This is a genomic window from Sphaerisporangium fuscum (genome assembly GCF_018531465.1).
Classification (GTDB): Bacteria; Actinomycetota; Actinomycetes; order Streptosporangiales; family Streptosporangiaceae; genus Sphaerisporangium; species Sphaerisporangium fuscum.
On sequence record NZ_JAHDTF010000003.1, the window covers coordinates 230,179 to 287,672 of the forward strand.

The following is a 57,494-nucleotide window of genomic DNA, read 5'->3' on the forward strand; positions in this document are numbered from 1 at the left end:
TCGCCGGCGACTCCGCGGGCGGCCACCTGACGCTCGCCACGCTGCTGTCGCTGCGCGACCGCGGCCTCCCCCTGCCCGCCGCCGCCCTCTGCCTCTCGCCGTGGGCCGATCTGTCCGACATGCGGCGCAGCGCGAACAGGTGGGCGGACCCGATCCTTCCCGCCGGCCGCGTCGAGTGGCTCGCCCGCCGCTGGACCGCGGGCCTCGACTGCCGTGACCCGCTGGTCTCACCGGTCTTCGGCGACTACACCGGGCTGCCGCCCATCATGGTCGTCACCGGCTCCACCGAACTCCTGCGCGACGAAGGCCGCCGCGTCGCCCTCCGGGCCCGCCGCGCGGGGGTGAAGGTCACCTACGAGGAGTGGCGGCGCATGCCCCACGTGTTCGCGCTCCTGGCCGACGTCGTGCCGGAGGCCCGCATGGTGTTCCGCCACATCGAGCGCTTCCTCCGCGCCACCGGCACCGTCCCCGCCGGCCCCCAGGCCGACCTCTCCGCCCCCGTCCCGGACTTCCAGGACCCCAGCCCCGCCGCGGCCTGACCCGCGCGACCGCACCGGTCATCGCAGGGCGGCCCGCCGCGCCGCCGCCGTCGCGGAGGACAACCCACGCCTACAGGCGGGCCCGGACGGCCGCCGCCGCGTCGGCGATGTGGATCTCGTAGGCCGTCTCCGGGGGAAGGAGCAGCGAGTTGTGCACCGCGCTGTGCCGGACGACGTTGCAGAAGGACTCGCGCAGCCCCTCGGGGACGCCCGGGGCCTCGACGACCAGCTCGATGCGGCTCACGTGCGCGGGCCGCACGCCCGTCTCGTACTCGGCGGTCACCCGCACCCCGGCGGGTAGCTGGCACCGGTGGAGGTAGCGTTCGGCGCAGTGCGCGACGCAGGCGGCGAGGCTGCCCACGAACAGCTCGACCGGCGTGGGCCCGCTGTCGCTCCCGCCGAAGTCCATCGATTGATCGACGCGGATGGTGTGGTGGCGGGCCCGGATATCGAAGCGATCTCCGCCGCGCCAGAGCACTCTGAGCGTGCCGTTGCGTTCGTGTTCCATGGGTGGCTCCGTGAACAGTGCGATCGTCCGGCCCGATCGGATCCCCTCCCACCGCCGTCACCTCTGACGGTACGCCCGGCGGCCCGGCTCCACCGCACGCGCCCCTCGAAGGACGAAGGCCGCGGGGAGGCTTCGCCATGGAGCCGGCGTCCAGAGGTGGAAGGCACGTCGACGTCAGGGGCTTTCGTCCCGCCGAATCAGCGACGAGCACTCTGGGGGCGGCGGGCCCGGCCCCGGCCAGCCGGACGACCTGCGCGCCTGCCTGTACGGGCTGCACGCCGTGCTGACCCTGCACTTCGCCCAGGAGGAGGAGGCCTGCTTCTCCCTGGCCCGAAGCTCTCCCCTCACGGTACCGGCCGACTGAACCCCGGCGATGTGGGGCGCATCGGTCACACCTGTCACACGGGTTTCTTACCTGGAGGGATGAGTCGTCTTACCTCTCATGCCACTTCGAACTAGTTCCCGCAGAATGCCCTTCGGGAGAGACACAGTGTCCTGTGCCGTACTCCTCGAAGAGAGGTCACCTCCGGATGGCACGTGGCGGAGCAGGCGTCCCGAGTGGGACGCCGCCGGGCGTTCGGCCGCTGACGGTGGGCGACCCGGTGATCATCGGGCGCTACCTCCTGCTCGGCCGCCTGGGAGCCGGGGGCATGGGGGTGGTCTACCTCGCCGAACGCCCCGAGGGCGGTCTCGTCGCCCTCAAGACCCCGCACGCCCTCCACCTGGCCGATCCGACACTGCGGGCGCGTTTCGCCGAAGAGGTCCGTTTCTCCCACCGCGTGGTGCCCTTCTGCACGGCCGCCGTCCTGGAGGACGGCGTCGACCGCGACCGGCCCTATCTCGTCACCGAGCACATCCCCGGCCCGTCCCTCGCCCAGGTCGTCTCGGCGCGCGGCCCCCTGACCCCGGACCTCGCCTACGGCGTCGCGCTGGGCTCCGCGGCCGCCCTGGTCGCGATCCACGACGCCGGTTTCGTCCACCGCGACCTCAAGCCCGGCAACGTCCTGCTGTCCCCGCACGGCCCCCGCGTGATCGACTTCGGCATCGCCCGCGACCTGGACGCCGCCGTGGCCCACACGCAGGCCGGCCAGATCATGGGCAGCCCCGGCTGGGTGGCGCCCGAGCGCCTCACCGGCGGTCCCGCCATCCCGGCCTCCGACGTCTTCGCCTGGGGATGCCTGGTCGCCTACGCCGCGACCGGCCACCATCCGTTCGGCAGGGGAGAGGTCGACGTGCTCACCCGGCGCATCCTCGTGGAGGAGCCGCGCCTGGTGTCGGTGCCCCGGCTCCTGATCGCCCCCGTCTCGGCCGCGCTGGCCAAGGAGCCGGAGCGGCGCCCGGACGCCGTGGCGCTGCTGGCCTGGCTGCTGCGGGCCGGGGGAGTCGACCCCTCCTGGGGGCTGCGTGAGGCCGTGGCGGCCGTGCTGGAGGAGATCTGGGCGCCGGTCCCGCATCCCGCCGACGCGGGAGCCTTGACCGTCGGCGAGTTCACGGGCGACGGGGCCTTCATCGGTGACGGCCGTGCGGCCGGGTCGCGCGCAGGCCCGTGGTACGGCGGGGCCGCCGCGGACGCGCGGCCGTACCCGACCGGTCCGGCGTACGGCGGCGGGGCCGCCGGGGACGGGCGGGCGCACCCGACCGGTGCGGGATACGGCGGCGGCGCGTCCAGGGAGCGCGGGGGTGACGGCGTACCCACCGGCGGCGGGGCCTCCGGGGCCGCCGCGACGACGGGGGCGCGGACGGCGCGCCGTTCGGCCCGGCGCGGGCACGTCTCGCACGCCGGTTTCGCCGCTCTCGCGACGGTGTCGATCGCGGCGATGACCGTCGTGGCGGCGGGCGGCGGCACCAAGGTCGACCCGAGCTCCGGACATCCTCAGCAGGTGCCGGTGGTGGTGCCCGTCGACGGGTCCCGGGTTCCGTTGAAGCCGCGCGACAGCCCGGCGCCCGGCGTCACCGCCGCGGCCCGGCACGAGGTGGAGGAGCCCGATCACCCCTCCCGGATCACGCCCGCCCCCGCCGTGATCACGACGCGGCCGCCGCGCGGCCGGGCCACCGCCGGTGGCACGCCCGTGCCCGACGACCCCTGGCGGACGCCGTTGCCCTCGCCCAGCCGGCAGCGCACCACCTCCCGGCCTCCCGAGCCGCAGCCACAGCCCTCCCCGACGTGCACCACCAAGCGCGGCAAGGAGAAGCCCTGCGGCAGGACCAAGGATCCCGATTCGGGCCCGACCGGCCGGCCGTCGCCGACGAAGGACCCCAGGCCGACGGTCAGCGTCAGCCAGATCCCCGAGTGGGGCGACGGCGAGTCCGGCCCGCCGACGCCCGCCCCCACACTCAGCGATTCGCCCTCGGCCTGAACACCGCTCCCTACGCCGAGCCGCTCGCCACCACCGCCTGCGGGCCGGTCGTCCGCACCCACCGGGTCACCCCGACCGAGCGGCGCCTGCCCGGCGCCCCGAGGATCTGGGGGAGCGCGCACGACGACGGCGCGGCGCCCCGCGCACGGGCCGCTACGTGGTCCTCTGCACCAACGCGGTCTACCACGGACCCGCCCGCACGCGGATCGCGCCACTGCGCGGTGCTCGCCCGGGAGATCGTCCGCCGGACGGCGGCGTAGGCGCGGAACGCGGGCCCGTCCGGAGGGGGCCGCCTGCCCAAGCGGATCTTTACCGGACGAGCCCGCGGGTTCGCGGGGGTTGCGGGTGCCTTGCTTACTTACTACGGACGCCGGATCAGTGCGCGTGCGCGAACTGCTCGGCCTCGGTGGAGCCCTTCAGCGCCACCGTCGAGGAGTCGGGCGAGATCGCCGTGCTGATCAGGTCGAAGTAGCCGGTGCCGACCTCGCGCTGGTGCCGCGTGGCGGTGTAGCCCTTCGCCTCGGACGCGAACTCGGCCTCCTGGAGCTCGACGTATGCCGTCATGCCCTCCTCGGCGTAGCCGCGCGCGAGGTTGAACATCGAGTGGTTCAGCGAGTGGAAGCCCGCCAGGGTGATGAACTGGAAGCGGTACCCCATGTGGCCGAGCTCGCGCTGGAACTTGGCGATGGTGGAGTCGTCGAGGTGCTGTTTCCAGTTGAACGACGGCGAGCAGTTGTAGGCCAGCATCTGGTCGGGGTACTCCGCCTTGATCGCCTCGGCGAAGCGCCGCGCCACGTCCAGGTCGGGCGTGGAGGTCTCCATCCAGAGCAGGTCGGAGTACGGCGCGTAGGCCAGGCCGCGCGCGATGCAGGCGTCCACGCCGTTGCGCACCCGGTAGAAGCCCTCGGCGGTGCGGTCGCCGGTGGTGAAGGCCTGGTCGCGGGGGTCGACGTCGCTGGTCAGGAGCGTCGCGGCCTGAGCGTCGGTCCGCGCGATGATCAGGGACGGCACATCGGACACGTCGGCCGCGAGGCGGGCCGCGTTGAGGGTCTTGATGTGCTGGCCGGTCGGGATCAGCACCTTGCCGCCGAGGTGGCCGCACTTCTTCTCCGAGGCGAGCTGGTCCTCCCAGTGCACTCCCGCCGCACCCGCGGCGATCATGCCCTTCATCAGCTCGAAGGCGTTCAGCACACCGCCGAAGCCGGCCTCGGCGTCGGCCACGATCGGGGCCAGCCAGTACGGCGCCCTGCCGTCACCCTCCGACCAGGTGATCTGGTCGGCCCGCAGCAGCGCGTTGTTGATGCGGCGCACGACGGCGGGAACCGAGTTGGCGGGGTACAGGCTCTGGTCGGGGTAGGTCTGACCGCCCAGGTTGGCGTCGGCCGCCACCTGCCAGCCGGACAGGTAGATGGCCTTCAAGCCCGCCTTGACCTGTTGCACGGCCTGGTTGCCCGTGAGCGCGCCCAGCGCGTGCACGTAGTCCTCGGTCTGCAGCAGCGACCACAGTCGCTCGGCGCCGAGACGGGCGAGGGTGTGCTCCTCCTGCACGGAGCCGCGCAGGCGAACGACGTCTTCGGCCGTGTAGGTCCTCTCGACGTTCTTCCAGCGCGGGTTGCTCTCCCACTCTCGCCGCAGCTCGTCTGCAGCTCCCTTGAGGCGATCTTCCATTTTGACTCCTTTGCCGTCCTCTGGGGGCTTGGTTCGAGTCTGCGACGGCTGGCGAGCGTCATCAAGCCTGACCGCGAGAAATCTGCTGGTTCTTTCGTCTTAAGTGAATACTCGCCGGTATTCTTCTAGCAAGAAACGCAAAGTTTTCATTATGGACTAGACCAATTCTTGTGAGCCAGGTCACGAGCGGCCGCCGGATAAACCACCACATATCGCTACAGATGAGGGCGTTTCGCCTCTTCCTTGATCTCGAACGTTGCGCCAAGGACCGCATGACCCTCGCCGTCGCCTCCCGGTGCCGGCCGGACGGCGGGTCGCCGGTGGCGTCACTGGAAGATGTGTAGAAATTTCGCCTAGGATCCTGGTATGGCGTCCTTGCTGGGAGAAGAACCGCTGTCTTTGACGCAGGAGCTCGACCTGCTGGCGTTCGGCCAGCGTTTGAAGCACCTGCGCAAGCAGCGCGGCCTCACGCTTTCGGAGCTGGGCGAGCGGGTCGGCCGGGCCCCCAGCCAGCTGTCCCTTCTGGAGAACGGCAAGCGCGAGCCCAAGCTGTCGCTGCTGAAGGCCCTGGCGACGGCGCTCGGGGTGCCGGTGGAGGAGCTGCTGCGCCGCCAGGCGCCCAACCGCCGGGCCCAGCTCGAGATCGCCCTGGAGGAGGCGCAGCGCGACCCCATCTACGCCTCGCTCGGCCTGCCGAAGCTGAAGGTCTCGGCCCGGGTGCCCAACGACGTGCTCGAGCACATCCTCGGGCTGTACGAGGAGCTGCGCTCGCGCGAGGCCAAGGGCACGGCCACCCCGGAGGAGGCCAGGGCCGCCAACGCCGAGCTGCGGCGCAAGCAGCGCGAGCAGGGCAACTACTTCGCCGGGATCGAGACGGCCGCCGCCGAGGCCCTGGCCGCCGTGGGCTACCGCACGGGGGCGCTCTCGCAGGGCACCGTGCAGGCCCTGGTCACGCACTTCGGGTACACCGTGCAGACCGCCCAGGACCTGCCCCGGTCCGTGCGCTCGATCACCGACCTACGCAACCGGCGCATCTATGTCAAACACGAGCAGCTTGGTATGCACACCCCGCGAACCATCCTGCTGCAGACCCTCGGCCACCTCGCCCTCGGTCACCACAAGCCGCGCGACTTCGCCGACTTCCTGCGCCAGCGCACCGAGGCGAACTACTTCGCCGCCGCCGTGCTCGTGCCGGAGGCCGCCGCCGTGCCGTACCTCAAGGAGGCCAAGCAGGACAGGGCCCTGTCGGTGGAGGACCTGCGCGACGTGTTCGCGGTCTCCTACGAGATGGCCGCGCACCGCTTCACCAACCTCGCCACCCACCACCTCGACCTGGTGTGCCACTTCGTGCGCAACGACGCTGGCGGCATCATCTACAAGGCGTACGAGAACGACGGCATCGTCTTCCCCGCCGACGAGCAGGGCGCGATCGAGGGGCAGCGCATGTGCCTGCACTGGTCCGGCCGCCAGGTCTTCGTCTCGCCCGACCGCTTCTCGGTCTTCCACCAGTACTCCGACACCCCCACCGGCACGTACTTCTGCGTCGCGCACGTCGATCCGTCCAGGGAGCGCGACTTCGCGATCACGCTCGGCGTGCCGTACCGCGAGTCGCGGTGGTTCCGCGGCCGGGAGACCACCAACAGGACCCGGTCGAACTGCCCGGCGGGCGACTGCTGCCGGCGCCCGCCGGCGGAGCTGACCCAGCGCTGGGAGGGCTACGCGTGGCCGTCCGCGCGGGCGAACTCCCACGTGCTCGCCGCCCTGCCGCCGGGGTCGTTCCCGGGGGTCGACGAGGCCGACGTCTACTCGTTCCTGGAGCGCCACGCGGGCGGCTGACCCGAGGGGTTCGGCGTGCCCGGTTGAAAGTTTCAGCGGCGTTCCCCGTCCGGTCCGAGGTCGGTGAGGTGCCGTGCGAGCGGGCGAGCGGGGGCTCTTGCGAGGCGAGCGGGTCGGGGAGATCGTGTGGGAGCGCTCCCAGGCGCCGGAGAGGCCCTCCGGCCGCTTCTTCCCCTCGGTTTCGTCACGGAGAATCCCCATGCCAATCCCCTGGAACTCGTGGCGCAGAGCCCTGGCGGTCCCGGCCGCCGTGCTCCTCGCCGGATTCGGGCTCGCCACCGTCCGGACCGCTGCCGACGCCGCGGTCTCGTGCTCGGCGACCTACGCCAAGACCTGGGACAACGGCAGCGCGTTCGGTGCCACCATCACGGTGACCAACACCGGCGACCCGCTGACCACCTGGACGCTGAGCTTCGACTTCCCCGACAACCAGGTGATCACCCAGATGTGGGACGGCGTGCCGGCCCCCGCGGCCCCCACCCCGGCGGGCGCGGCCATCAAGATCACCCCCCTCTCCTACAACGCGGCCAAAGGCACCGGGGCGACCTGGACCGTCGGCTTCAACGGGACCTACACCGGCGGGGTCAACACCGCCCCGGCCGTCAGCTGCGCCGGCAACGGCGGGGGAGGGACGACGCAGGCCCTGGTCGTCTCCCCGACCGGCGTGAGCGTGCCCGAGGGCGGGACCGCGACCTACGGCGTCCGCCTGCGGTCCCAGCCGACCGGCAACGTGACCGTCACCAGCACCGCCGGCGCCGGTGACAGCGACATCACCGTGAGCGGCGGCGCCGGCCTGACCTTCACCACCTCCAACTGGAACACCCCGCAGACCGTGACGCTCCGCGCCGCGGAGGACGCCGACAAGGTCAACGGCACCCGGGCGATCACGGTCGCCTCGTCCGGCCTCACCTCGGTCACGGTCACCGCGACCGAGGCCGACAACGACGGCGGCGGGGGCGGCGCGGCACCGGCCCTGCACGTCTCGGGCAACAAGCTGCTCACCTCCGGTGGCGCCGCCTACCGCCTGCTGGGCGTCAACCGGGCCAGCGGGGAGTTCGCCTGCGTACAGGGCAAGGGGATGTGGGACAGCGGCCCGGTGGACCAGGCCTCGGTCGACGCGATGAAGGCCTGGAACATCCACGCGGTCCGGATCCCGCTGAACGAGGAGTGCTGGAACGGCACCAGCGGCTCGCCCAGCGGGGCCGCCTACCAGCAGAACGTCAAGGACTACGTGAACCTGCTGGTCGCCAACGGCATCACCCCGATCGTGGAGATGCACTGGAACCACGGTCAGTACAGCGGTCAGGGCGCCGGCTGCTCCGACACCGCGGCGACCTGCCAGAAGCCGATGCCCGACGCCCAGTACGCGCCGGCGTTCTGGACGGGCGTGGCCACCATGTTCAAGGGGAACGACGCGGTCGTCTTCGACCTGTTCAACGAGCCCTACCCCGACGCCGCCGCCAACTGGAACGCCACCGCCGCCTGGACCTGCTGGCGCGACGGCGGCACCTGCACGGGCATCGGCTACCAGGTGGCGGGCATGCAGTCGCTGGTCGACACGGTGCGCGCCACCGGCGCCACCAACGTGATCATGCTGGGCGGTCTGGCCTGGTCCAACGACCTGAGCCAGTGGCTCACCTACAAGCCCGCCGACCCGGCCGGCAACCTCATGGCGGCATGGCACACCTACAACTTCAACACCTGCTCCACGGTCTCCTGCTGGGACAGCCAGGTCGGGGCCGTCGCCGCGCAGGTGCCGGTGCACGCCGGTGAGATCGGCCAGAACTCCTGCGCCCACGACTACATCGACCAGGTGATGGCGTGGGCCGACGCGCACGGCATCGGGTACACGGCGTGGACCTGGAACCCGTGGGGCTGTGGTCAGGGCAACGTGCTCATCACCGACTACAACGGCACCCCCACCAGCACCTACGGCGAGGGCTTCAAGGCCCACCTGCTCACCCAGAACCCCCTGTCGTAGCACCCCGTCCGGAACCGGGCCCGATCCCCTGTCGGGCCCGGTTCTTTCCTGCGCATAAAGTGATATCGGGTGTTACAGGAGGCGACAGGGGGCAGGGGGATCGGGCGTGCTGCCTGAGGTGGAGGTCTGGCTGCGCGACCGTACGACGGCCTCGGCCGACTGGCCGGTGGAGCGCCTGCTCGCCCGCAAGGGCACCACGACGATCAGCGTGGTGCTCCCGGCCAGGAACGAGGCCGAGACGGTGGGCGAGATCGTCTCGGCGATCCGGCGCGACCTCGTCGAGGCCGTTCCGCTGGTGGACGAGCTCGTCGTCGTCGACTCCCGCTCCACCGACGACACCGCCGCCCAGGCGGTGCAGGCGGGGGCGAAGGTCTTCGGCCAGGACGAGATCCTGCCCGCCCTGGCGCCGATGGACGGCAAGGGCGACGTGCTGTGGAAGTCCCTCGCCGCCACCTCCGGCGACCTGCTGGTCTTCGTGGACGCCGACCTGCGCGAGTTCCGCACCTCGTTCGTCACCGGCCTGCTCGGGCCGCTCCTCGCCGACCCCTCGGTGGTGTACGTCAAGGGCTGCTACGACCGGCCGCTGCAGGAGGTGCAGGGCGGGGGAGGGCGGGTCACCGAGCTCGTCGCCCGGCCGATGCTCAACCTGCACTGGCCGCTGCTGGCCGGGTTCGTCCAGCCGCTCGCCGGGGAGTACGCCGGGCGGCGCGAGGCGCTCGAACGCGTGCCGTTCGCCACAGGGTACGGCGTGGAGTTCGGCCTGCTCGTCGACCTGCTCGAACACGCCGGCCTGGACGCCCTCGCCCAGGTCGACCTCGGCCGCCGGGTGCACTCCCACCAGTCGACCGAGGCGCTCGGCGTGATGGCCGGGCAGATCATGCACACCGCCTGGGCGCGCCTGGAACGCCAGGGCAGGATGATCCCCCTGCACGTCCCCTCGCCGGGCCTGACGCAGTTCAGCCGCGGTGCGACCGGCCACGTGCCGCTCCATCGCGACGTCTCCGTGGCCGAGCGGCCCCCGATGATCGACGTCCCCGAGTACGCCGCCTCCCGTCCCGCCCGCTGAGGCCCGCCCGCCGGGTGCTCACGGGGGCCCGGCGGGGGCGATGCCCTTCAGGAGGGTGGCGACCAGGTCGTCGGCGAGGTCGCCGGGGACGGCTTCGGCGGCCGGTGGGTCGCCGCCGAACACGCGGGGCAGCACCAGCTCGTGGCACGCTCCGACGATCATCGTGGCCGCCGCCTCGACGGCGGCGTCCGGCGCGATCCTCCCGAGGTCGCGCTCGGCGCGCAGGTACGCCGTCAGGGCGTCGCGCAGGCCGAGGCCGCCCTCCAGCGGGTTGGGCAGGTCCTTGAACCGGGCCAGCACCTTGGGCTGGTGCAGCAGGCCGGCGAAGGCGGGCATGATCGCGACGTGCAGTGCCAGGCCGCGGGCGATGTAGGCCCGCAGGTTCGCCTCCACGGTGCCCTCGCCGGCCCGCCGCGGCGGCTCGCCCAGCCCGCGCTCGACGGACCGCACGTGGGCGTGCAGGGCCAGCGCCAGCAGCTCTTCCTTGTCGGCGAAGTGGTTGTAGAGCACGCCGTCGGCCACCCGCGCCTCGCGGGCGATCGTCCGGACGGTGAGCCCGGCCGTGCCCTGCTCGGCGATGAGGCGTTCGGCGGTCGCGATCAGGTGCTCGCGCAGCGTCCGGTCGCCACCCCCGGCCCGCAGCACGGCCGCTTTTCTCGGAGACATCACGCCACATCGTATTGACGTGCCCGCCCGGCAGCGGGACCACCCGGTTCGCGCCCGCGCGTCGCCGAGACGCATCCGGCGGTCCCGCGCCGGGTGGTCAGGGGCGGACGGCGGTGGTCAGCCAGGCGGCGCCGCTCAGGCGGACGGCGTCGGGCTGGGCGAAGGGGCGCAGCGCCTCGGTCAACGCCTCCCGGGCCCGCCGCGCGGCGTCCGCGTCGACCTGGCCGAGGATGTGCTGGACGGGGCCCCACGCGCCGAGGAAGGCGGCAGCGTCCTCGACGTCGCGCCCCCAGACCTGCGGCGCCTCGACGGGCGTCGCCGTCACCTTCTCGAATCCCGCGCCGGTGAGCACCTCGTGGATGCGCGCCGGATCCGACATCGACTCCGGCCCCGGCTCGTGCGGTCCCCGGCCGCCGACCAGGCCGGGGAGGTGCCGTCGCATCGCGGCGAAGACCGGGCCGAGGTCGCTTTCGCCGATGCCCCGCATGCTGAGGAAGGCGACGCGGCCGCCGGGCCGCAGCGCGCGGCCGATGTTGGCGAAGGCGGCGACCGGGTCGGCGAAGAACATGATGCCGAACCGGCTGACGGCGACGTCGAAGGCGGCGGCGGGGAGCGGGTGGACCTGCGCGTCTCCCTCCGTGAAGGTCACGTTGGCGACGCCCTCGCGCGCCGCCAGCTCGCGCGCCCGGCGCAGCATCGGCGCCGACAGGTCGAGCCCGGTCGCGTGGCCGTTGTGCGCCCGGCGGGCCGCCAGCCGCGTGACCTGCCCGTTCCCGCATCCGACGTCGAGCACCCGGTCGCCCTCGCCCGGGGCGGCGGCCTCCAGCAGGTGGTCGTTGAACCCGTTGTTCACCGCGTCGTACCGGTCGTGGTTGTCGGCCCAGTGGTTGCCTTCGTAGCCGTTCCACGCCTCGGCCTGCTGTGTGTTGACGATCCCGCCCATCAAGCCCTCCCAAGGATATTATGAACGCCTGTTCATGAACGAGCGTTCACAACTGTAGCCGCCGGGCGGCCCGGGAGGGAAGTCGCGCGGAGGCGGCTCAGTTCCAGCCGGCGAGCCGCAGAGGGTGGCGGGGGCTCGCGGCCGGGACGAGGGCCCTGGGGGCGGCGTCGATCAGGGCCTCGCAGGTGAGCAACTCCCAGTTGCTCATTTCAGGATTCGTCAGAATCGCGGCCACCTGGGCGCGGACGAGTCCGGTCCCGGTGTCGTCGTCGGTCTGAATTCTTATGGCGGCGTAGCGCGACCCCTGGTGGAATTCCTTGCTCCACTGCCGGGGCAGGAGTGCCAGCATTCCGCTGCCGTCGATGAGGGCGGTGTCGGACGGGCGTCCCGTCACGTGGCGCATCGTCAACACGACCAGCATGGCCGGATGCTCCCTTCAGTCCCAGGTCGTACCGGGAACGACACGTGAGCGGGCGGTGGGCGAGGGTGCGGCGGGGAATGTGGCGGTCCTTTCGGACGTACCCGGGAAAGCGGTGCCGGTCTTCATTTCCTGATTCCTTTTCGCTGGAGGCCGTTTCGTCGGCGGTCGGTTCTTCCATCACCGACTCTGCCTTTTCCGGATCCGGCGGGCCAGGCGTTCCGGCGGCAACAAGTTGCCCGTTATTGGCCGTTTCCTGCCAGCGGCTTTCCCGTCCCCCTGACGGACCCGCCCGATCTCGCCGCGGCCCGCTGTGGTTGGGTGGGCTCGTGACCGTCGCTGATGTTCTGGGGCTGGCCGGGGTCGGGGTGCTGGCGGGCGTGGTGAGCACGGTGGTGAGCCTGGCCTCGATCGTCTCCTACCCGGCCCTGCTCGCGTTCGGGCTGCCGCCGCTCACCGCGAACGTCACCAACACCGTCTCGCTGGTGTTCACCGGCATCGGCGCGGCGGCCGGGTCGCGCCCCGAACTCGCCGGGCAGGGCGGGCAGGTGGCCCGCCTGGGCTGGCTGTCGGCGGCGGGGGGCATGGCCGGGGCGGCGTTGCTGCTGATCACGCCGTCGCAGACCTTCGGCATGATCGCCCCCTGGCTCATCGCGGCCGCCAGCCTGCTGCTGGTCCGCGCGCCCCGGCCGGAGAGGTTCGCCCTCGCCGCCCGGGAGCGGAACGAGTGGGCGCTGCGCGCGGGGATCTTCGCGGTCTCGATCTACGTCGGGTACTTCGGGGCGGCCGGCGGCATCCTGATGTTCGCCGTGCTGTCCTCGGCGATCCGCGACTCGCCGGTCCGGCTCAACGCCGTCAAGAACGTGCTGTCCGCCCTGGCCAACGGCGTGGCGGCGGTCGGGTTCGCACTGTTCGGGCCGGTGCGGTGGGGGGTGGCGCTGCCGCTCGCGGCGGGTTTCCTGGTGGGCGGCTGGGTCGGCCCGGCGATCGCCCGGCGGCTGCCCGGCCGCACGCTCCGCCTCGCCGCCGCCGTCTCGGGCCTCTTCGTCGCGGTCAAGCTGGGCGTGGACGCGTACCTGTAGCCCCACGCCCAAGCGTGTCTTACGTAGCGAGATACCGGGAAAAGGTAACGTTTACCGTTAATCTGGTGATCGCTACCAGGTGTGACGCAAAAGGACGTTGATGTCGACAGAGCAGCCACCACCCGGAGTGGACCCGCACATCCCTAACGCGGCGCGGATGTACGACTACTTCCTGGGCGGGAAGGACAACTTCCAGGCCGACCGGGACCTCGCCGAGCTGGTGCTGAGCGCCATGCCCGAGACCCGCGAGGGCACCAGGGAGAATCGCAGGCTGATCGGCCGCGTCGTCGAGTACCTCACCCGGCAGGGGATCACCCAGTTCCTCGACCTCGGATCGGGGCTGCCCGCGCAGCAGAACGTCCACGAGGTCGCCCTCCGGTTCGCACCCGAGGCGCGCGTGGTCTACGTCGACAACGACCCGGTCGTCTGCGCGCACGGCCGTGCCCTGCTCGCCGAGGGCGACCGGGTGGTGATGGTGCGGGGTGACGTCAGGCGGCCGAAGGAGATCCTCGACCACCCGGACGTCCGGACGACGATCGACTTCGGCGAGCCGGTCGCGGTCCTGATGATGTTCCTGCTGCATCTCATTCCCGACGAGGACGACCCGCACGGCTTCGTCGCCGCCTACCGCGACGCCGTCGCGCCGGGCAGCTACCTCGCCATCTCCCACGTCGGCAGCGACGCCGCCCCGGAGCGGACGTCGCGGATCGTCGAGCTCTACCGGCAGGCCAACAGCCCGTTCTGCCCGAGGACCGGGCAGGAGATCCTGCGCTTCTTCGGCGACTTCGAACTCATCCCGCCCGGTCTGGCCACGGGACTGCCCTCCGAGAGCGTCTGGCCGTTCGTCGACGCCGACACGCCGATGTTCGTGGACGAGGAGATGGCCCGGATGGGGTACGCCGGCATCGCCCGCAAGCCCTGACGGACCGTCGTTCGCCCCGGTATGGCGTTCGCTAGCGCTCCCGGCGCAGGGTGCGGAGGAAGCGCCACAGCGCGGAACGGGGCGTCTCCCCGGCGGCGGGCGCGGCGCCCGCCTGCGGCGCTCCCGGCTCCGCGCCCGGGGTGGCCGCCGGGCCGGGCACGTGGTTCGGGGCGAGCTCGAACTGCACCGGCAGCGCGCGCAGCGCCCGGATGAAGGGGGACGGCCGCCACGGCAACTGGTCGGCGGGAAGGGCGAGCCGTACCCTCGAGAAGCGCTCGAACAGCCGGCTGACGGCGATCGCGGTGATGCGGGTGGCGAGCCGCTGGCTCGGGCAGCGGTGCGGCCCGGCCCCCCAGGCCAGGTGGGCGCGCGTGCTGCGCAGGGCGTTGGGATCGAGGGTGCCCGCGAACAGCGGGTCGGCGTGCGCGCCCGCGATGGACAGCATCACCGGGTCGCCCGCGGCGATGACGAACCGGCCCAGCTTCACGTCCACCAGGGGAAAGCGGAAGCTGAGGTTGGCGAACGGCGGGCTGGCCAGCACCACGCGGTTCATCGTCTCGTCGATGGTCCCCTGCGACAGGCTGGTGCGCACGTCGCGGTTGGTCATCACCTCGACGACGGTGTTGCAGATCAGCGAGCCGATGTAGTCGCCGATCATGCCCGGCAGCACCACCAGCTCGCGCGCCAGCTCTTCGACGGTGAGGTCCGGGACGGCCGCCAGCATGTAGGAGCCCATGTCCTCGCCCGGACGGGTCATCTTGGTGGCCGCCAGGTCGGTGATCGAGGTCATGACCCGCTGGAACGCCACCGCCGCGTCCGGAGCGGCGTCCATCACCCGCCAGACGTCCATGAGGAAGTCGTCGCCCCGGTCGTTGTCCAGCCCGAGGAGCCGGCAGCAGACCATCAGCGGCAGCGGCCGCGCGAACTGCGCCGACAGGTCCGCCCACCCGGTGGGGGAGGCGCCTTCCGCGAGCACGTTGATCAGGTCGTCGGCGTACCGCCCGATGGCCTGGGTCAGCATCTGCGCCTGCGGGTGAGCGGGGTCCTGGTACGGCGCGAGTGCCGCGCTCCAGGCTTCGCGCAGCCTGAGGTGCGGCGCCCCTTCCTGCGTGTAGGAGTTCTGGAGGTCGACCACGGGCATCAGGGGCCAGTCCGGCGGGACGCGCCCCTCCTGCTTCCACCGCCAGTGGTCGAGATGCTTGCTCCAGATGTCGCCCTCGTTCTGCAGGATCTGCAGCACTTCGTTGTAGCCGAGCGCCAGCCAGACCGGCACACCCAGCAGCTCGACCGGGGCGACGGGGCCGAACCGGCCGCGCAGCCGCTCGTGGACCAGGGCGGGGTGGGAGTCGTAGTCCCTGGTCAGGAGCGGCTCGAGGGGCATCGAGGACAGCGGCTGGGGGATCGATGCGGCCCAGGCGTCAGGCATCAAGGGGTGCTCCACCTCTCCGTCACGGCACGAAGCCTGCCTTCCGCCCGAGAGCGGTCACGTCGTGACGCCGACGTGGAAGAAAAGATGGAGCCTCCTCATCACCGGTTGATGTGAAAGGCGACACTTTTCGGACACATCCCGATGGGAGTGCGTCGAATCCCCGCGCATTTCCCCAGCCCGAACGAGTTTCGGTCCCCCCCTTATATGACTGTCCCTCATGTCTACCACTTCCCTCCTTCCTCCGCAGCCCTGACCTCGCCTTCTCGTGCCAGGTGGTGACCAGGTCGAAGGACTCCCAGGGGCCGATGGCGTCGCGGTCGGCGATCAGGGGGAGGCGCCCGCGTTGTCGGCGCCCGGCGGCGAACCGGTCTCGAAGTGACTGTCAAGCTATTGCTCTTTGCAGTCGCGAATTTGCGAGAGCCTGCAGGAAAAGGGCGAGACGGAGCCGGGCCGCCTGTGTCAGCATGCTCGGTCATGTTGGAGTACGAGACCGGCGACGAGACGTTGGCCGCCATCGCCGGCCGGTACGGGATCACCGCCGAGCAGGTGCGGCCCCTTCCCGCGGGGGTGGCCAACCGTGTCTTCCTTCTCGGGGACGACCTGGTCCTGCGCGTCCCACGGACCGAGCGGTTCCTCCCGGATCTGGTCAAGGAGGCCGGGGTCATCCCCGCCGCCCTGGGTGCGGGCGTGCGGACGCCGGAAGTCGTCGCCTTCGACGACACCTGTTCGGTGGTGGACGTGCCGTACATGGTGCTCGCCCGAGCGCCGGGAGCAGACCTCGCATGCCTCGACCAGCCCATCGCCGACACCGGCCCTGTCTTCCACCAGGTGGGGAGGGAACTGGCCAAACTGCACCGGCTGTCCCCGGCCACCGCGCCTGACCTTCCCGCCGTCCCCGTGGAGGACGGCGCGGAGGACCCCTGGACCCTCACCGACCGCCTTCTCGTGGCGGGCTGGATCGACGCCGAGGCCGCCCGCTGGCTCACCGGCTGGTTCGACCGGCTCTCGGCGCGTCTTCCCGCGGACCCGGGCGTGGTCCTGGTGCACGGCGACGTCGCTCCGCAGAACCTCCTTGTCGTCCCGGGAACGGCCAGGCTCAGCGGGATCGTCGACTGGGGCGATGCCCAGTGGGCCGACCCTGCCGCCGACTTCGCCAAGATGCCCCTGACCGGCATCCCGGCCATGCTCGACGGCTACCGGCGGGAAACCGGCGAGGCGACCTCGACGAGCACACCGGCCTGGGAGGCCCGCGTGCTGTGGTTCCACCTCACCTGGGCCCTCGGACGCCTGGCGGACCCCGTCCCACATCCGGGCGAACGCCACTGGACCGCCCCCTCCAGCCGGCCGGCTCCTGGGCCTGCTGGGCGAAGTCGCACAGCAGCCGCCACTGGTCGGCCAGGCCGTGCGGTACGGGCAGGTCACCGCGACCGAGCCCCGGCCGCCGACCAGCCATACTCCCGTCGTCATACCAGTGGCCTCCTGAAGTGGTGGAGTGGACCCGTCCGCCCGTTCGGGACGAGCGGCACCTCCGCGGCGACGCCGAGGTCGGCGGCAACGGCGCCGGCGCGCGGACTCGCCCGGACGGGCGGACGGGAGCATGGGGGGTGAGAGGGGACGGCGGCGAAGATCAGAGGGAGATCATGGTGGGGTCGGACAGGACGCGCGTGAGCACGACCCCGGCCGCGCCCCGGGAGGCGGCCCCGAAGCCGAGGCCCGAGGCGGCGAACGAGCAGCGGCCGGTGGGGCCGGCCATGCCCAGGTGGTCGAGCTCGGCCTGGGCCATGGGGATCAGCCGCCCGGCGAGCCGGGCGAAGTAGCCGCCGAGGACGATGACGCGGGGGTTGAACAGGTGGACGAGCGTGGCCGCCCCCCGGCCGAGCCAGCGGCCCACCTCCGCCACCGCCTCGTCGACCCGCGGGTCGCCGGCGGCCCGCCGCATCTCGATCTCGGCCAGCCGCTCCTCCGGGTCGCGCACCACCCCGCCGGGCAGGCCGTAGGCGCGGTCGGGGATGACCATCCTGACCAGCGCGGCCAGGCCCACCTTGGTCTCCCAGCAGCCGGTGCGCCCGCAGCCGCACCGCTCGCCGGCCGGGTCGACCATGACGTGCCCCACCTCGCCGGCGAAGCCGTCGGCGCCGGACAGCAGCCGCCCGCCCGTGATCACGCCGCCGCCGACGCCGACCTCGCCGGTCAGGTACACCAGGTCGCGGGTCCCGGCCGCCACGCCGATGGTGTACTCGGCGAGCGCCGCGAGGTTGGCGTCGTTGGCCACGCTCACCGGCACCCCCGGCGCCACGTCGGGCGCCGCGAGCCGTTCGGCGACCTTCACGCCGTACCAGCGGAGGTTCGGCGCGACCACCACGGTGCCGGTCGGGGTGTCGATGAGCCCGGGGACGGCGACGGTGATGCCCGCGACCTTGACGCCGAGCGCCGCGAGCTCTCCCATCGCCTTGGTGGCGATCGTGGCGAGTTCGTCGAGCGACCGCGCGGGGGCCGCGCACATCGCGTCGAACGAGACGCGCCAGTCGAGCAGCACGCGGCTCGCCAGGTCCACGGCGAAGGCCGCGATGTAGTCGACGTTGACCTCGAGGCCGAGCGCGGCGACGCGGGCGCCGTCGAGGGCGAGGGCGAGCCCCGGCCGGCCGACCGAGCCGGCGTGCTGCGGGCCGATCTCCTTCACCAGGCCGCGGGCCTGGAGCTCGTTGACCAGGCTCGTCACGGTGGTCTTGTTCAGGCCGGTCTCCGCCGCCAGCGCCGTACGGGAGCGGGGACCGTGTTCGTCGAGATGCCGGAGGACCAGGGAGAGGTTCGCCCGGCGTACCAGGGCCTGGTCGGCGGGCACACCGCGGGCTCCACCGGGGTATCTGTCGTCGTCTTGCGCCAGCACCGCGCCTCCTTGCGTGAGGATGTCGCTGGCTTACGGAGGAAATTTAATTCGCATGACTCGCCGAATCTAACGCCGCGTTCGCGACATGCGGCAAGCGTGGGAGCGCTCCCGTCATGATAACGCTTTGATAACGCACTTTTACGTGCCCGAACGCGAGGGGGTGACAGCGGGATATCCCCTGTGTTAGAAACCGGTGAATTCCTTTGCAGCCGGTCCGTAAGAACTGGACAACCGGCTCGAGGGACCGGAGGCGGCACCCTCTGGGCGTAAGGGCAACAGCGCGGCGGCGCGCGCCTTGCCTGACTGAGCTCCTCAAGTCAGGAAGGAAAAGTCCCCATGTCCCGACGTCCGTGGCTCACGTTGCTGACCACGATGGCGCTGATCACCCCTGGAACCCTGGCGCTCACCGCTCCCGCGGCGAACGCGTCGCCCATCCCGGCCTCCGACTACCAGCAGGTCGCGCTGGCGACCGGGAGCGCGGAGCTCGGGGAGGCGATGTCGCTGGCCGTCCTCCCGAACCGTTCGGTCGTCCACACCGCCCGCGACGGCACGGTGCGAGTCACCGACGCGGCCGGCACCACCAAGGTGGCCGGCAAGCTCGACGTCTACACCCACGACGAGGAGGGCCTCCAGGGCGTCGCCGCCGACCCGAACTTCGCCACCAACCGGTACATCTACCTGTACTACTCGCCCCGCCTCGGCACTCCCGACGGCGACGCACCGACCAGCGGCACCCAGGCGCAGTTCGACCAGTGGAAGGGGCATCTGAACCTGTCGCGGTTCACGTTGAAGGCCGACGACACCCTCGACCCGGCCAGCGAGAAGGTCGTGCTGGAGGTGCCCAACGACCGGGGGCAGTGCTGCCACGTCGGCGGCGACATCGACTTCGACGCGGCCGGGAACCTGTACCTGACGACCGGCGACGACACCAACCCGTTCGAGTCGAACGCCTACTCGCCGCTGGACGAGCGCACCGACCGCAACCCGCAGTTCGACGCGCAGCGCTCCTCGGGCAACACCAACGACCTGCGCGGCAAGGTGCTGCGCATCAAGCCGCAGCCCGACGGCACCTACACCATCCCCAGCGGCAACCTCTTCCCGCCCGGCACGGCCAGGACCCGGCCCGAGATCTACGCGATGGGATTCCGCAACCCGTTCCGGATGTCGGTGGACAAGGCCACCGGCATCGTCTACCTGGGTGACTACGGTCCCGACGCCGGGGTGAGCGACCCCGACCGGGGACCGGGCGGCCAGGTGGAGTTCGACCGGATCACCGCCCCGGGCAACTTCGGCTGGCCCTACTGCACCGGCACGAACACCACCGCCGAGACCTACAACCAGTACACCTTCCCGAACGGCCCCTCCGGCGCCAAGTACGACTGCGCCGGCGGCCCGGCCAACAACTCCTTCCGCAACACCGGCCTGACCAAGCTGCCCCCGGCCAAGCCGAGCTGGATCAGGTACGGCGGTGACTCCGGCTCCCCGCCCGAGTTCGGCTCCGGCTCGGAATCGCCGATGGGCGGCCCGGTCTACCGCTACGACGCCACCCTCAACTCCCGCGTCAAGTTCCCGCAGTCGCTCGACGGCCGCTACTTCGCCGGCGAGTACGGCAGGCAGTGGATCAAGGCGATCGAGGTCAAGGCCGACGGCACCTACGGTGAGATCAGCGCGTTCCCGTGGACCGGCACCCAGGTCATGGACATGGCCTTCGGCCCCGACGGCGCCCTGTACGTGCTCGACTACGGCACCGGCGGCGACAACCAGGCCCTCTACCGCGTCGAGTACATCGGCGGCGCCAACCGCAACCCCGTCGCCAAGGCGTCGGCCGACAAGACGTCCGGCCCGGCCCCGCTGGCGGTCACCTTCTCCTCGGCCGGCAGCTCCGACCCCGAGGGCGGCGCGCTGACGTACTCGTGGAACTTCGGCGACGGCGGCACCTCCACGGCGGCCGACCCGAGCCACACCTACACGGCCAAGGGCACCTTCACCGCGACCCTCACCGTCAAGGACCCGCAGGGCCTCACCGGGACGGCCAGTGTCGTGATCACCGCGGGCAACACCGCCCCGGCGGTCTCACTGACCACTCCCGCCGACGGCCGGCTGTTCTCGTTCGGCGACACCGTGCCGTTCCAGGTGCGGGTGAGCGACCCCGAGGACGGCACGGTCGACTGCTCGAAGGTCACCGTCACCTACCTGCTGGGACACGACAACCACGAGCACCAGATCACCTCCAGGACCGGCTGCTCCGGGTCAATCGCCGTCCCCGCCGACGGTGAGCACGACGCCGCGGCGAACATCTTCGGCGTGTTCGACGCCTCCTACACCGACGCGGGCGGGCTCACCTCCCACAGCAAGCGGGTCCTCCAGCCGCGCCACCGGCAGGCCGAGCACTTCGGCGCCCAGCAGGGCGTCCAGACGGCCGACCACGCCGGGGCCGAGGGCGGCAGGACGGTGGGCTTCACCGACGACGGCGACTGGATCTCCTTCCAGTCCTACCTGCTGTCCAACGCCACGAAGATCACCGCGCGGGTCTCGTCCGGCGGGCCGGGCGGCCGGATCGAGGTGCGGGCCGGTTCGGCGACCGGCACGCTGCTCGGTACGGTGAACGTCGCCAACACCGGCGGCTGGGACACCTTCGTGGACGCCACGGCGAACCTCGGCGGCGCGCCCACCGGCACGACCACGCTCTACCTGGTCTTCCACGGCGTCACCGGCCAGGGCAACCTGCTCGACCTGGACGCCTTCACCTTCGACACCTCCGGCGGGAGCAGCCAGACGGCCGAGGGCGAGGCGTTCACCTCGCAGTCGGGCGTCCAGCCCGCCGACCACGCCGGCGCGAGCGGCGGCCGGACGCTGGGCTTCATCAACAACGGCGACTGGGCGGGATACTCCACGGTCGGCACGGCGGGGGCGAAGGGCTTCAGCGTCCGGGTGTCCTCGGCGGGCTCCGGCGGCACCATCCAGATCCGTTCCGGCTCGGCGACCGGGACGCTGCTGGGCTCGGTGAACGTGCCGGTCACCGGGAGCTGGGACACCTTCCAGACCGTCTCGGCCACCCTGACCGGCTCCGCCTCAGGCCCGCTGTTCCTCGTCTTCACCGGCAGCGGCACCGGCTACCTGTACGACATCGACACCTTCACCATCACGACGTGACGTGCGCCCCGGGCGCGGCCCACGACGGGCCGCGCCGGGCGACGCGACGGAAGGACCCCCCAATGCTGCGACGTCTGACGCTCGCCACGGTGGCCCTCATGGCCGCCGCCGTCGTCATCCCCGCCACATCCGCCCAGGCCGCCGCCTTCAAGGTGCTCGTGTTCTCCAAGACCGCCGGCTTCCGGCACGACTCCATCCCCAACGGCGTCCAGGCGATCCGCGACCTGGGCGCCGCAGGCGACTTCGAGGTGACCGCGACCGAGGACGCCGGCGCGTTCACCCCGGGCAACCTCGCCCAGTACAAGGCGGTGGTGTTCCTCAGCACCACCGGGGACGTGCTGAACGACGGCCAGCAGTCCGCCTTCCAGTCCTACATCGACGGCGGAGGCGGCTACGTGGGCGTGCACGCCGCCGCCGACACCGAGTACGACTGGCCGTGGTACGGGCAGATGATGGGCGCCTGGTTCAAGAGCCATCCGGCGATCCAGCAGGCCACCGTGAAGACCGAGGACCGGGCGCACGCCGCCACCGCCCACCTCGGCCCGGCCTGGGTGCGCGGCGACGAGTGGTACAACTACCGCACCGACCCGCGATCCACCGTCCACGTGCTGCAGAGCATGGACGAGAGCAGCTACAGCGGCGGCGACATGGGGGACCACCCGATCACCTGGTGCCACCCGCAGGCCTCCGGCCGGGCGTTCTACACCGGGCTCGGGCACACCCAGGAGTCGTACGCCGACCCCGCCTTCCGGTCGTTGCTGCTCGGCGGCATCCGCTACGCCGCCGGGGCGGTCAAGGCGGACTGCCGCCCCGAGACCGGCTACACCGCGATCTACAACGGATCCACCACCGGCTGGTCGCAGGCCGGGCCCGGCTCGTTCACCAACAGCGACGGCACGCTGACCTCGCAGGGCGGGATGGGCCTGCTGTGGTACAGCGCCAAGGAGTACCACTCCTACTCGCTGAAACTCGACTGGAAGATGAACGGCGACGACAACTCCGGCGTGTACGTCGGGTTCCCGGCCTCCGGCGACCCGAACTCGGCCGTCCACAACGGTTATGAGATCCAGATCGACGCCACCGACACCCCGGACAGGACGACCGGCGCCGTCTACGGCTTCAAGGCCCCCGACACCGCGGCGCGGGACGCGGCGCTGAACCCGCCGGGACAGTGGAACACCTACGAGATCCTCGTCGAGGGGGAGCGGCTGCAGGTGTTCCTCAACGGCGTGAAGATCAACGACTTCACCAACACCGACCCGGCCCGGTCGCTGCAGCAGGGCTACGTCGGCATCCAGAACCACAGCGGGAGCGACGTGGTGTCGTTCCGCAACATCCGCGTCAAGGAACTGGGCGGCACGCAGCCTCCGGTGACGACGACGGTCGAGGGCGAGACGTACACCTCGCAGTCGGGCGTCCAGCCGACCGACCACGGCGGCGCGAGCGGCGGCAGGACGGCCGGGTACATCAACAACGGCGACTGGGCCGCCTACGCCGGCGTCGACACCACCGGACTCAAGTCGTTCAGCGCCCGCGTGTCCTCGGCCGGCTCCGGCGGCAGCATCCAGGTCCGTTCCGGCTCGGCGACCGGGACGCTGCTGGGCTCGGTGAACGTGCCGGTGACCGGGAGCTGGGACACCTTCCAGACCGTCTCGGCCACCCTGACCGGCTCCGCCTCAGGCCCGCTGTACCTCGTCTTCACCGGCAGCGGCGGCAACTACCTGTTCGACGTCGACACCTTCACGGTCACGAGGTGAGCCGACGAATGGCACCGGCGTGTACGGACCGGAGGTCTGCAGCCGCTTCTCGGTCCCCGGCCGCCCGCCGTCCCTGAGCCGGGGACGGCGGGCGGAGACGAGGGCGGGGCGCCGCCGCCGAGCAGGGACCACCGGCCCCTTGCCCCGCCCTCGGCCCTCCTCCCCGGAGGCCGCTCAAGAGCATGCTGGAGGCGGATCCGCCGGTCAAAGCCTTTGCACCCTGACGCAATAAGGCAGCTCACAAGCCTTTCCGTGTCGATGTTGAAGCTGCGTACAGGGGGGGCACAACAGGCCGGCGGCCCGTCGGCCGAGCGGTCGTATCCAGGCCGGCGCTCCTTTTCGCGCCGGGTGTGTCGGTGCGGTCGCACAGGTGTGGTGTCGGCATCGTTGATCCATCTCCGGTGCCGTCACGACGATCTGCGGGTCGAGGCAGAGCCGGCCGCCGCCGGTGTACGCGGCGACCTGCTGGTTCATCCTCTTGAGCAGGTCCGTCGCGACGGGCGGCGGTCATTCCGGGAGCCGGCGCACGGAATCCAGCTCAACGCAGGTCTGCTCGGCCTCGGCGAGCTTGAATCAGACGAGCGTTCCGGACGAGTCCCGCTGGAAGCCCCATTTGGCCGCGATGCTGTTCACCAGCAGCAGGCCGCGTCCGCTCGTCTCGTCCGCGCCGGGCTCGAGCAGCGTCGGGATCTTCGCCGAGCCGCCGTCCTCGACGGCGACCAGCACCCGGCCGGGGGCGAAGGCCACCGAGACCAGGAAGTCCAGCTCGACGGCGTGCCGTACGACGTTCCCCGCGAGCTCGCTGGTGAGAAGGACCGCGTCGTCCCGGCACGGGTGCCCGTCCCCGAGGAGCCCGGCGACGAACGACCGGGCCGACCGCACCTGGGACGCGGCGTTGGGGAAGCGCTGCGAACACATCGGCGACATCGGCCTCACCTCCGCCGCATCCTCCCCCGCCCCCCCACCGCTCTCCGCCCCCGAACAACACCGTCCGCCCGAACTCCATGTTCTGACCTCCAGGTCGGCCGCTGGTGACCATTCACCAGCACGCTCCGTGTGCAAGCTGCTACGCACGATGACACTCAATCTGCAAGCCTGCACAGCTTTTGAGTGAACCTCTTCAACCCTGTGCGATGGACTGATGGCTACGAGTAGCGTCCTGCTATCCGCAGATATGGAGGGTGAGCGATCTTGGCGGGCAAGCGCGGTATGACCTTGAGGGCGCAGTGGCTGGGGCGTCAGCTGCGAGAACTGCGGGAGGCGGCCGATCTCACGCTTTCGGATGCAGGCAACTACATGCAGCGGGACGGCGGCACGGTGAGCCGACTGGAGACAGGTCTGTACCCGGCCCGTACTCCTGATGTGAGGGCATTGCTCGATCTATATGGCGTCGCAGACCGCGAACGCCGAGACGCACTTCTGCGTCTGGCTTCGGAGGTGTGGCAGACCGGCTGGTGGGACGACTATTCGAAGGAGCTCTCCAAGAGCATCGTCGACTACGCCTGGCTGGAGTCCCGTGCCGCGAAGATCCATTCGTTCGATGCGCTGGTCGTGCCGGGGCTTCTCCAGACGAATGAGTACACCGAGTCGGTGATTCGAGTGGCCGACGCCGAGCTCTCATCAGAGGAGGTGGCCTCGGGCGTTCGATTCCGGTTGGAGCGACAAAAGATTCTGGACGCCCCGGAACCGCCGCACATCGAAGCCATCCTTGATGAAGGTCTTCTGCATCGCTGCTCGGCAGACCCTGGCGTCCTCAAAGGACAATTGCAGCACCTGGTAGAGCTCGCTCGGCACCCGAACATCGACATCCGGGTCCTTTCGTACACGTCCGGGCACATCAGTCCAGAGGGCGCGTTTATGCTCTTCGACATGCCTGACCCGTATCCAGAGGTCGCCTTCGTGGACAGTCCTGCCGGTGGAATCTACGTTGAAGGTGAGGGCGTTAACCGGCTTACATTGAAATATCGCCGTATTCGTCAGTGTGCGTTGGACGTGGAGCAGTCCCTGAGGCTCATCCGGACGGTCTCGGACAGGCTTCGCTAGTCGCGAGTGGAGGCAGAGTCGATGTCGACCTACGAACCACAATCTGAGGTCGCCTGGCACATCAGCACTTTCAGTCCTAATGGAGGTGCCAACTGCGTAGAAGCAGGTCCGCTGCTGGACGGGTCGGGGCGGATCGCCGTGCGGCACAGTCGTCATCCTGATGGGCCGGTGATCATCTACACGCGGGCCGAATGGGACGCCTTCCTCGCTGGCGTTCGTGCGGACGAGTTCGACTTCTAGGAGCGGCAGTGTCCGCCGTTGAGCCTGGGCCTCTTGCCGCGTGGCACATCAGCAGCTTTAGTCCGGACGTCGGACCGAATTGTGTCGAGGCGGGTCCCTCATTGGACGGGTCGGGGCGGATCGCCGTGCGGCACAGTCGTCATCCTGATGGGCCGGTGATCATCTACACGCGAGCCGAATGGGACGCCTTCCTCGCTGGCGTTCGTGCGGACGAGTTCGACTTCTAGGAGCGGCAGTGTCCGCCGACCCCTTCCATCCCTGCCACCGCCACGACCCACACCAGGCCCGTCAAGGGCTGGCCCACCTGGCGCGAAAGGTGACCGAGCCGGTTCGTCCGATCTGGGATGCTGACAGGCATGTTCAGGGACGGTGTGCTGAATGTGGTGGCCGCGGCCGTCGTCGATCGAGGACGCCTGCTCGTCGTGAGTAAGAAGGCCGCGCCGGACGTGTTCTACCTACCCGGGGGAAAGCCCGAGGCGGGGGAGAGCCCGGAGGAGACCTTGTTTCGGGAGCTGGACGAGGAACTCGGCGTCACGCCGCGCGACATGGACCTGCTTGGTCAGGTCGAGGACATGGCCGCGCTCGAGGGCGTGCCGATGCGCATGATGGTTTTCACGGCCAGACTGGCCGGACGTCCCACGCCTGCCGCTGAGCTCGCCGCCCTGGGGTGGACCGACGGGCGTGACCGCTATGAACCTCGCCTGGCCCCTGCGGTTCGCAACCAGGTGCTTCCCTTGCTCGTCCGAGCAGGAGCCCTCGTCGAGACTCGTCACGAAATCTGAGCCATACCGCGCCATACAGGGTGGCGCCTGAGGCGCCGTGGACGGCTCAGGGCCGTGCACGTCCGGCCTCAGCGGCGGAGCGGGGCCGAACAGCTGGCATTTCCCGCTGTCGCGGTCGGTGTCCTGGCGGCCGTGTTCTCCCCGGCCCCCGCGCTCGTCACCGGTCTGCTGGCCACGACCCTGGTGGTCGTGGTCACCCTGGCCGACCGGGCCGGGCGAGTGGGGCATCGAGGCGCCTACCCAGCTGCGCGGACGAAATGAGATCGTCTGCGCAGCTGGGTCTCTTCGTCAGCTCGTCGGGCCCACCCTCGGTCGGCGATCTGCGCACCACCTGTCCGGTGCACGGCTGGGCGGGTTGTCGATAGTGTCCGGGACGCCGAGGCCCGCGCCATGGTGACTGGTCAAGTATGGTGACCGGCCATGAGGGTCCTGATCGTCGGTGGCAGCGGTTTTCTCGGCAGGGAGCTCGCTCGGCAGTGTTCGGCGGCCGGGCACGAGGTGGCCGCGACGTACCTGAGCCGATCGGGTGAGACCGCCGGTGTCGACTGGCTGCCGCTCGATGTGCGCCGGCGTGAGGACGCCGACGCGCTGATCGGCGCGCTCCGGCCGGACGTGGTCATCAACGCCGCGTACCGGCAGACCGATTGGGCGACCACGGCGATCGGAGCCGCGAACGTGGCCCTCGCCACCTCTGCCGCCGGTGGGCGACTGGTCCACGTCTCCAGCGACGCGGTCTTCTCCGGCGCCGCGATTCGCTATGACGAGACGTGCCTGCCCGACCCGATCAGCCCGTACGGTGCGGCCAAGGCCGCTGCCGAGACGGCGGTGAGCGCGATCGCGCCGACCGCCGTGATAGCCCGGACATCTCTGATCATCGGTGACGGTGGTTCTCCCCACGAGGCGCTGGTGCGTTCACTGGCCACCGGCAGGGCGAGGGGAATGCTGTTCACCGACGACGTGCGCTGTGCCGTGCACGTCGTCGATCTCGCCGCGGCGCTCCTCGAACTCGCCACATCGGAGTATCACGGCGTCCACCATGTCGCCGGAACCGACGCGATCAGCCGGTACGAGCTGGGGCTGCTCATCGCCCGGCGTGATGGACTCGACGCGGGCCGGCTCCCTTCAGGCCGGCGGGCGGACACCGACGTGCCGGGCCCGATAGACGTGCGCTTGGAGTGCGGCATGACTCAAGGACGGCTTCGGACCAGGCTGCGCGGCGCGCGGCAGTTTCTGGGTTCGGCCTGACCTCCGCGGCGTCGACTGCAGCTCACAGCCACGCGCGGCGACCCCTGTGACGTAAGGTCCCGGGTGTGGACACAACAGCCCCGGTACCCCGCGTCCTCGTGATCGGCCTTGACCCGTATCGGATTCCCGGGCCCTGGGACCCGAAGCCGGTGGCCGACGCGATCGAGGTCGGCGTAGCCCGATTCGCCGAGCACGGCGTCGGCGTCGAGACCTGCCTGTTCGGCCTCGACGGCAGCGACGACGTGGAGACGATCGTCGGCCGTACCCTGCGCGCGCGGCCCTGGGAGTGCGTCGTCATCGGCGGTGGCATACGGAAGTCCGAAGATCAGCTTGAGTTGTTCGAGCAGGTCGTCAACCTGGTACGCCGACACGCTCCCGACGCCGCTATCGCCTTCAACAGCACCCCGACGGATACCTTCGACGCGGCCGCCCGCTGGATCGACATTCCCGGACCGACCAGTTCCGGCTGACCGGCGCGGCGCCTGGCCAAAGCACACCCCGGCGGGACCGAGCTTGGATGGCTTCGTCATTCCGGCTCCGGACTGTGATCGTGGGCACCTGGCCCACGAGGTGGTGAACGCCGTCCAGACCCGTCCTCGGACTGATCGCCTTCTCGCCACCTCGCGGTAGTGGGCGTCTGAGAAGGTGTCTCTGATCCCCGTTGATGATCGTCAGGGAGGTCAGGTGGCCGGCGTGACCAGGTAATCGCCGTGCTCCAGGTCTTCGAGCAGTGTCGGGTGCGCGGGCGACCAGCCGAGCGACTCCTGGGTGTAGGAACTGGAGACAGGCCCGTCGAAGCCGTAGGCGATGGCCATGAACGGGCTGACGAAGTGTGTGGCGGCCTCGTCGGGGGTCAGCGAGACCGTGGGCACGTCCAGGCCCCGGGCGATCACCTCTGCGATGCTTTTCAAGGTGACGCCGCTTTCGGCCACTCCGTGCAGAACGCTGCCCGCAGGTGCCTTCTCCACTGCCAGACGGAACAGGACCGCCGCGTCGAGCCGGTGCACCGCGGGCCACCGGTTGGTGCCATCTCCCAGGTAGGCGGATACGCCGGTCTTTCGGGCGGTGGCGATGAGCATGGGGATGAAACCATGGTCGTCGGGACCGTGGACGGTGGGAGCCAGGCGCACCACGCCGGCGCGCACTCCCCGAGTGGCGAAGTCCAGACACGCTCGCTCCCCGGCGATGCGGAAGGCGGCGATCCCGGTCGCGTCGGGCTCGTCCTTCTCGGTGCTCTCCCGGCCGGCGGGCATGACCAGGGTGCCCGAGGTGACGATGAGCGGCCTGCCCGAGTGTTCCAGCGGCCGGCCGAGCGTCTCGATCGCGGTCCGGTCGCGCCTCGTCATGTCGTCGAGATCGGAGAAATCGCCGCCGTAGGCCATGTGCAGGACTCCGTCGGCGGCTTCGGCGCCGCTGCGCAGACTGTCGAGGTCGTCCAGGGAGCCGGCTACTGCTCTGCGCCTTGCGAAAAGTCGAACACATCCTTGAGGACAACCGGCGCTTTGCGGAACCACGACTGCAAGTCATCGCGGCGACGCCGGCACTCCGCGAGCGGGACCTGGCCAAGGCCGCGTCGATCACTGAAGCTGTGGCGGAAGCGCTGCGGCAGCGCGGTGTCGCCGACCGGCTCGCCGGCCTGGCCGCTCGAACCGGGTGGGCCGCCTTCCACCAAGCGGCCCAAGCCTGGATCGACGACCCCTCACAGAGCCTGGACGTACACCTCCTCCAAGCCTTCGACGACCTGCGCGCCCTCTCTCTGACCCCCGTGGCTGGTGACTCTGGTCGATGAAGACCCCCGCCGGTGCCCGGCCCGCTGCACGACGTGCGTCACCCGTGCACGGTCACGTGCATGGCGACCGGGCGGTAGACCAGGCCGTCGGTCCAGGTCACCGACTCGGGGGAGGTGGTCAGGCGGAGGGCGGGGCGCTGGGTGGCCAGGGCTCTGATCGCCTCGGTGAGCTCGACCCTGGCGAGGCTGGCGGCCAGGCAGCGGTGCGGGCCGTACCCGAACGCCACATGGGGATGGGGCGGGTGGTGGGTGAAACGGTGGATGTCGAACCGGCCGGGGTCGGGGAACGCCTGCGGGTCGTGGTTGGCCGCGTTCAGCTCCGGCATGACGACCGTCCCCGCGCCGATCCGGCCGCTGGGCACGTCGGTGTCCTTGGTGACGCGGCGCATGAAGGCGCTGGCGGGCGGCCCGTCGAAGCGGAGGATCTCCTCGACCGCGGTGGCCGTCAGGGCCGGATCCGCCACGAGCTCGGCCCACTGGGCGGGATGCAGGAGCAGCCGGAAGACGCCGCGGGCGATCATGGAGGCGGTCGTCTCGTGCCCGGCGGTGATCAGTGAGAAGACCGTGTTGACCAGCTCGCCCTCCGACAGCCGGTCGTCCTCGTCCCTGGCCTGGATGAGCAGGTCGATGAGGTCCGCGCCGGGCTCCGCGCGATGCCGGGCGACCAGGTCGGCGCAGTAGGCCATGAAGTCGGCGTAACCGGTGTACCGCGCCTGCTCGGTGACGGTGGACGTGGTCAGGAACATGTCCGTCCACGCGACGAACTGCCCGTAGTGGTCCAGCGGCACGCCGAGCATCTCGCAGATCACCCGCCCAGGGAGCTGCAGCGCATAGCCCTGGACCAGGTCGAACTCGTCGCCCAGGCCGTCGAGGAGTTCCTGGGCGATCTCCGCGACGCGAGGGCGCCATGGTTCGATCCGGCGCGGGGTGAAGGTGCCCTGCATGATGCGGCGGTACCGGGTGTGCTCCGGCGGGTCCTGGTTGATCAGCGCGTCCGGGTCGTCGTCGATGCCGATGCCGCTGACGAACCGCGGCAGGCCCGGAAGGCGGAGGTTGCGACTGGAGGTGGGGGAGGCCAGCAGGGCGCGGACGTCCTCGTACCTGACCGCCAGTGGAACGCGGTCGCCGCTGGGCATGGCCGCCGGCTCCAGCGGTCCCGACTCGCGCCTGCGGGCGAACTCCGGTGACGGCGTGGCGAGTGGTCCCGGCACGATGTCCGGCCAGGTCGCGTCTCGATCCGGTTCGGTGGTCATCGCACCCCCCTTCCGGCTCGGGGCGGCGCCCAGAAGAAGGCCCACGCGGAACGTACGAAATGCCGGGCCACCCGTCAATACGCGTTTCCGACCGAGTCACCCGGCCACGGTCAGGTGGTCATCACCGCCGCCCGCCGAACTCCCAGTCGTGGACCTCGATGCCGGCGTACCGGTCAGGGGTCAGGAGGGCGCGTGCCGCGTCCGGATCCGGCGCCCGGACCAGCAGCGCCGTGCCCAGCCACGTGGTGCCGTCGTCGGACGGCAGCGGCCCGTATGCCGACTGTGAGCGGCCGGAGATCGCGTCCGCCGCGCACGGAAATCGTGTGAACCACTGTGGACGAGTCCCCGTACCTCAGGGAGAACGGAGGGAGCGCGAGGAAGGGGCAGTCGCATCAAGACGCTCATCATCGACAATTACGACTCGTACACGTACAGCCTCGCGCAGCTTGTCGCGGAGGTGAACGGGCGCGAGCCGGTGGTCTTCCTGAACGACGCGCCGGAGTTCGCGGACATCGATCTCCGCGACTTCGACAACGTCATCGTGTCCCCGGGACCGGGGCATCCGGCCAACCTGCGCGACTTCGGCGCGGCGGCGCGGCTGACGGAGCGCTGCGACCTGCCGGTGCTCGGCGTATCCCTCGGGCACCAGGGGATCGCCGTCGCCGAGCACGCCCTGGTGGAGCCCGCCCCCGAGCCGCGCCACGGTCACCTTTCCACGATCAGGCACAGCGGGCGCGGCCTGTTCCGCGGGCTGCCGCAGGGGTTCACCGCGGTCCGGTACCACTCGCTGCACGTACCGGAGCCGCTGCCGGCGACACTGGAGGCGACCGCGTGGGCGGAGGACGGCGTCCTGATGGGGTTGCGGCACCGCACGCGCCCGCTGTGGGGGGTGCAGTTCCACATCGACTCCGTCCTCACCGAGTTCGGCTACCGGATGCTCTCGAACTTCCGCGACTTCACCGCCCAGCGCCGCCCGTACGCCACCGGGCTGTTCGTCCCGCGCGACAAGCGGCCCCATCGTCGGGAGCCGGCGGCGGAGGAGGCGACGGTCCCGCTCGGCGGGTACCGGCTGCACACGCGGACGATGGGCTACGCGGTGGACCCGGAGGAGGCCTTCGGCCGCCTGCACGCCCGCTCGCCGCACGCGTTCTGGCTGGACAGCTCACGTGTCGAGCCCGGACGGGCACGGTTCTCGTTCTTCGGCGACGGCGCTGGACCGCTGGCGGAGTTCGTCCGCTACGACGTCCACAGCCGCGTGACCCGGATCGAACGGCCCGGGCAGGCGCCCCGCCTGGAGCGCGTCACCGTGTTCGACTACCTGCGGCGGGAACTGGCCCGGCGCAGGATCGAGGCGCCCAAGCTGCCCTTCGGCTTCACCTGCGGCTATGTGGGCTACTTCGGGTACGAGCTCAAGGCCGACTGCGGGTCGCCGAACCGGCACCGGGCCCCCACGCCGGACGCCTGCTGGCTGTTCGCCGACCGGCTCGTCGCGGTCGACCACGAGGAGAACCTCACCTACCTGCTCTGCCTCGCCGAGGACACCCCGGAGGGCGAGCGGACGGCCGCCGGCTGGCTGGACGAGACGGTCCTGCGGCTCTGCGCCGTCCCGCTCCCCGCCGAGCCGCCGCCCGCGCCGCCCGTCACCGCGGACGCGACGGCCGCGGAGCTCTGGCTGACCCGCGACAGGGAGAGGTATCTGGCCGACGTCGAGCTGTGCAAGCGGGCGGTGCGGGAAGGCGTCAGCCACGAGATCTGCCTTACCGACGGCGTCTGGCTGCCCGCGCCGCAGGACTCCTACGACTTCTACCGGGCGCTGCGGCGCACCAACCCCGCGCCCTACTCCGCCTTCCTCAGGTTCCCCGGCGTCGAGGTCGCCTGCTCGTCCCCGGAACGCTTCCTGCGGGTCGGCCGGGACGGCGTGGCCGAGGCCGAGCCGGCCAAGGGGACGGCGCCGCGCAGCGAGGACCCCCGGCGGGACGCCTGGCTGCGGGACGCGCTGGCCCGGGACGAGAAGAGCCAGGCCGAGCACCTCATGGTCGTCGACCTCCTCCGCGGCGACCTCGGCCGGGTGTGCGCGCCGGGCACCGTCCGCGTCCCGAGCCTGATGGTCACCGAGACCCACGCCACCGTCCACCACCTGGTCTCCACCGTGCGCGGCGAACTGCGGGAGGGCGCGGACGCGATCGACTGCGTCCGCGCGTGCTTCCCCGCCGGGTCGATGACCGGAGCGCCGAAGCACCGGAGCATGGAGATCATCGACGAGCTCGAGACCGAGGCGCGCGGCGTCTACTCGGGCGCCATCGGCTACCTCGGCTGCGGCGGCGGGGCGGACCTCAACGTCGTGAACCGCACCGCCGTGTTCACCGGCGGCCGGATGCACCTCGGCGCGGGCGGCGCGATCGTCCTCGGCTCCGACTCGGCCAAGGAGTACGCCGAGATGCTGCTCAAGACGGCCGCGCCGATGCGCGCCTACCAGACGTCCATCGCCCGGCACTGGGCCTCCCAGCGGGCGGCCGGGACGCGGCCGGCGCGGCGGACGCCGAAGGTGATCCCCGCGCGCCGGATGCCCTCACGCGGGGGAGACCCCGCACCCACCTACTGAGATGAGAGCCATACATGCGACATGCCGCTGTAGCCCCCCGTGTTGCGATGAACGAGGTGACCCCGGAGGTCTCCGGCGCGATGGGCGCGCTGGAGGCGGCGGCCACGGCGGCCGCGCAGGACGCCGGCCTCGAACCCGAGCTGCTCGAACTGCTCAAGATCCGCGCCTCCCAGATCAACGGCTGCGAGCTGAGCCTGGAGCTGCACACCAGGGACGCCCGCCTGCTCGGCGAGACCGAGGAACGGCTCCAGGCGCTGCGGACCTGGCGCACCAGCACCCTGTTCGGCGACCGGGAGCGCGCGGCCCTGGCGCTGACCGAGTCGATCACCCTCGTGCACGCGGGCCAGGTGCCGAACTCCCTCTACCAGGCGGCCGCCGCCGTGTTCGAGGAGGCGCAGATGGCGGCGCTGATCTGGACGGTTACCGTGATCAACGCGACCAACCGCGTCGCCGTCGCCACCCGCATGACCCCCAGTACCTCCCCACAGACCCTCAAGGCCGGCTGACAGCGGCCCGCGCGCTCGCCGTACACCGGCGCCGGCGTCGCCGCACCGTCATCCCGCCGCCACGGCGCCGAGGAGAGGCCGGCCCGCCCGCCGAACGGAGGCCCCGACGGCCGATGGATCACCCAGGGCCGCTCGGGTGGTGGGTCAGGCGGGGGTGTTCGGGTGGTGGGTGGCCCGTTCGAGGGACTCGCGGGCCTCGGCCGCCAGGCGGCGGACCAGCTCGCCCGCCGGGACCTCCTCGGCGAGGCGGTGGGCCTGGCCGGCCCACAGGTTGACGACGCTCGCGTCCCCGGCCTTCCTCCCCGCCGCCCTCAGGGGCGCGGTCAGGTGGTGGACCTGCGGGTAGGCGGCCGGGGCCTCCTCGGAGTGCTCCCGCAGGAAGCGGTTGACCAGCCCCCTCGCCCGCCGTCCCGTGAACGCCCGCGTCACCGCCGTGCGGTCGTACGACCCGAGCGCCTCGCGGTGCGCGGCGCTCGTCCCCGCCTCGGGGCAGCGCAGGAACGCGGTGCCGAGCTGCGCGGCCACGGCCCCGGCCACCAGCACGGCCGCGACGCCGGCGCCGTCGGCGATGCCCCCGGCGGCCACCACGGGAAGCGGCGTGGCGCGCAGCACCAGCCGAAGCAGAGTCAGCAGGCCGTAGTCGCCCGCGTCGTCGGTGAACCCGCCCCGGTGACCGCCGGCCTCGATGCCCTGGGCCACCAGGATGTCGGCCCCGGCGGCGTGGGCGGCCACCGCCTCGTCCGGCGTGGTCACGGTCACCGCGACCGACGCGCCCGCCGCGCGGACCTGTTCGATCACCTCGCGCGCCGGCAGCCCGAAGGTGAACGACACCAGGGGCACCCGCTCCTCGGTGACGACGGCCAGCTTGGCCTGCCAGGCGTCGTCGTCGTCGGCCGGCGCGCCGAGCTCGACGCCGTGGCGCTCCGCCTCGGCGCGCAGCCGCGCGGCGTAGGCGTCCACCGCGGCCCGGTCGACCTGCCCGGCCGACGGCACGAACAGGTTCACGCCGAACGGCGCGGCGGTGCGCGACCGCACCGCCGCGATGTCGGCCCGCAGGTCGTCGGCGGAGCGGTACCCGGCGGCCAGGAACCCGAGCCCTCCGGCCTCGGACACGGCGACGGCCAGCTCGGGGGTGGACGGACCGCCGGCCAGGGGCGCCTGCACGATGGGATGAGTCAACGCCGCGAGATCCATCACCTCACTTTATCCACACCGCTTCCGCCGGAACGGCATCGGGTATCGGCCGAAAAGCGGATGCGGGACCGGCGTGCGATTCGTCATTGTTTACGGCATGCAGGCAACCGTCACCGTCACTCCGGCGCGGCTTCCGGACGTGCTTCTGCACGTCGCGGTGGTGCGCCCGGTCTTCCTGTGGGGTGCGCCCGGCATCGGAAAAAGCTCCCTGGTGCGTGAGTTCGCCGAATCCCTCGGCCTCGAATGCGTGACGCTGCTCGGCACGCAGCTGGCGCCCGAAGACCTCATCGGCGTCCCCGAACTGGTCGGCGGCCGCAGCCGATTCGCCCCGCCCGAGACCATCGCCCGCGACGAGCCGTACTGTCTGTTCCTCGACGAGCTCAACGCCGCCGCGCCCGAGGTGCAGAAGGCGTTCTACTCGCTCATCCTCGACCGCCGCATCGGCGCCTACGAGCTGCCGGAGGGCTCGGTCGTCATCGGCGCCGGCAACCGCGCCACCGACAACGCGCTCGCCAAGCCGATGGCGTCCGCCCTGGTCAACCGGCTCGTCCATGTGCACCTGCGGGCCTCCTCGACCGACTGGCTCGCCTGGGCCGCCAAGAACGGCATCCACCCGTGGATCGTCGACTACCTCCTCCAGCGGCCCGACCACCTGTGGAGCGCGCCGCCGAAGACCGAGGAGCCGTTCTCGTCCCCGCGGGCCTGGCACATGCTGTCGGACGTCATGCGCTCCTACGGTGAGGCGCTCGACGACGAGACCCTGGCCATGCTGGCCTTCGGCACGCTCAGCGTCTCCCACGCCTCGGCTTTCCGCGCCTACGTCAAGACGGTGCGGCACGCCTACGACCTGGACGCCGTCCTGAAGGGCGAGGCGTCGTGGCCGCGCCGTCCCGAGGACCGTGACCTGCTGTACTTCCTGGCGGAGACCTTCCGGGCCCGTCTGATCAAGGAGCTGCCCGCCGACAAGCGCGGGGTCTCCGAGCGGGGCCGTGAGCTGGCGTTCCGGGCCAAGGCGCTGCTCGTCGAGCTGGCCGAGGTCTCGCTGGAGTGCGCGCAGCTCGTCATCGCCTCCGGCGACGACGGCGCGCCGGTGCTGCCCACGTGGTTCCTGGTGGAGGTGGGCCGCGACCTGCCTCGCCTGGTCGCCGCCAGGGGCTGAGGCCGATGGCGTCCCCGAGGAGGAAGAAGGCCGACCCCTGGCGCGAAGCCGTCCACCAGGGGTGGCGTTCCGTCGCCGCGCATCCGATGTTCCGCGGTATGGTCTACGGCTCGCCCTCGCCCCACCCGGGGGAGCCTCACGACTTCGGCAGGGGCGACTGGGCGGTCGTGACGCCCGAGGGGAGGGTCGTCCACCATCCGGCCCGCCGGGCGGAGCCGGAGGAGTGGGCGTGGGTCTTCGCCCACCTCATGCTCCACCTGGGGTTCGGCCACGCCGACCCGCGTACGGCCGTCCCGCGTGACATCGGCGCCGAGCTCCTGGACCGGGGACACGTGTGGCGGACGCCCGACCCTCTCTACCGTGCCGCGTGCTGCCTGGTCGTCGACCGCTTCCTCGTCACCATGAAGCTCGGCCGCTGCCCCGAACCGCTGCCGGACGAACCGCCCCGGCAGGACGAGCGGGCGCTGACCGACACCTGGCGGATGTTCGGGCAGCCCGCGGCGTACATCCCCGAGGGGAGACCCGACTTCTGGATCGGCGACGAGCGCACCGCCAAGCGGGAGGACTTCCAGAAACTCTTCGCCGCGGGCATCGCCGAGGCCGCCACCGCGGCGCTGGACGCCGCCGGCGGGCCCCGAAGCACCGTCAAGGACCAGGCGGCCGGGCCGTGGGACGCCGCCCTGGCCTGGTTCGTCTCCTCCTACCCGCTGCTCGGCGCGCTGGCGACCGGCATGAAGATCGTCGCCAACGCCGACCTCGCCCGCGGCTGGGACATCTCGATCGCCGCCGTCAACGCCGAGGCCGCCGAGATCTACGTCAACCCGCTGGTCACGCTGTCGGCCGAGGAGTGGCGGTTCGTCCTGGCCCACGAGATGCTGCACGCCGCGCTGCGGCACGGCGAGCGGGTGGGCGGGCGCGACCCGTACATCTGGAACGTCGCCGCCGACTACGTCATCAACGGCTGGCTGGCGGAGATGGGTGTAGGCGAGATGCCCGAAGGGCTGCTCTTCGACCGGTCGCTGAGCGGTTCGTCGGTCGAGGAGGTGTACGACCGCGTCGCGGTCGACCTGCGCCGCCTGCGCAAGCTCGCCACCCTGCGCGGGCGCGGCCTCGGCGACGTGCTCGACCGGCCGCTGCCGCACGCCGGCGCGCCGGGCCGCTACCTCGACCTGGACGAGTACTACCGCCGCGCCCTGTGCGCCGGGCTCGCCTACCACCAGAACGCCGGCCGCGGGTACGTCCCCGCCGGGCTGGAGCAGGAGATCAGGGCGCTGGACCAGCCGCCCCTGCCGTGGGACGCCGCCCTGGCGCGCTGGTTCGAGGAGCACGTCCCCTCGGTCGAGAGGCGCCGCTCGTACGCCCGCGCCTCCCGCCGCCAGTCGGCCACCCCGCACATCCCGCGCCCCGGCTGGGTGCGCCCGGAGGAGACCGTCCAGCGGGCGACGTTCGGCGTGGTCCTCGACACCTCGGGTTCGATGGACACCAGGCTGCTGGGCAAGGCGCTCGGCGCGATCGCGGCGTACGCCGCGGCCCGCGACGTGCCGAGGGCGCGCGTGGTGTTCTGCGACGCGATGGCCTACGACGCCGGATACATGCCCGTGGAGGAGATCGCCGGACGGGTACGAGTGCGGGGCAGGGGAGGCACGGTCCTGCAGCCCGGGGTCGACCTGCTGGAACGCGCCGACGACTTCCCGCGGGAAGGCCCGATCCTGGTGATCACCGACGGCTGGTGCGACGTCGTCCGGGTGCGCCGCGAGCACGCGTTCCTGATCCCGGAGGGTGCGGCCCTGCCGTTCCGGCCGCACGGCCCGGTGTTCCGCATGTCGTGACGGCTCACCGGATCAGCGGGTGCTCGCCGGCGGAAGCCGCGCGGTGGACAACCACTCGGAGAACAGGCCGTCGAGCGGAGAGTCCGCGAAACGGCCGGCCAGGCGGACGAACCGGTCGGTGCTGACGCCGCCGTGCTGGTACGTGCCCGTCCACTCGCGCAGCATCGAGAAGAACGCCTCGTCGCCGAGCCTGCGCCGCAGGGCGTGCACGGTGAGGGCGCCGCGCTTGTACAGCCGGTCGTCGAACAGCCTCCGTGCTCCCGGGTCGGCGAGCACGAAGTCCTGGGGCAGCGCCTCCAGCCTGCGGTGCCATCGGCGGGCGTGTGCGTCGGCGCTCTCGCCGCCCGACGCCTCCGACCACAGCCACTCCGCGTAGGTGGCGAACCCCTCGTGCAGCCAGATGTCCCGCCAGCACTCCACGGTCAGGCTGTTGCCGAACCATTGGTGCGCGAACTCGTGGGCGACCAGACGCTCCTCACCGCGCCTGCCGTCCACGTGGTTCCTCCCGAAGACGGACATCCCCTGCGCCTCGACCGGGATCTCCATCTCGTCGTCGACCACCACCACGGTGTAGGCGGCGAACGGATAGGGGCCGAAGCATTCGGTGAACAGTGCCGCCATCTGCTCCTGGCGGCCGAAGTCGCGCCGCACCCGGGCGGCCATCCGGGGCGGGAACAACAGCCGCTGCGGCACCGTTCCCGGCACCTCCACCGCGTCGTAGCGCCCGATCTGCACACTCGCGAGGTAGGTCGCCATCGGCTCCGCCTGCTCGTACACCCAGGTGGTGGTGGACGCCGCGCGCCGCTTGGCGACCAGGCGGCCGTTGGCCACCACTTCGTACGGCGAGGCGGTGGTGACCGAGACGCGGAAGGCCGCTTTGTCACCCGGGCGGTCGTTGCACGGGAACCACGACGGCGCCCCGGTCGGCTGGCTCGCGACGATCACGCCGTCGCTGAGCTGCTCCCAGCCGAGCCCGCCCCAGTGGCTCGGCACGGGACGCGGGTTCCCGCCGTACCGGACCTCGACCGTGAACAGGGTGCCTTCGTGCAGGAGTCGCGCCGGGGTCACGCGCAACTTGGCGCCGCGATGGGTGAAGCGCGCGGGCAGGCCGTCGACCAGCACCTCGGTGACGCGCAGCGCGTCGTCCAGGTCGAGCGCGAACCGGCTCAGCGGGCTCGTCGCGGACGCCGACAGCACGGCCGACGCGCGGAGCCGGTTCGGGCCGACCCGGTAGTCCAGCGACAGGTCGTAGCGGTCGACCCAGTAGCCGTCGTCGCCGCGTTCCGGGAAGTACGGTTGGCCGGAAAGGCCGGGTGTCATGGTGCTTCTTGCCTTCCAGATCACTTCGGTGACGGGGCGGACCACGCCGTGATGGGGTTGCCGAACCAGCGCGTGCCGTCGGGGACGGACTCGCCGCGCATCACCAGGGACGCGGGCCCGACCGTGGTGTTCTCGCCGATGGTCGCCGCCGGCAGGACCACCCCGTGCGGGCCCAGCGTGGCCCCTTCCCGCAGGACGACCTCGTCGATGCTCATGACACGGTCATGGAACAGGTGGGTCTGCAGCACGCAGCCCCGGTTGACGCTCGCGCCGTCGCCCAGGCGCACGAGGTCGGCCTCCGGCAGCCAGTACGTCTCGCACCACACCCCGCTGCCGACACGCGCGCCGAGCGACCGCAGCCACAGGTTCAGCGGAGCGGTGCCGAGCCACGCCTCGGCGAACCACGGCGCGGCGAGCACCTCGACGAAGTTGTCGGCGAGCTCGTTGCGCCAGACGAACGAGCTCCACAGTGGCCGGTTGCCCGCGGTGATCCTGCCGAGCAGCGTCCACTTGGCCGCCGACGCCACCGCGGCCGCCAGCACGCCCGCCCCGGCCAGCGTGACCCCCGTGAGCGACGTCGCGACCGCGAAGCCGTACGACGCGGCGAGGAACTCCAGCGTGGCCGCGACCAGCACCGCGACCGCGACCGTGCACATCGCGGGCACGATCCGGAAGGCCTCCACGGCGGCGCGCGCGGCCTTGAGGCGGCGCGGCGGGTCGTAGGTGCGGCCGCGGTCGCCGCCCTCGGCCGTCCTCTGCAGCTCAACGGGCGGCATGCCGAGGTAGGACGACCCCGCCTTGGCCTTCTTGGGCGCGGCCGACAGCACGCCGACCAGGCCGTCCTTCGGCACCTTGCGTCCGGGAGCCGTCATGCCCGAGTTGCCGAGGAAGGCCCGCTTGCCGATGCGCACCTGGTCGATCCGCAGGTTGCCGCCGACCAGCTCGTACGGGGCGACCATCGTGTCGTCGGCGAGGAACGCGCCGTCGCCCACGGTGGTCATCGTCGGCAGGGCGAGCACTGTCGAAAGCTCCACGTCCCGGCCGACCCTCATGCCGAGGGCGCGCAGCCACACGGGGGTGAGGATGCTCGCGTACAGCGGGAACAGCCACACGCGGGCCGCCGCCATCAGGCGGCCGGTCGCCCACGCCTGCCAGGCTGGACGACTGTGCACGGGGTGGAGGCCGGGACGCAGACCGACGCCGAGAAGGCGCACGCAGACCAGGACGATCAGCGCGAAGGCGGCCAGCGAGGTGACCGTCGCGGGCGCGACGCCGTACAGGGCGACCGGCAGCGCCTCGCCCAGCGTGGTCGTGTCACGGACGAACCCCTGCAGGACGGTCAGACCGCACAGCGCCGCGGCCACCGGGAGCAGGCTCAGCGACATCGCCGACACCCCGTAGATCGCCTCCCAGAGCCGGGAGCGCGGTGGCCTGGCGGAGGGCCTGACGCGCCGCGCCTTGCCCTGCCGCACGGCCGGCGCGCCCGCCCAGCGTTCACCCGCGGGGACCGAACCGGCCACCACCGCGCCCGGAGCCACCTGCGCGTACTTGCCGACGCGCGCGCCGGGGAGCAGCGTCGCCCGCGCGCCGATCGTGGCGGCGGCGCCGACGCGGATCTCGCCGACCCGCACCAGATCGCCGTCGAGCCAGTATCCGTGCAGGTCGACCTCGGGTTCGATCGCCGCGTTCTTCCCCAGCGTCAGCATTCCGGTGATGGGCGGGAGCGTGTGCAGGTCGACGTCCTCGCCGATCTTCGCTCCCAGGGCGCGCGCGTACCGCGCGATCCACGGCGCCCCGGAAAGCTGCCCCACTCCGAGTTGCGTGGCGAACTGCTCGGCGAACCACAACCGCAGGTGCGTCCCCCCGCCCCTCCGATGGGCGCCCGGCCGCAGGCCGCGCAGCAGGACCCGGGCGACGCCGGCCGCGATGCCTATCCGTCCCCACGGCGAGACGAACAGCAGCCACCCGGCCAGGATCCACCACCACGAGACGGTGGGCGCCCAGGGGAAGGACACCAGGTTGTTCAGGGTGGCGAGCGCGAGGATCCAGCGCAGTCCGCCGACCGTGAGCAGCGGCACCATGAGCGCCGCCTGCGCCACCGCGGCGCGGCGCGGCACGGGCGCGACCGTGCGTTTCACGGTCTCGACGGGCGGGCCGTCCAGCGCGGACAGGCGCGTGGCGAGCGCGCCCAGCGTGGGATTCTCGTAGACGTCGGACACCGACGCGGCAGGGTGGCGGGTGCGCAGCGCCGACACCAGCCGGGCCACCGCGAGGCTCGTACCGCCCTGGGCGAAGAAGTCGGTGTCGCGGCCCGCCGGGACCGAGCCGAGGACATCGGACCAGTGCCTCGCCACCCACGCCTCGGCGCCCGACAGCTCGGCTGCGGGCGAGCCGTCGGTGGTGGCGCCGGGGAGCGGCCAGGGGAGAGCGTCACGGTCGATCTTGCCGGAGGTGCGCGTCGGCAGCGCGCCGACAAGCGCCAGGCGCGGGACCAGCGCGGCGGGCAACGCCTCCGTCAGCCTGTCGCGCGCGGCCGCCTCGTCGAAGTCCTCGCCCGCGACGACGTAGCCGACGAGGAGCTGGTGCCCCGAACCGGTCGTACGGACGGCGGCGGCGGCCGCGGTCACGCTCGGCAGAGCCTGGATCGCGGCGTCGACCTCGCCGAGCTCGATACGCCGACCGCCGAGCTTGACCTGCTCGTCCGCCCGCCCGACGAAGACCAGACCCTGCTCCTCGGCCCGCACCAGGTCGCCGCTGCGGTAGGCCCGCTCCCAGCCGAGGGAGGTGAGCGGGGCGTACTTCTCGCGGTCCTTGGCCGGGTCGAGGTACCGCGCCAGGCCGACCCCGCCGATGACCAGCTGACCGATCTGGCCCATGGACACCGGCTCGCCGTCGTCGTTCACGACGGCGAGGTCCCAGCCGTCCAGCGGCAGGCCGATCCGCACCTGGCCGTGGCCGGGCAGCGGGGCCGCGCACGCCACGACGGTCGCCTCGGTGGGACCGTAGGTGTTCCACACCTCCCGCCCCGGCACGGCCAGCCGCTCGGCCAGCTCCGGCGGGCACGCCTCTCCGCCGAAGATCAGCAGGCGCACGTCGTCGAGGGTCTCGACCGGCCACAACGCGGCCAGGGTCGGCACGGTGGAGACGACGGTGACGCCCCTGTCGACCAGCCAGGGGCCGAGGTCCATGCCGGTGCGCACGAGCGCCCGAGGGGCGGCGACCAGGCAGGCACCATGCCGCCACGCCAGCCACATCTCCTCACAGGAGGCGTCGAACGCCACGGAAAGGCCGGCCAGCACGCGGTCTCCGGGGCCGACCGGCTCCTCCCGCAGGAACAGGCGGGCCTCGGCGTCGACGAACGCCGCCGCACTGCGGTGCGTCACGGCGACGCCCTTGGGCCTGCCCGTCGACCCGGAGGTGAAGATGATCCAGGCGTCGTCCTCCAGCCCGGGACGGCCGAGGTCCGGCAGGCGGGCGGGACGGTCACGGGACTCGCCGCGCACCGAGATCGAGTGTCCCTCACCGATGACGGCGAAGACGTCCGCCTCGGCGAAGACGAGCTCGGCCCGTTCGTCCGGATCGTCGGCGTCCACGGGGACGTACGCGGCGCCGGCGGTCAGCACGGCGAGGATCGCGACGTACAGGCCCACGGTGCCCGACGGCACGCGCACGCCCACCCGGTCTCCGGGCTCCACACCGGCCGCGCGCAGCGCGGCGGCCACCCTCGCGGCCTCGGCGCGCAGGCCGGTGTAGTCGAGGGAGGTCGTCCCGTCGTCGAGCGCCGGCATGCGAGGGTGCCGGCGGGCCGTCTCGTCGAGGATGTCGAGCAGCGTGCGCGCGGGCGCGGCGGCGTCCCCGGCCAGGAAGAGCGCGGGCGCGGCCACGGTGGCGGCAGGAGACGAATGATCGGTTGGAGACGGACGGTCGGTTAGAGACGGACGCAAACTCACTCCCCAGGGTGCCCGGACGTGCGTCTGGGACTTCGTCGCGGGCGGCAGGGGATCCGGCATCACGCGGATCATGTTTCGGTTCCGGACCGGCCCGACGTGACGCCGTTGGCAATCGCAAGATTCTAAGCGCTCGGCCCGCTGACTCCTATTCCCACGGGCCTTCCGGCGCTTGCGCGTGCCGGCCGGTCCGGTCGTGCGGCGTACGCCGCCTCAGCCGGCCGCCTGGATGCGGCGCATGCGGTTGACCTCGGCGGTCTGTGAGACGGAGATGTCCTGCGCCAGCTCCTGCACGGTGGTGTGGGAGCCCTTCTCCAGCTCGCCGGCGGCCATCGTGATGGCGCCCATGTGGTGGGCGATCATCAGCCGCAGGTAGAGGCGGTCGAACTCCGCTCCGCGCGCGGCGTTCAGGGCGGACATCTGCTCCGGGGTCGCCATGCCCGGCATGGCGTGGTGCGCGTCGTGGTGCTCGGGCACGCGCTGCCCCTGTCCGCGCAGCCACCGGATCATGGCCTGGATCTCCGGCTCCTGGGTGGCGGCGATCCGTGCGGCCAGGCGCTTGACCTCCTCGGAGGCGGCGCGGGTGGCGGCGGGTGTGCTCATGTCGAGCGCCTGGCGGTGGTGGACGATCATGTCCTGCATGAAGACGACGTCCGCGGCGTCGGCGGTGGGGGAGGGGACCGCGGTGGCGGCCTCGTCCGGGGCGAGGGTCCGCGCCGCCTCGCCGGGCCTGCCGGGGGCGATGACGGGGGCGGTGGGGCGTGCGGCCGGAGTGGTGGCGGCGCCCGCGCAGCCGGTGAGGGCGAGCGCGGCCGTTCCGATGGCGATGAGGAGCGCGGCGCGCACCCGACCTCCTGCGTGGATCTTGCCGATGCCGCAACACATTAACTTAAAGCGGATATATCGGTAAAGGCGTCATGTAGGCATGTTTTTCTGGCAGGTTGACATGTAGCTAACCCACCGAGTTTGGGGGAAGATCGGGCCATCTGTGTGCTCCCCTAGCACTTGGCACCAAGGAGGGTCCTGAGTGTTGTCCATCCCCCGCAGAGGCGGCCCGATCGGCCGGTTCCTCGTCCTGGTGGGGTCGGCGGCGGCGATGGTGCTGTCGGCGATGCCCGCCCAGGCAGCGGACATCCCGGGTACCGACCAGATCGTCATGAGCCCGAACGTCCAGCACGTGGCGAACGTACCGAAGCCGACGAGCATCGCCGCCACCATCAACACCGACATCGCCTTCCAGGATGGCTACGCCTACGTGGGCAACTACGGCGGCTTCTCCATCTACGACATCAGGAACCCCAAGAAGACCACGGCCGTCAGCTCGGTCGTCTGCCCCGGCTCGCAGATGGACATGTCGGTGTACGGCGACCTGCTGTTCGCCTCGGTCGACTCCTCCAGGAGCGACGACTCCTGCAACAGCGTCGCGCAGCCCGCCTCGGTGAAGGAGTCGTGGGAGGGCATCCGCATCTTCGACGTCTCCGACAAGGCGAACCCGAAGTACATCAAGTCGGTCGAGACCAACTGCGGCTCCCACACCCACACACTGGTCCCCGACAAGAGGCACGGTAACGTCTACCTGTACGTCTCCTCATACCTGCCGGCGGCGAACTACCCCGACTGCCAGCCGCCGCACGACAAGATCTCCATCGTCAAGGTCCCGCTCCGCGACCCCACCTCGGCGTCCGTGGTCGCCACCCCGGTGGTGTTCCCCGACGGCGGTAACGAGACCCAGCCGGGGCTGCTGCTGCCGACCAGCGGCTGCCACGACATCACCGCCTACGCCGAGAAGGGCATCGCGGCGGGGGCCTGTATGGGCGACGGCGTGCTGTTCGACATCAGGGACCCGGAGAACCCCAAGGTGACGGCGCGGGTGACCGACCCGAACTTCGCGTTCTGGCACTCGGCGACGTTCAACAACGCCGGCACCAAGGTGGTCTTCACCGACGAGCTCGGCGGCGGCGGCGCGGCCACCTGCAACGAGCGGACCGGCCCCACGCACGGCGCCGACGCGATCTTCGACATCGTCAACGGGCAGCTCGTCTTCAAGAACTACTACAAGATCCCGCGCTACCAGGCCGACACGGAGAACTGTGTCGCGCACAACGGCTCGCTGATCCCGGTCAGGGGCCGCGACATCATGGTGCAGGCGTGGTACCAGGGCGGCGCCTCGATCTGGGACTTCACCGACTCGGCGCACCCGAGGGAGATCGGGTACTTCGAGCGCGGCCCGGCCTCCGAGGGGTCCGGCGGGTTCTGGTCGGCGTACTACTACAACGGCTACATCTACGCCAGCGACTTCAACAAGGGCTTCGACGTCATCAGGATCAACGACAGGCTCACCGACTCGGCCAAGAAGGTGCGCGTCGACCGGCTGAACGTCCAGACCCAGGGCTCCTACCGCGACCGCGGGCACGGCGACTGGATCTGGAGCGCGGAGGAGGACGACTGACGGCCCCGGAGGCCTGACTCCCGGCCTTCCGGCCCTGGCTACGTGAGGACGGCCCGGGCGGCGACCCCGCCGCCCGGGCCGTCCTTCGTCCGTATGGGGGGCCGGCGGGCCGGGCATGACTGTAACGGCCGCCGGACGGTTGCACGGCGAAGGCTACTTCCGGGTAGGGTTTCACCCAGCTTGGTGTTACCGTTGGTAACCCCCTCCTGGCTCGGCCTTTCGCGGGGGTGACACCGGCTCGGGACCTGGTGAGGAGTTAACGACATGACTGAGAGCGCCCGCGGCTTCTGGCCGGAGATGAGCGACGACGTCCGCGAGGTACGGGACTGGGTGCACGAGTTCGCCGCGAACGTCATCCGGCCGGCGGGCGCCGAGTGGGACGAACGGGAGGAGACCCCCTGGCCGGTGATCCAGGAGGCCGCCAAGATCGGGCTGTACTCCCTGGACTTCTTCGCCCAGCAGTGGTTCGAGCCGAGCGGCCTCGGCATCCCGGTCGCGTTCGAGGAGCTCTTCTGGGGCGACGCGGGGATCGGCCTGTCCATCGTCGGCACCGGCCTCGCCGCCGCAGCGCTCGCCGCCAACGGCACCCCCGAGCAGATGGGGGAGTGGCTCCCGCAGATGTTCGGCACCGTGGACGACGTCAAGCTCGGCGCCTTCTGCGCCTCCGAGCCTGACGCCGGCTCCGACGTCGGCTCCATCCGCACCCGCGCCGAGTACGACCAGGCCACCGACGAATGGGTGCTCAACGGGGTGAAGACCTGGGCGACCAACGGCGGCATCGCCAACGTGCACGTCGTCGTGGCCTCCGTCGATCCGGAGCTGCGCACCCGGGGCCAGGCGTCGTTCGTCGTCCCGCCCGGCACGCCGGGCCTGTCGCAGGGACAGAAGTTCAGGAAGCACGGCATTCGCGCCTCCCATACCGCCGAGGTCGTGCTGGACGGCGTCCGGGTGCCCGGCCGCTGCCTGCTCGGCGGCAAGGAGAAGCTGGACGCCCGGCTCGCCCGGGTGCGCGAAGGCGGCAGGAGTGGCGAACAGGCGGCCATGCGCACCTTCGAGACCACCCGCCCGACCGTGGCGGCCATGGCGGTCGGCATCGCCCGCGCGGCCTTCGAGTACGCCCGCGACTACGCCCGTGAGCGCGAGCAGTTCGGCCGCAGGATCGGCGAGAACCAGGCCGTGGCGTTCCTGCTGGCCGACATGGCGACCAGGGTGGACATCGCCCGCCTGATGACCTGGCGCGCCGCCTGGATGGCCCGCAACGGCCGCCCCTTCGACCAGGCCGAGGGCTCCATGTCGAAACTGGTCGCCGGCGAGACGGCCGTCTGGGTCACCGAACAGGCCATCCAGATCCTCGGCGGCGCCGGCTACACCCGCGAGCACCCGGTCGAGCGCTTCCACCGCGACGCCAAGATCTACACGATCTTCGAGGGCACCAGCGAGATCCAGCGCCTGATCATCGGCCGCGCCGTCACCGGCCTGCCCGTGCGGTAAGAACGTCGCAGGTCATGGAAGTGGCGTGGCGGTAGGACAGGTGGTCCCATGCCGCGTCACCTCCCTTCAGCTGAATTCGGCAGCCACGACGTCGGTCATCAGGTGGATCCCGCTGGGCCGATGGGCGGGGGCCCAGTCACCGTTCATATGGGTGACGACCGTGCGGTGGCCCTCGCGGTCGCCCATCGCGAACGTGTAGCAGCCGTGAATCATCCCCGCGATGCCCCACACGGTCCGATCGTTGGGCAGCTTCAGGGAGAAGATGCCGGTGCCGTAGGTGGTGCCGTCGATCCAGGTCTGCGGCGGTACCTCGGTGGTCGTGAACATCTCTTGCTGCTGCTCGGGGGGCAGCAGTTCGCCGCACAGCAGCGCGGTCAGGAAGCGGTCCAGGTCGCCGCTGGTGGAGACCATCCCGCCTGCGGTCCAGGCGTGCGAGTCGTGTCCGGTGTTCTGCTCGGTTACGTCGTGTACCGGGGCGGTCAGGGAGCCGTCGGCGGTGTTCTTGGAATAGTGACGAGGATGCACGCCCTGGATCTCCGTCTCGATCCCGGGCATATAGGTGCCGGTCAACCGGAGCGGGCGGACGATCCGCTCCGTCAGCTGCTCGGCGAACGGCCGCCCGTCCGCCTGTTCGGCGATCATCCCAGCGAGGATGAAGTTGGTGTTGCTGTAGGCCCAGCTCTCGCCCGGCTGGAACTGGGCGGGGTGTGAGACGGCGATTTTCACCAGCTGTTCCGGCCCCATCCGGTCGAAGCGGTGGGTGAGGAAGCTGGGGTTGTAAAAGTGTTCCAGCATCGTCTGATCCATCCCGTACGGGAAGATCCCGCTGGTCTGACGGAGCAGGTGCCGGACCGTGATCCGGCTGCCGTCGTGACCATTGCCGTGCAGCAGGCCCGGCAGCCAGTCGTCCACCGTGTCGTCCAGGCTCAGTTTGCGTTCGGCAGCCAATTGCAGCACCACCGCCGCGGTGAACGCCTTGGACGCGCTGCCGATCCGGAACCGTTCCTGCGGAACGCGTGCCCGGCGCGTCTGGATGTCCGCGACCCCGGCCGTCGACCAGCAGGTCCGGTGACCGTCGCGGGTCTGCGCGACCATACCTGGCACGCCCTGGCGCACCGCCTGCTCGATCACCTCGCGTACGTGTGAGGCGACAGGGGCGGTGGCCGCGGCGGTCGTGTCGGCGCCGGTGGGCTGGCTGGAAGTGTGCATGCGTTCTCCCGTCGAAACCGATATCGATATTTCGCCAACGCGAAAGCTACGTTGCCTTTAGTTAGGCGTCAATTGAGCTTGGAGAGTGTTGGATGATATGGGCAGGTCAAGCGAATGGAATCAATGCGATGACCTGAAGGTGAATGCAACGGTCACCTGGCCGTGTTGCAATCTGCTGGTGATGGATCCAGACTGTCCAGCAACGCCGGACCGTCGACGACAGGAACTCGCCCTGCCATGCCCGCCAGCAGGCTCACCCTCCGGGACCGCCAAGCGATCGCCGACGGTCTCACCTCGGACCTTTCGTACGCCGAGATCGCTCGACGCCTCGACCGCCCGACCTCGACCATTACCCGGGAGGTCATGCGCAACGGCGGCCCGGCCGGGTATCGCGCCGACGCCGCGCACCGCGCCACCCAGCGGCGCGCACGCCGGTCCCAGACAGCATCGCCCAGCCCCGCCCCAGCCGCCGGCGCCGAAGCGGCCGAACGGCTGACCGCCGTCCTCGTTCATACCGGTATGTCTCGCATGCCCGCCGCGGTACTGGCCTGCCTCTACACCACCGACTCCGGCAGCCTCACCGCCGCCGACCTGGTCCGCCGACTGCGCGTCAGCCCGGCATCGATCTCCAAAGCGGTCGGCTACCTGGAAGGACAGGAACTCGTCCAGCGCCGGCCCAACACCGGCCGGCGTGAACGCTACGTGATCGACGACGACGCCTGGTACCGCGCGATGCTCGCCGCGGCCCGAACCAATGAGGCCGTTGCCGCAGCGGCCCGAGATAGTGCCAAGGTCCTCGGCCCGAACACGCCCGCCGGAACGCGCCTGACCGGCATGGCCACCTTCATCACCATGGTCAACAACGACATCGTCGCCTCCGCCGATCGCTGGCGCACCCGGGAGGAAAGCGCCTGAACGCCGCAGGATGGCACGAACCCGGAGCGATCCCCGATGCTCCGGCGCCGCGGCAGCAGCCGGAAGCCGAGCAGGTAGGAGAAGGGGGCCATCGTCGTATCCGGCCGAAGATTCCCGCGGCGCCGTAATGTCCCGTCCTGGTTCGCCACACGCTGGCAGCATGGGCATGACGGATGACGGATGACGGACCGTTGGTGGGCTGTGCGTGCCGCGTCCAGCTCCCGCAGCGGACGGCGTTAGCGCTAGGTGATCTTGGGGCGGTGTTCCGTTAGGGGATCATCTACCGGAACACCGGGCGGCCGGAGCGGACCCGCAGGTCAAGGTGTTCCTGAAGGCTGTTCCGCGAAATGGCTGGCCGGCTGCGCGCCCGGCCGACGTACCGGTCACCGAGCAGATGCTGTTCGGGGCGCTCATCGGCGCCGGGGCCGCGGGAATCCCCGCAGCCTCGCTCGTGACCACCCTGAGGTTCAGGTGGAAGAGGACAAGGCCGAGCTGAAGACGTTGCGCCCCGAATCGAAGGCACTGCACGCCCCAGGTCGACGGCAAGGGCGGAGGCGCCGGCCGACAGTAGCCCCCCACCGGGGGCGACTCGACGCCCGGCACCGAAAGCTGCACAAGTTCCGGATTGCCCGACCCCCGTGGCGCGGCTGATCGCTGCCAGGGAGGCACTTGCGCAGGCCCGTGCCGAGCGTCGCCGCGGTGTCGATGCACTCGCAGTCCCACGGCCCTGGATCGGCGCTGTCCGCAGTTGTTCCTGGGGCATGCTCGACCTCGTCGACGTCATGTGCTTTGACACACCCGGCCAGGGATCAAGATCCTGCCCGGCCAGATTTTCAGAGCGCCCGAGACAACCGGGATTCCACCTCGCGGTAGCGGGCCACGGGGATCAGATGCACGCCATCGAAGGCCCCCGAGTCACGGATGGCCAGTACCTGCTCGCAGGCCGCCCCGACCCCGGCGAGCCGGTCGGCCGCGATCTTCTCCACCAGTTCCGCGGGGATGTCGATGTCCGGGATCGCGGCGGTCAGGCGGCGGGCGTGGTTCTCGCTGGCGATGACCATCACTCCGGCGTAGACCGGCACGTCCACCGGGTTGGCCTCGCGCCAGCGTAGCAGCGCCTCCAAAGAGAAGCTGACCTGGACGAACACGAAGTCGGCCGCACGCTTCCAGGCGGGCAGCGGGCGCAGCCCGGCGGCGGTTCCGACCCGGAAGGCGGGACTGTCCGCGAAGGCGGGGTCCTCGGCGAGGGAGCGGACCTCCTCGATCATCGAGCGGACGGTGAGGTCGCTGGTCCGGTTGCCCGTGGTGGGCTTGTCGCCATATACGAACAGGAACTGGTCGACCCCGTAGGCCGCCGCGGTGAGCAGGTCGCGGCGGAAGCCCAGCAGGTTGCGGTCGCGTGAGTTGAGGCAGGCGATGCTCCGCCCGCCCATCGCTTGGACCTCGTGGGCGACAGCGACGCTGGAGACCGTGGCACGGCCGATGTGGTTGTCGGGGATCAGGAAGGAGCCGGCGATCTGGCTGAGGGTGCCGATCTGGTGGCGGACGTGCTTGAGGTCGGGACGGGTCGGCGGTTCGATCTCGCAGATAACCTCGAAGGGGCGTTCAGTCATGGGATCAATCTACGGAAGCCGTGATCTCCAGGCCGAGCTCGAGGCCGGCGCAATCTACTGCATGGACCCGGCCGTCCTGGATGGGAAGAGGTCGTCTGCGACTTGCTGTGCATGGACGCTTGGCCGTGGAAGGACCTCCCGCGAAGGCATGAACGAGGCTGCTGACATCGCCTGTGGCGGCCTTTCGCTCTGGTCGGCCCGGCTACTGGTGCGTGTCCGGTTCGTCGAGGTACGCCTCGATGGCGTCGTTGAGACGGCCTTGGCGGCCATCTGCTCCTGCTTACACGCGGCGACCAGCTGCGCCCGGGTGTCGCGTTGAGGCCGTACGACGGCCGGTCGTGCGACAGGCCGGTCGCGAGGGGTGCCGACTGGCGGTTGATTCGGGTCGCGCGGCATCTTGAGGTCGGCGTCCTCGGGCGTCTCGGCCGGGACTGGCGGCCGCGTCCCTCAAGCCGGCAGAGCCGGAGTGCTCCTGTCGGAGGCCGAGACCTGGGCCTGTTCAACGCTGGGTGTTCTCGTAGTAGGCACGGACTCGGGTGGCGAGGTGGTGTTCGTCCAGTTCGACGACGTCCAGGACGCGGTTGTCGTTGTCGCGCTGGTAGAGGAGAGCGTAACCGCTGGGGTTGGTCAGCAGTGCCACCTCGATGAAGCTGAGGTCGGGAGCGAGTTCTAGACCGCGGGCGAAGTGGCGGCGCAGTTCCTTCTTGCCGTGCAGGCGGCCGTCCGGTCGTCCCCATCGGGTGACCACGGTGGATGCGCTGAAGTCCACGTCGTCGGCGTAGAGGGCCATGATCGCGTCGAGGTCGTGGCTGTTCCATGCGGTGAGCCAGCGGTCGGCGTGAGTGCGGGCGTTCATGCCACCAAGTGTGGCAAAGCCACTCAGCAGGGGCGCGGTAGGCATCGCCGGTGGGAACGCGTGATACCGCCGGAGCAGGCGAAGGCGATGGTGGCGCGCCGCCCCGGCGCCGAACTCCTCACGCGTCCGTACGCAGTACGGAGATATGTGCTAACTTCGTATGTCGTACGGAGTAACTTCGTGCTGCCTCTTCCTCACCGCCTGACATTTCGGAGTACCAACCCATGCCGGTTTCCCCCGCCTTCCGCCTCGGCGCGACGACGGCCGTCCTCACGGTCCTGGCCTCTGTCGCCGCCGCGCCCGCGCAGGCCGACGCCTCGCAGGCGCCGCGTTGCCAGGAGGTCACCGTCCCCGTCTCCCTGACATCCGGCGGGCCGGCCGACCAGCGCATCGCCGGAACCCTGTGCCTGCCCCGCGGGGGTCAACCCGCCACCGTGCAGCTCCTCATCCCCGGCGGAACCTATACACGGTCCTACTGGTCCACCCGCCCCACCACGCACACCCCCTCCTACGTCGAGGCGATGACCCGCGCCGGGTACGCGACGCTGGCGATCGACCGGCTGGGCACGGGGCGCAGCTCCCACCCCGCCAGCGACCGCTTCCGCAACGAGACCCATCCACAGGCCGTCCACGAGCTCCTGCGGAGGCTCCGTGACGGACGCCTCGGCGGGCACCGGTTCGACCGCACGATCCTCGTCGGCCACTCGCTCGGTTCCGCGATCGCCACCAAGGTCGCCATCGACCATCCCGACGCCGTGGACGGCGTCGTCCTCACCGGGGTCGCGACCAAGCAGAACGACGCGGCGTTCGAGGAATTCGGTAAGTACGTCCACCCGGCCAACCGCGATCCGCGCTTCGCCGGTCGGCGGCTCGACGACGGCTACGTCACCACCAAACCTGGCTCCCGCGCGGACTTCTTCTTCCACCGTCCGGCCATGACGCGTTCGGCCATCGCCAGGGACGAGGCCACCAAGGACGCCGACGTGTTCCCGCCCTTCGACGCCTATCCCATGCCGAAGGACTACAAGTCCATCAAGGACCCCGTCCTGGTGGCGGTGGGCAGATACGACAGGCTCATCTGCGGGGGTTCCGGGTCCGACTGCTCCGGCTCGGCCGCGCTCCTCGCGCAGGAATCACCGTGGTACGGCCCCGCGGCGCAGCTGGAGGCCGCGGTGATCCCCGATTCCGGGCACTGTATCAACCTCCAGCGCACCGCCCCCGTCCTGTACGGAACCGTCCGGGACTGGGCCGACCGCAAGGTCGGCGCTTGAGGGGTCGTCGGTGACCTGACATCCCCGGCCGCCGGCTCACCGGTCAGGGCCTGGTGCGCGGGATGAACCGTACGAACGGGATGTGCCGGCCGACCTCGCGGTAGTCTTCCAGGCTGCCGTCGACGGCGAAGCCCATGAGCTTGCACAGTTGCCGGGCGGCGAGCGGGTGGCGTGGGGCGTACCGTGCCATGATCTGTGCACCCTCGTCGGTGTCGATCGGGGTCGCGGTCGCCCGGAGGATCTTCCCGCCGATCTGGATGGTGACCTGTGGGGTGGTCATGACGTTGCGATACCAGTCCGCCCGCGAGCCGAATCCGGAGGCCGCGACGTAGCCGTGGTCGTCGCGGTGCACGACCTCGATGACGGCCTGGCGTCGCCTGCCTGAGACGCGGCCGGTGTGGGTCAGCAGCATGAGCCGGTGTCCCAGCAGCGGGCCCAGGCCCAAGCGGTACAGGTGGACGGGAAGGCGCCAGAGCCGGCGGTGCAGCCCGGTCGGCGGGGCGGCCCTTTTGACGATCTCCATGGTGGGTCCCTTCGAGGTCGGTGGGGTAGGGGGGACGCCGCGTGCGCCGAACCGGCGGCGGCCGGGCGGCGCACGCTTCACCAGCGGCTCGATACCGCGGCGCCGCGGCCGGTACGCCGGCGTGAGCCCCGCGGATCAGGTCTCTCACGTGTCCTCCTCCAGCAGCTCCTCGACCGCGGACAGCGCCTCGCCGACAGGGAGATCACCGTCGATCATGTAGTGCAGCATCAGCCCGTCGATCGACGCGGTGATCAAGGTGGCCACCCCGGCCAGCCGTGCCGGTGACCATGTGGGATGCAGACCTCGGAGACGGTCGGCGATACGTGCGCGTGCCTGGCGCAGCTCCTCGCGCAGCACCGCGCCGAGGGAGGCGTCGCGCACCGCGCCCACGATCAGCTCGGCGGCCAGCCGGGTCGCCGGCTCGTTCCCGCCGGTGCCGGGCAGCATGCCGCGCATCATCGTCAGCGCCGCCCGCTCGTCGGGGGCGGCCAGCAGCTCGGCGGCCAGAGGGTTGATGACGAGGTCGGTGGCTCGCCGGAAGATCGCCGCGTGCAGCCCTGGCAGGCCGCCGAAGTGATAGTGGATCAGGCCAGGGTTGGTGCCGGCGCGTTCGGCCACGGCGCGGGTGGTGACGCCGGGCCACCCTTCTTCCCCGAGCAAGGCGATGCCGACGTCCACCAGCTGCTCGCGACGGCGGTCCCCCCGGCTGGAATTTGGTCGATCGGCCAAGTTGGTCACAGGACCAAATTAGCACCCGGCCGGCCTCCGTGAGGGTCTCCATCGTGAGCGATCGGCGGAGGGCGTCCCCAACCATGTGAAGCCGTTCCGGCCCGCCATCTCCTGTGCACCTTTTACGAAGGTGTAGGTCCATGGACCTACACCTTCGTTCCGTCCGGCGGCCGATGTGGGTCCGGCGTCCCGCCCCCGATACTCGCCGCCATGTCGATCACCTCAACCGAGCGCGTCACCGGCGTGCGCCCGTTCCTCGTCGGGATGTTCGTGGACGCGCTGGGCAGCGGCCTCTACGTCCCGCTCACCCTGCTGTTCATCCACCAGGTGACGGGTCTGCCCATGACGACCGTCGGCGTGGGGGTGACGGTCGCGGCCGTGGTGGGGCTGGCCGCCAACCCCGTGGCGGGTGTGCTGATCGACCGATTCGACGCCCGCCGGGTGCTCATCGGCACGTACGTCCTTCGGGCGGCCGGTTTCGCCGCTTACCCGCTGGCGCACGGTTTCCCTGCGCTGATCGCCATCGCCGCCCTGGTCGCGGTAGGCGACCGCGCGTACTACCCCGCCTCGGGCGGCTACGTCTCGGCTCTGGCGCAGGGAGCCGCCCGCGACAGGCTCTACGCGCTGACCGCCACCGCGAGGAACGTCGCCTTCGGGCTGGGCGGGCTGCTGTCGTCGGCGGCCGTGTCGCTCGCCGGAGTGACCGGGTTCGTGATCATCGCCTCGGTGAACGCGGCCAGCTTCGTCGTCGCCGCCGTGTGCCTGGTGCTGTCGGGACGGCACGCACAGGTGGAGAGGGCGCCGGCGGGGCCGGGAGGCTACCGGCGCGTGCTCGCGGACCGTCCGTTCGTGGGGCTGGTGGCGGCCGAGCAGGCGTTCACGCTGGCACACATGATCCTGCCGGTGGCGCTGCCGGTGTACGCGGTCACGGTGCTCGGCGCGCCGGCCGCGCTGCTGGGAGTGCTGTACACCCTCAACACGATCCTGGTGGCCGCGGGACAGCTTCCGGTGCGGCGGTGGCAGCGGGCCGCGCGCCGTACGCACGCGATGGCCCTCGGCGGAGCGGTCATGGTGGCGGCGTGCGGCTCGTACGCCGCGGCGGCGCTGGTCCCGTCCGGGGTGCCGCGTGTGTGCGCGCTCGTGGCGGCCACACTGGTCTTCACCCTGGGAGAGCTGCTGCACACGACCCCGTCGTGGGCCCTGGCGGCGGCCACGGCCCCGGCCGAGCTGCGGGGACGCTACCTGGCGATCCACCAGCAGACCTGGGCCGTGGCCGCCGTCGCCGCGCCCGCCGGCTTCTCGGCCCTGCTCGGCGCGGCGCCCGCCCTGCTGTGGCTGACCCTCGCCGTCCTGCTCATCCTGGCCGCCCTGGCCGTACTCCACCTGTCCCACCGCCTCCCCGCCCCCGCCGTCGCCCCTCCGGGCACGTGACGCCGGGCATGGCTGGACCGTCGAGACCGGCGGCTAGGGTGAACCCCATGGCCGCCACCACCCCCGCCGCCCTCGGGGAGGACCTCGACCGCCATCGCGCCGAGCTGACCGGCTACTGCTACCGGATGCTGGGCTCGCCCTTCGAGGCCGAGGACGCGGTGCAGGAGACGCTGCTGCGCGCCTGGCGCGGGCGCGGCGGCTACGACGAGGCGCGGGCGTCGCTGCGCACATGGCTGTACCGGATCGCGACCAACATCTGCCTGGACATGCTCAAGGGCCGGGGCCGCCGGGCGCGTCCCGTCGATCTCGGCCCGGCCGCCGAGCCCGGTCCCGACATCGGGGCGCCGCTGCCGGAGCGGGTCTGGGTGCAGCCGATCCCCGACTCCCGGGTGCTGCCGGAGGAGGGGGAGGGCGGCGATCCGGCCGCGCTCGCGGTGGCCAGGGAGACGATCGGGCTGGCGTTCGTGGCCGCGCTCCAGCACCTGTCGCCGCGGCAGCGTGCGGTGCTGATCCTGCGTGACGTGCTGTGCTGGCGGGCCGCCGAGGTGGCCGAGCTGCTGGACATGTCGGTCGCCGCGGTGAACAGCGCGCTGCAGCGCGCCCGCGCGGCCCTCCCGGCCCGGCGCCCCGCCGAGACGTCCCCGGCCCTCGGCGCCGAGCACGCCGCGCTGCTGGCACGCTACGTGGCGGCCTTCGAACGGTATGACGTGGCTGCGCTGGTCGCGCTGCTGCGCGAGGACGCCACGATGTCCATGCCGCCCTTCGCCTGGTGGCTCAGCGGCCGGGACGCGATCGAGCGCGCGCTGGCCGCGTCGGCGGGCCGGTGCGCGGGCTCCCGGCTGGTGCCCGTCGCCGCCAACGGCACCGTGGCCTTCGGCCAGTACCTCCCCGACGGCGCGGGCGGCCACCGGCGCTTCGCGCTCCTGCTGCTCGACATCGCCGGCGGCCTGGTGGCCGCCATGACGACCTACCTGGACGACCCCCGCCTCCTCGACCTGTTCGGCCTGCCGGAGACGCTGCCGTGAGAAGGACGGAAACCCGCACGGCTCGCCGCGATGAGTCGGGAGCCGCCACGTCGTACACCCTCTCGACGATCCATCACAAAGGAGAGGACACCGCGATGGCGGACTACGTCGAGGTCAACGGGGTGCGCACCTGGTACGACGAGCGGGGCGAGGGTGACCCGCTGGTGCTGCTGCACGGCGGCTTCAGCGACTCGCGCGACTTCACGCTCAGCCTGGCCGCGCTCGCCGGCGACTTCACCCTGCTCATGCCCGACCGGCGCGGCCACGGGCGTACACCGGACGTCCCCGGGCCGATCACCCTCGACGTCATGGCCGAGGACACGATCGCGTTCCTTGGGTTCGCGGCCGAGCGCACCGGGCGCGCTCCGCACCTCGCCGGGTACAGCATCGGCGGCACGATCGCGCTGCTGGCGGCGATGCGCCGCCCCGACCTCGTACGCGGGCTGGTGCTGATCAGCACCGGGTTCCGTGACGAGGGGTGGATCTTCGCGCCGTCCGGCGACGCGACCGGCATGCCGGAGCGGATCGTGGCCGCGTACGCCGAGGTCTCACCCGACGGCCGCGACCACTTCCCGATCGTCGTCGGCAAGATCATGGACGGGATCGCGGCCGGCCCGCTCGCCGTCGGCGAGGACGAGCTGGCCAAGATCCCGTCCAGGACGCTCGTGATGGCGGCCGACGACGACATCATCCACCTGGAGCACACGCTGGCCCTGTACCGCGCCATCCCGGACTCCGAGCTGGCGGTGATCCCCGGCACGTCGCACGTGCTGCTGCAGGAGAAGCCCGAGCTGTGCGCCCGCACGGTGCGGGCCTTCCTGACCGAGCCGCCGGCGCCGACCTTCATCCCGATCCGGCGCG

At 71.3% G+C, this 57,494-nt stretch carries 48 protein-coding genes (2 of these 48 only partly in view); 29 read left to right on the forward strand and 19 right to left on the reverse strand.

The window, feature by feature from the left end; translation table 11 throughout:
* Nucleotides 1-539: the 3' portion of an alpha/beta hydrolase gene (locus KIK05_RS03900; RefSeq protein ID WP_214409131.1), read on the forward strand. The gene continues 484 nt to the left of window position 1, outside the view; 539 of the gene's 1,023 nt are visible here — the last part of the coding sequence; the start codon falls outside the window, past its left edge; the stop codon is at nt 537-539.
* Between the two features lie 70 nt (nt 540-609).
* On the opposite strand, the gene KIK05_RS03905 is transcribed toward KIK05_RS03900, so the two are convergent.
* Complete coding sequence (locus KIK05_RS03905; RefSeq protein ID WP_214409132.1) at nt 610-1,047, reverse strand: OsmC family protein; 438 nt, start codon at nt 1,045-1,047, stop codon at nt 610-612.
* A 602-nt stretch (nt 1,048-1,649) separates the two neighbouring features.
* Between KIK05_RS03905 and KIK05_RS03910 the strand changes: the two genes are divergently transcribed.
* On the forward strand, nt 1,650-3,404 hold the full coding sequence (locus KIK05_RS03910; protein ID WP_214409133.1) for a serine/threonine-protein kinase: 1,755 nt from the start codon (nt 1,650-1,652) through the stop codon (nt 3,402-3,404).
* A gap of 375 nt (nt 3,405-3,779) precedes the next feature.
* Here the strand turns inward: KIK05_RS03910 and aceA are convergent, their stop codons facing one another.
* Nucleotides 3,780-5,072: an isocitrate lyase gene (gene aceA / locus KIK05_RS03915; RefSeq protein WP_214409134.1), complete on the reverse strand. Its 1,293-nt coding sequence runs from the start codon at nt 5,070-5,072 to the stop codon at nt 3,780-3,782.
* Between the two features lie 366 nt (nt 5,073-5,438).
* Between aceA and KIK05_RS03920 the strand changes: the two genes are divergently transcribed.
* From KIK05_RS03920 to KIK05_RS03930, 3 genes are all read left to right on the forward strand, one after another.
* Nucleotides 5,439-6,908: a helix-turn-helix domain-containing protein gene (locus KIK05_RS03920; RefSeq protein ID WP_372455564.1), complete on the forward strand. Its 1,470-nt coding sequence runs from the start codon at nt 5,439-5,441 to the stop codon at nt 6,906-6,908.
* A gap of 199 nt (nt 6,909-7,107) precedes the next feature.
* A complete protein-coding gene (locus tag KIK05_RS03925; protein ID WP_214409135.1) occupies nt 7,108-8,889 on the forward strand; it encodes a cellulase family glycosylhydrolase in 1,782 nt (593 codons plus the stop codon).
* A 106-nt stretch (nt 8,890-8,995) separates the two neighbouring features.
* Nucleotides 8,996-9,955, forward strand: coding sequence for a glucosyl-3-phosphoglycerate synthase (locus KIK05_RS03930; RefSeq protein ID WP_214409136.1), 960 nt, complete (start codon nt 8,996-8,998; stop codon nt 9,953-9,955).
* A gap of 18 nt (nt 9,956-9,973) precedes the next feature.
* Here KIK05_RS03930 and KIK05_RS03935 read toward each other — a convergent pair whose 3' ends face one another.
* The 3 genes from KIK05_RS03935 to KIK05_RS03945 all read right to left on the reverse strand — a co-directional run bounded on the left by KIK05_RS03935 (nt 9,974) and on the right by KIK05_RS03945 (nt 11,985).
* Nucleotides 9,974-10,621, reverse strand: a complete 648-nt coding sequence (locus KIK05_RS03935; RefSeq protein ID WP_214409137.1) for a TetR/AcrR family transcriptional regulator — start codon at nt 10,619-10,621, stop codon at nt 9,974-9,976.
* 97 nt (nt 10,622-10,718) lie between these two features.
* Nucleotides 10,719-11,564 carry a class I SAM-dependent methyltransferase gene (locus KIK05_RS03940; RefSeq protein WP_214409138.1) on the reverse strand — a complete coding sequence of 282 codons (846 nt, stop codon included), beginning with the start codon at nt 11,562-11,564 and terminating at the stop codon, nt 10,719-10,721.
* 97 nt (nt 11,565-11,661) lie between these two features.
* Nucleotides 11,662-11,985 (reverse strand): hypothetical protein, encoded by a 324-nt coding sequence (locus KIK05_RS03945; protein ID WP_214409139.1) that lies wholly within the window; start codon nt 11,983-11,985, stop codon nt 11,662-11,664.
* A 326-nt stretch (nt 11,986-12,311) separates the two neighbouring features.
* Between KIK05_RS03945 and KIK05_RS03950 the strand changes: the two genes are divergently transcribed.
* Complete coding sequence (locus KIK05_RS03950) at nt 12,312-13,064, forward strand: sulfite exporter TauE/SafE family protein (RefSeq protein ID WP_308249733.1); 753 nt, start codon at nt 12,312-12,314, stop codon at nt 13,062-13,064.
* 100 nt (nt 13,065-13,164) lie between these two features.
* Complete coding sequence (locus tag KIK05_RS03955) at nt 13,165-13,986, forward strand: SAM-dependent methyltransferase (RefSeq protein WP_214409141.1); 822 nt, start codon at nt 13,165-13,167, stop codon at nt 13,984-13,986.
* A gap of 31 nt (nt 13,987-14,017) precedes the next feature.
* On the opposite strand, the gene KIK05_RS03960 is transcribed toward KIK05_RS03955, so the two are convergent.
* A complete protein-coding gene (locus KIK05_RS03960; protein ID WP_214409142.1) occupies nt 14,018-15,412 on the reverse strand; it encodes a cytochrome P450 family protein in 1,395 nt (464 codons plus the stop codon).
* A gap of 477 nt (nt 15,413-15,889) precedes the next feature.
* On the opposite strand from KIK05_RS03960, the gene KIK05_RS03965 reads away from it, so the two are divergent.
* Nucleotides 15,890-17,023 carry a phosphotransferase family protein gene (locus KIK05_RS03965; RefSeq protein ID WP_214409143.1) on the forward strand — a complete coding sequence of 378 codons (1,134 nt, stop codon included), beginning with the start codon at nt 15,890-15,892 and terminating at the stop codon, nt 17,021-17,023.
* Between the two features lie 19 nt (nt 17,024-17,042).
* On the opposite strand, the gene KIK05_RS03970 is transcribed toward KIK05_RS03965, so the two are convergent.
* Entirely contained in the window at nt 17,043-18,302 is a 1,260-nt protein-coding gene (locus tag KIK05_RS03970) for an ROK family transcriptional regulator (RefSeq protein ID WP_214409144.1), read from the reverse strand.
* Between the two features lie 336 nt (nt 18,303-18,638).
* Between KIK05_RS03970 and KIK05_RS03975 the strand changes: the two genes are divergently transcribed.
* Together KIK05_RS03975 and KIK05_RS03980 are read left to right on the forward strand one after the other, a co-directional pair.
* Nucleotides 18,639-21,455, forward strand: coding sequence for a carbohydrate-binding protein (locus tag KIK05_RS03975; protein ID WP_214409145.1), 2,817 nt, complete (start codon nt 18,639-18,641; stop codon nt 21,453-21,455).
* A 62-nt stretch (nt 21,456-21,517) separates the two neighbouring features.
* Nucleotides 21,518-23,212, forward strand: a complete 1,695-nt coding sequence (locus KIK05_RS03980) for a ThuA domain-containing protein (RefSeq protein ID WP_214409146.1) — start codon at nt 21,518-21,520, stop codon at nt 23,210-23,212.
* Between the two features lie 573 nt (nt 23,213-23,785).
* Here the strand turns inward: KIK05_RS03980 and KIK05_RS03985 are convergent.
* Complete coding sequence (locus KIK05_RS03985; RefSeq protein ID WP_214409147.1) at nt 23,786-24,139, reverse strand: ATP-binding protein; 354 nt, start codon at nt 24,137-24,139, stop codon at nt 23,786-23,788.
* Between the two features lie 264 nt (nt 24,140-24,403).
* Here KIK05_RS03985 and KIK05_RS03990 point away from each other — a divergent pair, with 264 nt between their 5' ends.
* The 7 genes from KIK05_RS03990 to KIK05_RS04015 all read left to right on the forward strand — a co-directional run bounded on the left by KIK05_RS03990 (nt 24,404) and on the right by KIK05_RS04015 (nt 27,992).
* A complete protein-coding gene (locus KIK05_RS03990; RefSeq protein WP_250562190.1) occupies nt 24,404-25,255 on the forward strand; it encodes a helix-turn-helix domain-containing protein in 852 nt (283 codons plus the stop codon).
* A 21-nt stretch (nt 25,256-25,276) separates the two neighbouring features.
* Complete coding sequence (locus KIK05_RS03995) at nt 25,277-25,495, forward strand: DUF397 domain-containing protein (RefSeq protein WP_214409148.1); 219 nt, start codon at nt 25,277-25,279, stop codon at nt 25,493-25,495.
* Nucleotides 25,447-25,722, forward strand: a complete 276-nt coding sequence (locus KIK05_RS04000; protein ID WP_214409149.1) for a DUF397 domain-containing protein — start codon at nt 25,447-25,449, stop codon at nt 25,720-25,722. Before KIK05_RS03995 ends, KIK05_RS04000 begins: the two co-directional genes overlap by 49 nt.
* Before the next feature lie 129 nt (nt 25,723-25,851).
* Nucleotides 25,852-26,277 carry an NUDIX hydrolase gene (locus KIK05_RS04005; RefSeq protein WP_214409150.1) on the forward strand — a complete coding sequence of 142 codons (426 nt, stop codon included), beginning with the start codon at nt 25,852-25,854 and terminating at the stop codon, nt 26,275-26,277.
* 132 nt (nt 26,278-26,409) lie between these two features.
* Nucleotides 26,410-26,538 (forward strand): hypothetical protein, encoded by a 129-nt coding sequence (locus KIK05_RS47925; RefSeq protein ID WP_284681191.1) that lies wholly within the window; start codon nt 26,410-26,412, stop codon nt 26,536-26,538.
* Between the two features lie 159 nt (nt 26,539-26,697).
* Nucleotides 26,698-27,522 (forward strand): SDR family oxidoreductase, encoded by an 825-nt coding sequence (locus KIK05_RS04010; RefSeq protein WP_214409151.1) that lies wholly within the window; start codon nt 26,698-26,700, stop codon nt 27,520-27,522.
* Nucleotides 27,523-27,587: 65 nt separating this feature from the next.
* Nucleotides 27,588-27,992: a hypothetical protein gene (locus KIK05_RS04015; protein ID WP_214409152.1), complete on the forward strand. Its 405-nt coding sequence runs from the start codon at nt 27,588-27,590 to the stop codon at nt 27,990-27,992.
* Nucleotides 27,993-28,202: 210 nt separating this feature from the next.
* Here the strand turns inward: KIK05_RS04015 and KIK05_RS04020 are convergent, their stop codons facing one another.
* Nucleotides 28,203-29,036 (reverse strand): SDR family oxidoreductase, encoded by an 834-nt coding sequence (locus KIK05_RS04020; RefSeq protein WP_372455565.1) that lies wholly within the window; start codon nt 29,034-29,036, stop codon nt 28,203-28,205.
* On the opposite strand from KIK05_RS04020, the gene KIK05_RS04025 reads away from it, so the two are divergent.
* Entirely contained in the window at nt 28,985-29,311 is a 327-nt protein-coding gene (locus KIK05_RS04025) for an acyl-CoA-like ligand-binding transcription factor (protein ID WP_250562191.1), read from the forward strand. The two genes, KIK05_RS04020 and KIK05_RS04025, sit on opposite strands and share 52 nt — an antisense overlap.
* A gap of 38 nt (nt 29,312-29,349) precedes the next feature.
* Here the strand turns inward: KIK05_RS04025 and KIK05_RS04030 are convergent, their stop codons facing one another.
* A complete protein-coding gene (locus KIK05_RS04030) occupies nt 29,350-30,564 on the reverse strand; it encodes a cytochrome P450 (protein WP_214409154.1) in 1,215 nt (404 codons plus the stop codon).
* Nucleotides 30,565-30,970: 406 nt separating this feature from the next.
* Here KIK05_RS04030 and KIK05_RS04035 point away from each other — a divergent pair, with 406 nt between their 5' ends.
* Both KIK05_RS04035 and KIK05_RS04040 read left to right on the forward strand, forming a co-directional pair.
* The gene (locus tag KIK05_RS04035) at nt 30,971-33,166 is read left to right on the forward strand and encodes a chorismate-binding protein (RefSeq protein ID WP_308249754.1); all 2,196 of its coding nucleotides are present in this window, start codon (nt 30,971-30,973) and stop codon (nt 33,164-33,166) included.
* A gap of 47 nt (nt 33,167-33,213) precedes the next feature.
* Nucleotides 33,214-33,672, forward strand: coding sequence for a carboxymuconolactone decarboxylase family protein (locus KIK05_RS04040; RefSeq protein WP_250562192.1), 459 nt, complete (start codon nt 33,214-33,216; stop codon nt 33,670-33,672).
* Nucleotides 33,673-33,816: 144 nt separating this feature from the next.
* Here the strand turns inward: KIK05_RS04040 and KIK05_RS04045 are convergent, their stop codons facing one another.
* On the reverse strand, nt 33,817-34,866 hold the full coding sequence (locus tag KIK05_RS04045) for a nitronate monooxygenase (protein ID WP_214409156.1): 1,050 nt from the start codon (nt 34,864-34,866) through the stop codon (nt 33,817-33,819).
* 97 nt (nt 34,867-34,963) lie between these two features.
* Here KIK05_RS04045 and KIK05_RS04050 point away from each other — a divergent pair, with 97 nt between their 5' ends.
* Together KIK05_RS04050 and KIK05_RS04055 are read left to right on the forward strand one after the other, a co-directional pair.
* Nucleotides 34,964-36,025, forward strand: coding sequence for an AAA family ATPase (locus KIK05_RS04050; protein WP_214409157.1), 1,062 nt, complete (start codon nt 34,964-34,966; stop codon nt 36,023-36,025).
* Nucleotides 36,026-36,030: 5 nt separating this feature from the next.
* Complete coding sequence (locus KIK05_RS04055) at nt 36,031-37,854, forward strand: vWA domain-containing protein (protein WP_214409158.1); 1,824 nt, start codon at nt 36,031-36,033, stop codon at nt 37,852-37,854.
* 12 nt (nt 37,855-37,866) lie between these two features.
* Here KIK05_RS04055 and KIK05_RS04060 read toward each other — a convergent pair whose 3' ends face one another.
* From KIK05_RS04060 to KIK05_RS46565, 3 genes are all read right to left on the reverse strand, one after another.
* Nucleotides 37,867-39,174 (reverse strand): M1 family metallopeptidase, encoded by a 1,308-nt coding sequence (locus KIK05_RS04060; RefSeq protein ID WP_214409159.1) that lies wholly within the window; start codon nt 39,172-39,174, stop codon nt 37,867-37,869.
* A gap of 20 nt (nt 39,175-39,194) precedes the next feature.
* The gene (locus KIK05_RS04065) at nt 39,195-43,058 is read right to left on the reverse strand and encodes a Pls/PosA family non-ribosomal peptide synthetase (RefSeq protein WP_308249735.1); all 3,864 of its coding nucleotides are present in this window, start codon (nt 43,056-43,058) and stop codon (nt 39,195-39,197) included.
* 276 nt (nt 43,059-43,334) lie between these two features.
* On the reverse strand, nt 43,335-43,967 hold the full coding sequence (locus tag KIK05_RS46565; RefSeq protein WP_308249736.1) for a DUF305 domain-containing protein: 633 nt from the start codon (nt 43,965-43,967) through the stop codon (nt 43,335-43,337).
* A gap of 184 nt (nt 43,968-44,151) precedes the next feature.
* Here KIK05_RS46565 and KIK05_RS04075 point away from each other — a divergent pair, with 184 nt between their 5' ends.
* Complete coding sequence (locus tag KIK05_RS04075; protein WP_372455566.1) at nt 44,152-45,570, forward strand: LVIVD repeat-containing protein; 1,419 nt, start codon at nt 44,152-44,154, stop codon at nt 45,568-45,570.
* A 264-nt stretch (nt 45,571-45,834) separates the two neighbouring features.
* On the forward strand, nt 45,835-47,061 hold the full coding sequence (locus KIK05_RS04080; protein WP_214409162.1) for an acyl-CoA dehydrogenase family protein: 1,227 nt from the start codon (nt 45,835-45,837) through the stop codon (nt 47,059-47,061).
* Nucleotides 47,062-47,127: 66 nt separating this feature from the next.
* Here the strand turns inward: KIK05_RS04080 and KIK05_RS04085 are convergent, their stop codons facing one another.
* Nucleotides 47,128-48,270 carry a serine hydrolase domain-containing protein gene (locus KIK05_RS04085; RefSeq protein WP_214409163.1) on the reverse strand — a complete coding sequence of 381 codons (1,143 nt, stop codon included), beginning with the start codon at nt 48,268-48,270 and terminating at the stop codon, nt 47,128-47,130.
* A 237-nt stretch (nt 48,271-48,507) separates the two neighbouring features.
* Between KIK05_RS04085 and KIK05_RS04090 the strand changes: the two genes are divergently transcribed.
* Nucleotides 48,508-49,185, forward strand: a complete 678-nt coding sequence (locus KIK05_RS04090; protein WP_214409164.1) for a GbsR/MarR family transcriptional regulator — start codon at nt 48,508-48,510, stop codon at nt 49,183-49,185.
* Nucleotides 49,186-50,018: 833 nt separating this feature from the next.
* Here the strand turns inward: KIK05_RS04090 and KIK05_RS04095 are convergent.
* Both KIK05_RS04095 and KIK05_RS04100 read right to left on the reverse strand, forming a co-directional pair.
* A complete protein-coding gene (locus KIK05_RS04095) occupies nt 50,019-50,798 on the reverse strand; it encodes a methylenetetrahydrofolate reductase (RefSeq protein ID WP_214409165.1) in 780 nt (259 codons plus the stop codon).
* 499 nt (nt 50,799-51,297) lie between these two features.
* On the reverse strand, nt 51,298-51,654 hold the full coding sequence (locus tag KIK05_RS04100; RefSeq protein ID WP_214409166.1) for a nuclear transport factor 2 family protein: 357 nt from the start codon (nt 51,652-51,654) through the stop codon (nt 51,298-51,300).
* A 224-nt stretch (nt 51,655-51,878) separates the two neighbouring features.
* On the opposite strand from KIK05_RS04100, the gene KIK05_RS04105 reads away from it, so the two are divergent.
* Entirely contained in the window at nt 51,879-52,925 is a 1,047-nt protein-coding gene (locus KIK05_RS04105; protein ID WP_214409167.1) for an alpha/beta fold hydrolase, read from the forward strand.
* A 43-nt stretch (nt 52,926-52,968) separates the two neighbouring features.
* Here KIK05_RS04105 and KIK05_RS04110 read toward each other — a convergent pair whose 3' ends face one another.
* Both KIK05_RS04110 and KIK05_RS04115 read right to left on the reverse strand, forming a co-directional pair.
* Nucleotides 52,969-53,448, reverse strand: a complete 480-nt coding sequence (locus KIK05_RS04110) for a nitroreductase family deazaflavin-dependent oxidoreductase (protein WP_214409168.1) — start codon at nt 53,446-53,448, stop codon at nt 52,969-52,971.
* Between the two features lie 144 nt (nt 53,449-53,592).
* Complete coding sequence (locus tag KIK05_RS04115) at nt 53,593-54,186, reverse strand: TetR/AcrR family transcriptional regulator (RefSeq protein ID WP_308249737.1); 594 nt, start codon at nt 54,184-54,186, stop codon at nt 53,593-53,595.
* 201 nt (nt 54,187-54,387) lie between these two features.
* Here KIK05_RS04115 and KIK05_RS04120 point away from each other — a divergent pair, with 201 nt between their 5' ends.
* From KIK05_RS04120 to KIK05_RS04130, 3 genes are all read left to right on the forward strand, one after another.
* The gene (locus KIK05_RS04120; RefSeq protein ID WP_214409169.1) at nt 54,388-55,608 is read left to right on the forward strand and encodes an MFS transporter; all 1,221 of its coding nucleotides are present in this window, start codon (nt 54,388-54,390) and stop codon (nt 55,606-55,608) included.
* A gap of 47 nt (nt 55,609-55,655) precedes the next feature.
* The gene (locus KIK05_RS04125) at nt 55,656-56,633 is read left to right on the forward strand and encodes a sigma-70 family RNA polymerase sigma factor (RefSeq protein WP_214409170.1); all 978 of its coding nucleotides are present in this window, start codon (nt 55,656-55,658) and stop codon (nt 56,631-56,633) included.
* Between the two features lie 95 nt (nt 56,634-56,728).
* Nucleotides 56,729-57,494, forward strand: the 5' portion of a protein-coding gene (locus KIK05_RS04130; RefSeq protein WP_214409171.1) for an alpha/beta fold hydrolase. The gene runs 11 nt beyond the window's last position; only the first 766 of its 777 coding nucleotides appear in the window; it begins with the start codon at nt 56,729-56,731; the stop codon falls past the right edge of the window.

Excerpts from the sequence above, each read along its gene's own strand:
- KIK05_RS03905 (WP_214409132.1), bottom strand. The coding sequence starts at position 1,047 with ATGGAACACGAACGCAACGGCACGCTCAGAGTGCTCTGGCGCGGCGGA.
- aceA (WP_214409134.1), bottom strand. The coding sequence starts at position 5,072 with ATGGAAGATCGCCTCAAGGGAGCTGCAGACGAGCTGCGGCGAGAGTGG.
- KIK05_RS03920 (WP_372455564.1), top strand. The coding sequence starts at position 5,439 with ATGGCGTCCTTGCTGGGAGAAGAACCGCTGTCTTTGACGCAGGAGCTC.
- KIK05_RS03925 (WP_214409135.1), top strand. The coding sequence starts at position 7,108 with ATGCCAATCCCCTGGAACTCGTGGCGCAGAGCCCTGGCGGTCCCGGCC.
- KIK05_RS03935 (WP_214409137.1), bottom strand. The coding sequence starts at position 10,621 with ATGTCTCCGAGAAAAGCGGCCGTGCTGCGGGCCGGGGGTGGCGACCGG.
- KIK05_RS03940 (WP_214409138.1), bottom strand. The coding sequence starts at position 11,564 with ATGGGCGGGATCGTCAACACACAGCAGGCCGAGGCGTGGAACGGCTAC.
- KIK05_RS03945 (WP_214409139.1), bottom strand. The coding sequence starts at position 11,985 with ATGCTGGTCGTGTTGACGATGCGCCACGTGACGGGACGCCCGTCCGAC.
- KIK05_RS03955 (WP_214409141.1), top strand. The coding sequence starts at position 13,165 with ATGTCGACAGAGCAGCCACCACCCGGAGTGGACCCGCACATCCCTAAC.
- KIK05_RS03960 (WP_214409142.1), bottom strand. The coding sequence starts at position 15,412 with ATGCCTGACGCCTGGGCCGCATCGATCCCCCAGCCGCTGTCCTCGATG.
- KIK05_RS03965 (WP_214409143.1), top strand. The coding sequence starts at position 15,890 with ATGTTGGAGTACGAGACCGGCGACGAGACGTTGGCCGCCATCGCCGGC.
- KIK05_RS03975 (WP_214409145.1), top strand. The coding sequence starts at position 18,639 with ATGTCCCGACGTCCGTGGCTCACGTTGCTGACCACGATGGCGCTGATC.
- KIK05_RS03980 (WP_214409146.1), top strand. The coding sequence starts at position 21,518 with ATGCTGCGACGTCTGACGCTCGCCACGGTGGCCCTCATGGCCGCCGCC.
- KIK05_RS03985 (WP_214409147.1), bottom strand. The coding sequence starts at position 24,139 with ATGTCGCCGATGTGTTCGCAGCGCTTCCCCAACGCCGCGTCCCAGGTG.
- KIK05_RS03995 (WP_214409148.1), top strand. The coding sequence starts at position 25,277 with ATGTCGACCTACGAACCACAATCTGAGGTCGCCTGGCACATCAGCACT.
- KIK05_RS04000 (WP_214409149.1), top strand. The coding sequence starts at position 25,447 with ATGGGACGCCTTCCTCGCTGGCGTTCGTGCGGACGAGTTCGACTTCTA.
- KIK05_RS04005 (WP_214409150.1), top strand. The coding sequence starts at position 25,852 with ATGTTCAGGGACGGTGTGCTGAATGTGGTGGCCGCGGCCGTCGTCGAT.
- KIK05_RS04010 (WP_214409151.1), top strand. The coding sequence starts at position 26,698 with ATGAGGGTCCTGATCGTCGGTGGCAGCGGTTTTCTCGGCAGGGAGCTC.
- KIK05_RS04030 (WP_214409154.1), bottom strand. The coding sequence starts at position 30,564 with ATGACCACCGAACCGGATCGAGACGCGACCTGGCCGGACATCGTGCCG.
- KIK05_RS04040 (WP_250562192.1), top strand. The coding sequence starts at position 33,214 with ATGAACGAGGTGACCCCGGAGGTCTCCGGCGCGATGGGCGCGCTGGAG.
- KIK05_RS04045 (WP_214409156.1), bottom strand. The coding sequence starts at position 34,866 with ATGGATCTCGCGGCGTTGACTCATCCCATCGTGCAGGCGCCCCTGGCC.
- KIK05_RS04050 (WP_214409157.1), top strand. The coding sequence starts at position 34,964 with ATGCAGGCAACCGTCACCGTCACTCCGGCGCGGCTTCCGGACGTGCTT.
- KIK05_RS04055 (WP_214409158.1), top strand. The coding sequence starts at position 36,031 with ATGGCGTCCCCGAGGAGGAAGAAGGCCGACCCCTGGCGCGAAGCCGTC.
- KIK05_RS04060 (WP_214409159.1), bottom strand. The coding sequence starts at position 39,174 with ATGACACCCGGCCTTTCCGGCCAACCGTACTTCCCGGAACGCGGCGAC.
- KIK05_RS04080 (WP_214409162.1), top strand. The coding sequence starts at position 45,835 with ATGACTGAGAGCGCCCGCGGCTTCTGGCCGGAGATGAGCGACGACGTC.
- KIK05_RS04085 (WP_214409163.1), bottom strand. The coding sequence starts at position 48,270 with ATGCACACTTCCAGCCAGCCCACCGGCGCCGACACGACCGCCGCGGCC.
- KIK05_RS04090 (WP_214409164.1), top strand. The coding sequence starts at position 48,508 with ATGCCCGCCAGCAGGCTCACCCTCCGGGACCGCCAAGCGATCGCCGAC.
- KIK05_RS04095 (WP_214409165.1), bottom strand. The coding sequence starts at position 50,798 with ATGACTGAACGCCCCTTCGAGGTTATCTGCGAGATCGAACCGCCGACC.
- KIK05_RS04100 (WP_214409166.1), bottom strand. The coding sequence starts at position 51,654 with ATGAACGCCCGCACTCACGCCGACCGCTGGCTCACCGCATGGAACAGC.
- KIK05_RS04105 (WP_214409167.1), top strand. The coding sequence starts at position 51,879 with ATGCCGGTTTCCCCCGCCTTCCGCCTCGGCGCGACGACGGCCGTCCTC.
- KIK05_RS04110 (WP_214409168.1), bottom strand. The coding sequence starts at position 53,448 with ATGGAGATCGTCAAAAGGGCCGCCCCGCCGACCGGGCTGCACCGCCGG.
- KIK05_RS04120 (WP_214409169.1), top strand. The coding sequence starts at position 54,388 with ATGTCGATCACCTCAACCGAGCGCGTCACCGGCGTGCGCCCGTTCCTC.
- KIK05_RS04125 (WP_214409170.1), top strand. The coding sequence starts at position 55,656 with ATGGCCGCCACCACCCCCGCCGCCCTCGGGGAGGACCTCGACCGCCAT.